We start from the raw sequence: 57,671 nt of genomic DNA, 5'->3' as shown, positions 1-57,671 counted from the left end.
AGTTCTACCTAGAAACGGTGTATCTCTACGATGCCGAAGGGAACGAGTACGAGTTTTATTCAGTAGGGCAGCTTCTCGACGTAATCGAGTTCAATATTGATGAAGCAACGAATAACGCTGAAAACTGGAGTGATTATTACGATCAAGTTTCTGCGGTGAGCGAGAACTACCCAACTAGCGTGCGCCCTTCTGCGAAGAAGGAAGGCATTGTCTATGTAGGTAAGGAAGTCCCCGATGAGATTATGGATGTCCAAGTAGATGGTACGTATGTAACTGGCGACACGTGGGAGCGCCAGTAGCATCCCGTCTTTAAATGTCTCACCCTCCCGCAACATTGGGAGGGTGAGTTTTTATAACCCTTGGGACCATTTGCACGCCGCATTCCCCGCTGTGCGCGTGGAGTTCGCACGCCTTGACGGGCGGTGTGGGGAGACGAACGGGCGGGACCTTATCCGGCTCGATAAGCGTCTGCTTCAGGTGGAGCGGCGTTGCACTCTCGCGCATGAGCTCGTACACCTCGAGGCGGGCGAGGGGCGGCCTTGTAGCGCTTCCCGCGAGCGCGAGGTGAACCGCATAGCGGCGGCGCGGCTGATCTCGCTGGAGGCGCTCGTGAAGGCGTCCAGGTGGGCGCGTGACCCTCTCGAGCTCGCTGAAGAGCTGTGGGTGACGGCGCTCATGCTTGAAGCGCGTTGCGAGACGCTCACCGCGTCGGAACTGTTCGCGGTGGCGGGGGTTGAAAATGAATAGGTCGATGGCCGGGTCATTTCGAGATGTGTAACAAGATGTGTAACAACCCGCCCTCGCGGCCTTAACCAGAAAACCCCCGATCCGGCGTTTTACCAGGTCGGGGGCTATTTTTTCTGGAGCCTCCTGCCGGAATCGAACCGGCGACCTATTCATTACGAGTGAATCGCTCTACCGACTGAGCTAAGGAGGCGTGTGCTTCGCTCACGCGTCGCGCACGAATCACAACTTTACGGGAGAAACGGCCCGGGTGCCAAACTGTGCCGGTGATGGACCGGTCACATCTCGTGCGGGGTGACGTGCATGCCGCCCCGCTGACCCGGGCTCAGTTTCTACTCACATTTCGCACCGTCGTCCGGGACCTTGTCCTCGAGAAGGTACGCGTCGACCATCTCCTCGATGCAGCCGCCCGAGCGGCCGTAGGCGGTGTGACCGAAGCCTTCCCAGGTAAGGAGAACCGAGTTGTCGAGCTGTTTGTTGAGAGATTCAGCCCACGCATACGGTGTTGCGGGATCGTGGGTTGTGCCGATCACGACGATGGTGCTCGACCCCTTCGCATGGATTTCCTCGGGGTAGCGCACGGGCTTCGCGGGCCAGTTCGCGCAGCCGTCCTCTTCGCTGCCGAGCGACGGACCAAACGTCGGGTACTTCTTCGCGAGGCGTTCACCTTCGGCCTTGAGCCACTTTTCGTCGGTTACCCCGATGTGGTCGAGGCAGTTCACGGCGACGTTGGCGAACGTGCTGTTCGACTTGAATGAGCCGTCTTCTTCGCGCTCGTTGGCGAGGTCGGCGAGCATGAGGAGGACGTCGGCGGAGTTGTTGGCCTTGGCGCTTTCGATCCCGAGGGCGACGTACTCCCAGGTCTCGTTGCTGTAGAGGGCAGTGAGGATCGCTGTTGAGGCGAGGGTCTCGTTGAGCTTGCGGCCGCTCGCCGTGGGAATGGGGTCCTTCCCGGCGTTCGTCATGAAGTCGCGAAGCTGCTGAATGCCTTCGTCGACGCTGCCCGTGAGGGGGCAGCTGCCGCGTTCGTTCTGGCACCAGGTCACGAAGTCTTTAATCGCCTGCTCGAAACCGGCGGCCTGACCGGCGACAATCTCGTTTGTCGTGAGCGCTGGGTCCATCGCGCCGTCGAGGATGAGGTGTCCGGTGCGCTCCGGGTACATTTCGGCGTAGGTGGCGCCGAGGTACGTGCCGTACGAGAAGCCGAGGTAGTCGAGCTTTTCGGATTCAACAGCCGAGCGGATCACGTCCATGTCGCGCGCAGCGGAGTACGTGTCGACGTACTGAATGCGGTCGCTGGACTTCGCTTTGCAGGCTTTCGCGAGCTTGTCGGCCCATTCCTTAGCTATCTTCTTACCTTCCTCGGTGTCGGGAATGTCTGTCGATAGCATTTCGTCGGTCTCGGCATCGTCGAGGCACTGGACACCGTCGGAATCCTTCACCCCTCGCGGGTCGAAGCCGATCAGATCGTACTGTTTGCGCACGGTGGAGCTGATCGTCATGGAACCGTAGGCGGCGACGTGTTCCGCCCCCGAGCCGCCGGGGCCGCCGGGGTTGAGAAGAAGTGAGCCCTTCTTGTCGTCGCCCGTTGCGGGAACGCGTGTGAGCAGGAGCGAGAGGGTGGCACCTTCGGGGTCGTTCCACTTGAGGGGGACCTCGATCGTGGCGCATTCAGCGCCTTGATACTCCGCGCGTTCGCATTTTCCCCAGTCGGCGCGCTGGTCGTAGAACTTCTTCCAGCGCTCGTCCTTTGCGGGGTCGGCGCCGAGGTCGTAGGCGGCGGATTCGACGACGGGAGCGATCGATTTAAGGGGCGCCATGCCTTCCGTGCCGTAGGCCTTGGAGGTCGAGTTCTCGAGCTCCTTGATGGCTTTTTCGGCGTCCTTCTCGAAGTTGCCGCTGCCGGTGGCTGCCGAGTTACTTGGCGTGGCCTTGTGCCCCGCTTGGATGAGTGCTCCGCATCCACTGAGCGAGAGTGCGGCAAGCGTGAGGGCGCTGAGGGCGGCGGCGGCACGTGCGCGCACGCCGAAGCGGGAGGGGTGAGTGGGTGTCACGAAGAAACCTCGCGGATCGTTGGGAAGGCAAATTAGCTGCCATTATTCAATCACGCGGTGCCGTGTGTCACCGTCAGGCTCTCCCAGTTGGCGTTCCGGCATCGACATGGGTAGAGTATTTCCGCCCGCCCCGTTCGTCTAGCGGCCTAGGACACCTGCCTTTCACGCCGGCAACACGGGTTCGAATCCCGTACGGGGTACAGCATGAAACCGCCCACCAGAATTGGTGGGCGGTTTCGTTTTAACGGCACGTGCGCGGGGTCCGACGCCTGCCCGCCTTCATCGCGCGGACTTTGTGAGTGTGCTCAAGGAGCGCCAGCTAGGGTGGAGGTACGCGGTCCCTCCTCGATGACGCCGAGGCGATTGATCGCCCCTACTCCTACCCCACGAGATAAGGACAGGACGAATGAGCACTTTTGATCCGAACCTTCCGAGCACGAACGAAGCCGGTGCCGTGCGTGAATCCGATGCCCATTCACTGAGCGTTGGCGCGAATGGCCCCCTCCTTCTTCACGACGTGAACCTTGTGGAGAAGCTCGCGCGTTTCGATCGCGAGCGCATTCCGGAGCGCAGCCCCCACGCGAAGGGCTCAGGCGCTTTCGGCGAACTCCGCGTGACCGAGGATGTTTCCCAGTACACGAAGGCGAAGCTTTTCCAGAAGGGCCAGAAGACCCCGATGCTCGCGCGTTTTTCGACCGTTGCCGGTGAGCTCGGTTCGCCCGATACGTGGCGCGACGTTCGCGGTTTTGCCCTTAAGTTCTATACGGAGGAGGGCAACTACGACATCGTCGGCAACAACACGCCAATCTTCTTCCTCCGCGACCCCATGAAGTTCCCCGACTTCATTCACTCGCAGAAGCGCCTTCCCGATTCGGGTCTGCGCGATGCCACCATGCAGTGGGACTTCTGGACCCTTTCGCCTGAGAGCGCCCACCAGGTCGCCTACCTCATGGGCCCGCGCGGTCTTCCGAAGACCTGGCGTCATATGAACGGCTACAGCTCGCACACCTACATGTGGGTGAATGAGGCTGGCGAGAAGTCGTGGGTCAAGTACCACTTCCACACCCAGCAGGGCGTCGAGTACCTCTCGAACGAGGACGCGACTCGCATTGCGGGCGAGGATGCCGATGCGCACCGCAAGGACCTCTTCGACGCGATCAAGAACGGCGATTTCCCGAAGTGGGATGTCTCGGTGCAGATCATGCCGTACGAGGACGCGAAGACCTACCGCTTCAACCCGTTCGACCTCACGAAGACTTGGTCGAAGAAGGACTACCCGCTTATCAAGGTCGGTGAGTTCGAGCTCAACCAGAATCCGGTGAACCACTTCGCGCAGATCGAGCAGGCGGCTTTCAGCCCGTCGAACCTCGTTCCGGGCATCGGTTTCTCGCCCGACAAGATGCTTCTCGGCCGCGTGTTCTCCTACCCGGATGCACAGCGCAACCGCCTCGGCACGAACTACAACCAGCTGCCCGTGAACCGCCCGGTGAACGACGTCAACACCTACTCGAAGGAAGGGGCGATGGAGTTCTTCCACTCGGGCGATGCTCCCGTGTATGCCCCGAACTCGTTCGGTCGCGCTTACCAGGATGAGCAGGGACCGGTCGACAACGGCTGGGAGTCCGACGGCGAGATGGTGCGCGCCGCGTACACCCTCCACGCCGAGGACGACGACTTCGGCCAGGCCGGCACCCTCGTGCGCGAGGTGTTTGGCGACGAGGAGCGCGAGGAGTTCGTGAACACCGTCGCGGGAGCCCTCGACGGCGTGATCGAACCCGTGCTCTCGCGCGCATTCGAATACTGGAAGAACGTTGATCAGGAGATCGGCGAGCGCATCGAGAAGGCCGTTAAGGCCAACGCGGGCGACGCCGAGGTTCCCGGTAGCGTCCAGTAACGCACGACTCAGAAGTTCGGCCCCGTTCCTGCCGCGTTCGGTGGGGGGCGGGGCCGACGTTTGCCCGCACCACGCCGCTTTGGGATTCTTGAAGCATGGATGTCATGAGCCGTGAAGAATTCGAGGCCGCGGTTGACGACGCCCTCGATTCGCTGCCGCTCGATGTCGTCACCCAGATTTCCGATTCGAACACGGTGATCCTCGTAGAGGAGGAACCCGAGGGTGATGAGGAGCTGCTCGGAGTGTTTGACGGGGTGCCGCTCACGGAGCGCGGTCATTTCGACGGTCTCATGGAGCCGGGCCGCATCATCGTGTTTCGCGGCCCGCTCACGCGCATGGCTGCGAGCCGCGAGGAGCTCGAGGAGCAAATCCGCGTGACCGTGCTCCACGAGGTCGGTCACCTCTTCGGGGTCGAGGAGGAGCGCCTGCACGCGCTCGGCTGGGGCTAAACGATCAGGACGTCGGCGGGGGAGTCCGCGATCACCGTTTGAATGGTGTTGCCGAGGTAGCGAGGGTCGTCCGTTCCCCCAAAGCGGGCCCCGAGCACGAGGGTGTCCGCGCCAGTTTTCTCAATCTCGGTGATGATTGCGTGGGCGACCTCGTCGCCGTCGTCGATGTGCCTGGTGCGAGAGTCGACATCGCGCACGCCCGCGCGGCGCGCCGTCTGTACCGCGAACGCGAGCTGCTCCGCGCTCGCATGTCGAGGGTCCGACTCGACAGAGTCGCGCACGACGTTCACGAGATGCAGCGAGGTGCCGAACTGCACGGCGCGCTCAATTGCGGCGTCGAGTGCTGCCTCGCCCTTGGGGGTGGGGATGTAGGCCACGAGGATGCTCACCGTTGATCTCCTTCAGTGTTCCGTCTTCGGCTGTGGGGTGTCGCGTTCTTGCCCGCTGAGTTTTTGAATCTCATCCATCACTCTGTCCGTGATCGCGCGGCGCCTGCGGTTTTCAGGCAGGGAACGATCGATGTCGCTGAAGTCGATGGGGGAGCCGATACGCACCTCGAGCTTCGCGCGACGCGGGCGGGGGAGGGTTTTTCCGGGAACGAAAAGCTTCTCGGTTCCCACGAGCCCCACGGGGATGATGGGCGCTCCCGTGTGTTCTTCGAGCCACGCGACACCCGTGCGGCCACGCCCGAGCTTGCCCGTTTTTGAGCGTGTGCCCTCGGGGTAAATCGCGAAGACCTCTCCTTCATCGAGTACCTCGCGGGCTTTTTCGAGCGAACCTTGCGCCGACTTAAGCGTTCCGCGCTCGACGGGAATCGAGCCCACTGTCTCGAAAAAGCGCTGTTTGATGCGGGCCGTGAGCCCGCTCTTGTGCCAAAAATCGGCTTTGATGATGTAGCGCACCTTGCGGTTGAACACGACCGGCACGAGGAATGAATCCACATTTGCGAGGTGGTTCGCGGCAATGATCACGGGGCCGGTCTCGGGCACATTCTCGAGTCCCGTGACCTTCGGCCGCCACCACGCCTTAATCATTGGGGCGACGAACGTGTGGGCGGTTTCGTAAAACACCGGCCTGCTCCTTCGGCTCGCTCTCTCGCACATGCGCCTCGCGCATGTTTCTCAGCGTAATCGCTCGGAGGTGCAGTTCCTAATGCGGGCCCGCGTGTTTAATGGATGGGGGTCCGACGGTTGCCCGGCAGGCGTCGGAACCCTTTTCGCAAGGTGCACCCCGCCACGACCGGAAGGATTTCGCTCATGCCCTCGAAGATTAACGTTGCCGTTGTGGGGCTCGGGACGAGCGCGCAAGCGGTGCACCTGCCTATGCTTCAGCGCCGCCACGATCGCTTTCAGCTCACCGCGGTCGTGGATATTTCGCCGCGCCGACTGCGCGAGGCCGCCGAAAAGTGGGGCATTGAGGAGGAGCGCCGCTACGGCAGTGTGAAAGACCTGATGGCGGCTGCGCGCAGCAAGGACGTTGAGCTGGATGCGGTTGTGTTCAGCGCCGACGGCGTGAAGGGGGAGGATATCCTCCAGATCATCAAGCGCGGCATCCCTGTTCTCGTCGAGCCGCCCGTCGCGTATGGCACCGAGGAACTTCAGGCGATCGTCGAGTTTGAGCGGATGGCCGGGCGGCCCCTCGTGATGCTCGCCTACGGCGCTGTGTACGACTCCTCTGTGAAGCTGCTCGTGGAGGAAAATCAGGCGCGCGACCTGCGTACCCTCGAGTTTGAGACGCTCATGCCGGCGAGCTCCGTGATGCACGGTAAGCACCACGTGACGTCGGCCGCCTATGATTTGCCGTCGGAGCAGCGCATTGAGCGCCGCGAAAATCTCAAGGACGCCGTCGAGAAGGGGGCGGGGACCGGCGCGAATCAGCGCGACCGCGACATTTACGTGAAGGGGTTGCTCACTGGCGTTCTCGCACAGCTCGCCCTGATGCGCGCAACCTATGGTCCGTTGACCGAGCTGCACGGGGTGCGCCACTGGCCTGAGCAGGTGATTCCCGGCTCGATCGAGGTGCTCGGCGCGCTCGAGAAGGGCGTGCACGTTCGCCTCGTGTGGCACTACCTGCCGTTTGCGCCCGAGTTTCACGATGCGATTCGTGTCGTGACGAACCGCAGGCAGGGCCGGGTCGAGATCCCCGCCGTGGCGGATCTCGATACGCGCGGCTCGTTCACGTTCACCCAGAAATCCGACGGCGCGATTGTGAAGAGCGAGCGCCTCTCCGAGCACTCGCCTGCCTATGGCCTTCACGAGGCGTTCTACGCCTTTGTCGCGAAGGGAAAGGCGCCCGCCTACGGTCTTTCCGAGGCACTCGAGGATCTCGAGATTTCACGAACGATCCTTGCCGAGCTCGCGCTCGTGGACGGCCGCGACATCAACGAGACTCCCGAGGTCGAAGGCGAGGCTGACGACAACGAAGGCCGCGGTCACGGGGCTGAGGCGCGCGAGGGGAGCACCGTCGTCGCCGAGAACCCGCTCACGGAGACACCTATCGCGACCGCGCCGGAACCTGTCGAGGACGAGTTCGGGTCCGTGAGCTCGAAAGGTGCCGAGCAGGGCGAGGTCGAGATTTCCGAGCAAAGCGCACCCGCGCAAGCGGAGCCCAGCGAGGCGGAGGGTGCAAGCGGGAACGAGCCCAGCGGGGCGTAGCCCACACGCCGCGGCGCGACACGCCGAAGGGCAGGAATCACACAAGAATTTTTTGGGGACGTCGATGCGGATCGGCGTCCCCAATTCGTCGTGGAAAACCCCGGAAATTCACCAACGAACACAGGTTGTCCACAACTCCATCCACCGTCGAGCGCGCCTGCGACGTGCATGGTTCGTGGATAACACCATCGCTGTTCACCGCGCGTTCACATGAGGCCACAGCGTGTCCACACACCATCCACATCACATTCGTGTAATTCAGTACATCTTGTGGTGTTCCCATCGATCTGCCACTAGGTGTAGTGTTGAGGACGTTGGTTCGCGCAGCCCCACAGTTGGGCTTCACGTCCCCCGTGAACACGAAGAACACCCCGCATTTTTGAAAGGCCTCTCATGGAGATCACCGTCTACACCAAGCCCATGTGCGTCCAGTGCGACGCCACCAAGCGCGCCCTCAACAAGGCTGGCCTCGAGTACACGCTCGTGGACATCACCGAGGATGCCGCGGCCCTCTCGCACGTCAAGTCGCTGGGCTTCATGCAGGCGCCCGTCGTGACCACCCTGAACGATGCCTGGTCGGGCTTCCGCCCCGACAAAATTAAGGCGCTCACCGCACAGGCGAGCGAGATTCGCCAGGCTGCAGGCTTCTAAGCATTTAAGCGTCGTGACCTTTTGCCATGAGTAAGCTCGTCTACTTTTCGTCTGTTTCGGAAAACACCAAGCGATTCATCGAGAAGCTTGAGCTGCCCGAAGGAAGCGTCGCGCGCATCCCGCTGCGGCGCACCGAAGAGCCGCTCGTCGTTGACGAAGACTTCGTGCTCATGGTGCCCACCTACGGTGGCGGCAATACCGGGGGAGCGGTCCCCAAGCAGGTTATTCACTTCCTCAACGACAAGCGCAACCGCGCACACATCAAAGGCGTGATCTCGGGAGGGAACACGAACTTTGGCGAGGCATACTGCATTGCCGGCGACATCATCGCTCGCAAATGCAACGTGCCGCACCTCTACAAGTTTGAGCTCCTTGGGACATCAAGGGACGTCACCACAGTCAAAGAAGGGTTGGAACGGTTTTGGCAGAGCTAACCGAGATGCCGGGCTACGAGCACAACAAGGCGATGGACTACCACGCGCTCAACGCCATGTTGAACCTGTACGACGCGGACGGCAAGATCCAGTTCGACAAGGACCGCGAGGCGGCCCGCGAATACTTCCTCCAGCACGTTAACCAGAACACGGTCTTCTTCCACTCGCTCAAGGAAAAGCTCGACTACCTCGTCGAGAAGGAGTACTACGAGAAGCACGTTCTCGACCAGTACACGTTCGAGTTCATCAAGTCGCTGTACAAGCGCGCGTACGCGAAGAAGTTCCGCTTCCCCACCTTCCTTGGTGCATTTAAGTACTACACGTCGTACACGCTCAAGACGTTCGACGGCAAGCGCTACCTCGAGCGGTTCGAGGATCGCGTGTGCATGGTCGCCCTGACCCTCGCCGCCGGCGATCAGGCGCTCGCCGAGCGCATCGTCGACGAGGTTCTCGACGGGCGTTTCCAGCCCGCGACCCCGACCTTCCTCAACGCCGGCAAGGCGCAGCGCGGCGAGCTCGTGTCGTGCTTCCTTCTGCGCATCGAAGACAACATGGAGTCGATCGGTCGTTCGATCAACTCCGCCCTTCAGCTTTCCAAGCGTGGCGGCGGCGTGGCCCTCCTGCTGTCGAACCTTCGTGAGCACGGCGCTCCCATCAAGCAGATCGAGAACCAGTCCTCGGGCGTCATTCCCGTCATGAAGCTCCTCGAGGATTCCTTCAGCTACGCCAACCAGCTCGGTGCACGCCAGGGCGCCGGTGCCGTGTACCTCCACGCACACCACCCCGACATCCTCCGCTTCCTCGACACGAAGCGCGAGAACGCCGACGAGAAGATCCGCATCAAGACCCTCTCCCTCGGCGTGGTGATCCCCGACATCACCTTCGAGCTCGCGAAGAACAACGAGCCGATGTACCTGTTCTCGCCGTACGACGTCGAGCGGGTCTATGGCAAGCCGTTCGCGGACATCAACGTGACGGAAAAGTATCGCGAAATGGTGGACGACCACCGCATCGCGAAGAAGAAGATCCGCGCACGCGACTTCTTCCAGGTGCTCGCCGAGATCCAGTTCGAGTCGGGCTACCCGTACATCATGTTCGAGGACACGGTGAACCGCGCCAACCCCATCGGCGGCGGCAAGGTCACTCACTCGAACCTGTGCTCGGAGATCCTCCAAATCTCGACTCCGTCGACCATGAACGCGGACCTCTCCTACGAGACGCTCGGCCGCGACATCTCGTGCAACCTCGGCTCGCTTAACATCGCGAAGGCCGTGGACTCGCCCGATTTCGCAAAGACGATCGAGACGGCGATCCGCGCCCTTACGGCAGTGTCGGATTCCTCCGACATCTCCTCGGTGCCCACCATCGCGAACGGCAACAAGGCCTCCCACGCGATCGGCCTCGGCCAGATGAACCTCCACGGGTTCCTCGCGCGCGAGTCGATCCACTACGGAAGCGAGGAAGGCCTCGACTTCACGAACATGTACTTCTACTCGGTCGCGTACCACTGCATTAAGGCGTCGACCAAGATCGCTCAGGAGCGCGGCGAAACGTTCATGGGCTTCGAGGATTCGAAGTACGCGAGCGGCGAGTACTTCGAGAAGTACATCAACGAGGTGTGGGAGCCAAAGACTCAGCGCGTCCGCGAGATCTTCGAGAACTCGAGCATCCACCTGCCCACGCAGGATGACTGGAAGGCCCTCGCTGCCGAGGTCAAGGAACACGGCATGTACAACGCGTACCTGCAGGCCGTTCCGCCTACCGGTTCGATCTCTTACATCAACCACTCGACGAGCTCGATCCACCCGATCGTCTCCAAGATTGAGATCCGCAAGGAAGGCAAGATCGGCCGCGTCTACTACCCGGCGCCGTACATGACGAACGACAACCTCGAGTTCTACGAGGATGCGTACGAGATCGGCTACGAGAAGATCATCGACACGTACGCCGAGGCGACCAAGCACGTTGACCAGGGCCTCTCGCTCACGCTGTTCTTCCCGGACACGGCGACGACCCGCGACGTGAACAAGGCTCAGATCTACGCGTGGCGTAAGGGCATCAAGACCCTCTACTACATCCGCCTGCGTCAGATGGCGCTCCAGGGTACGGAAGTTGAGGGCTGCGTGAGCTGCATGCTCTAGCAGGGCAATCCCGGAAGGCGCCCCGCTCACCGTCATGGTGGGCGGGGCGCCTTGCTATCCACGGGCGCGACGGGAGCTGGGCCACCGTCGGACCCATGCCGCAATACCCGGCCCCGTGCCGGCCGGTCCCGCTGGCCCTGGCCCCTTGCCTGCCCTGCCTCTGGATAGGTTTTCTGAAGGTGGTGAAAAACGGCGTAGGCCGGCTGATTTTTAACGTGTGGGGGCGATTTTTCACCACTTTGGTGAGGTGCAGGAGGTGCAGGCTTGGGGAGAGGGTGTAGGCAAACGAGCGAGCAGGCCGAAAGCGGCGTGCAATGTCGTTCGTCTACACCCTCCGGAAGTGGGTGCCAGGCCAGACGGCGGGTGCCGGTCAGGTGGCAGGCGCCAGGTCAGGTGCCAGACGCCGGGCTACACCTCGAACGCGAGCGACCAGGAACCCGAGCGCGGGCGCAGCTGGTACTCGGGCCTCACGTCGGGGCCGCACGAGCGCGACCCCAGGCCGTGCTGCGCCACATCGAAAATGAGATGCGTGCGCTCCGGTGTGCCCAGCTCATGCGGGTGGCGAGCCTTAGTGATCTGCTCGATCGAGTGCTCACGCACCTGGAAGCCAGGCCGTTCGCGGTGGGGTCCGACGGCATCCGCGCGCACGGTGAGCCCAAAGCCCGACAGCTGAAGCTCGCGCAACCCGGGGCGGTAGCCCGACTCCTGCGGAACCGCGTACTCGACATTCAGATCCGAGACGGGCATCGAGAAGCGGCCAATGCGCGCGGCGCGGCACGAATCGACGTAGTTCTCGAGCGGACCCGAGCCGAACCACGAGGCCTCGCCGGCACCGAGCGGCGCCGTGAACTCGAGCCCGAGGCGCCCCCACACGTACTCCCAGTTCGCCGAAGGTGCGGCGTCGGCATACAACCGAAGAACGCGCGAGGCACCACCCTTCGCCCCACCGGCAGCGTCCTCGAGGCGCCACGTGATATCGAGATCGACGTAAGCGCGGCCAGCGGGCGTGCTGTAGCGGTGCACGGCGCGGACCTCGTGCTCGTCGAGCCACACGCCAATGACGCGGCGCTCGAGTTTATCGATGCCGATCTCGCGCCACAGTGCCGCGGTGGGCGGGGCCTGGGTTCCCGAGCCGGTCGTCTCGGCGGGGTCGGCGAGGATGTACGAGCCGAAGTCGCCAAGCGAGTCGTTCTCGGTGGGGGCGCGGAACAGGCGAAGCTGCGGGCCAGCGAGTTCGAGGCTTCCAAGCTTCGCGAGGTCGCCGGTGCGCGGATCGAAGTGGGCATCACCGAGGGCGAATGAAGCGTCGGAATCCTGCACCTGATCGACCTGCGAACCGGTCTCGCCGTTTGCCGAAGCGCACAGCGCAGCCGGATGCGACGGCGCCACAATCCTGGTCGTATCTTCCACCGGGACCTGCGTGAATGCTACTTCGTGGCCGGCGTCGGCCCAAGCGGTGCTCTCGCGCAAAACCGCGCGGATCGTACGGAACTTCTCGCCCGAAAGTTCACCCTCGTGGCCCTCGGCGAAGGGTGGCAGAGTCAACTCCCCGGCGTAGCTGTTCCAGCCGCTTGCGGAAACTTCCTCGACGGGGCATTCGCGGCGCAGCACCTCGTGGCCGTCGACCTCATCGACGACCTCAAACACGAAGTCGTGGAGATCGCCGGCGTGGCGGAGGTCCTGGATATATGCCGCGGTGATGATGACATCGTCGAAATCGCCATCGAGGGCCCGCTCGGTATCTCCCTCCATAGCGAGGTCGAACTCAAGCTTGATCGGGCTCACGATCGCGCCGAACTCCACGAGCCCCGGAGTTGCCTCACCCGAGGAGAGCACGAGGCCATCGCACACAAACGACGAGTCGTGAACCTGCTCGCCGAAGTCGCCGCCGTAGCCGAATAACTCGGTGCCGTCTTCGGTGCGGGTCGCGATGCCGTGATCGCGCCACTCCCACACGAAGCCGCCGTGCCACTGCGGGTAGGTCTCGAAAACTTCTTCGTATTCAGTGATGCCGCCCGGGCCGTTGCCCATTGCGTGCACGTATTCGCACAGGATCATGGGGCGCTTCGCGAGCTCGGCGTTGCGTCCAGGCATTGTGCCGCCAAACTTGCCGTGCCCGAGAGCCATTTCGCGCATTGTCTCGATCGGCGGATACATGCGCGACACGAGATCGGTGTACTGACCGTCGTAATCCTGCTCGTAATGCACGGGGCGCTCCGGATCGCGGCGGCGAAGCCAGTTCGCCATCTGCGCCATGTTCGCGCCCGTGTGGCCCTCGTTGCCGAGCGACCACGAGACGATCGACGGGTGGTTCTTGTCGCGCTCGAAGAAACGCTCGACGCGGTCAAGAAGCGCGTCCCGCCAGCGCGGATCGTTCGCGGGAACATCGCGCCAGTTTTCGCCAAGGAAGCCGTGCGCTTCGTAATCGCACTCGTCCATGACCCAAAAGCCCAGCTCATCGGCAAGGTCGAACAGTTCGGGGTGCGGCGGGTAGTGGGAGGTGCGGATCGCGTTCACGTTGTGGCGCTTCATGAGCAGCAGCCCCTCGCGGGCCTTCTCGCGGTCCCACACGCGGCCAAGCTTCGGATCGTACTCGTGGCGATTCACGCCGCGAATACGCAGCTTCTTACCGTTCACGCGCCACTCGTGGCCCACGATCTCGACGCGCCTAAAGCCCGTGCGGATCGTCAGAGTCTCGGCCTCGTTCGATACGGTCGCGGTGTACAGGCGCGGGCAGTCCGCGCTCCACGGTTCCACTTCGGGGATCGGGATGGGGCCGACGGCTGCTGGGCTCTCGAACGTCTCCGAAATTCCAAGCTCGTCGATTGCGACCGTGACGGGGAACGCTGCCTCCTCCGCGCGAATCTCCGGAATGAGCGTGCCGGGGCCGGGAGCGGCGGGGCCGTGCTTCGGGTTGAAATCGGCGCGTAGCCACGCGTCTTCGATACCTGCCGCGGGGCGGAAAAGCAGTTCCACGTCGCGGTAGATGCCGGGCAACCACCACTGGTCCTGGTCCTCGAGGTATGTGTTCGAGGACCACTGGTGCACGCGCACGTGCAGAACGTTCTCGCCCTCGACGACGAGGTCCGTGACGTCGAGCTCCTGCGTGAGGCGCGAGCCGCGCACGACGCCCGCCTGCTCGCCGTTGAGGCTGATGATCGCGAGGGACTCGATGCCGAGGGTGCGCAGATACACGCGCGCGCCGTTCTCGAGCTCCGCGATCTTCTCAGCACTCAGCGTGAAGCGAGTGCGGTAGTCGCCAGTCGGGTTGTCGTCGGGAACGTTCGGGGCATCCACGGGGAAGGGGAACTGGACGTTCTGGTACGCGGGGGCGCCGTATTTTCCGAAGTCGCCGTACTCGCCGCCACCGGTAAGAACCCAGTGCGAAGGAACGGTGATGTCGTCCCAGCCCGAGTCGTCAAAGTCCACTGTCGGAGCCGAATCGCCCGCGCCCTCGGCGCTGCGGGAATACGCGAACTTCCACGTGCCCGCGAGGCTTACCGTTTCAGCATTCGTAGAAAGGTGGCTGCGGGGGGAGATCCGCGCACCTGAGCCGGGGGAGTAGGAGGTGATTTCGTGAAGTGTACTCATGAGGTCTTCCTTGTCCGGTTGAGTGGGTGGTCTTAGCCTTTGGTTGAACCCATCGTGAGTCCCGAAACGAACTGACGCTGCAGAACGAAGAACAGGATCAGGATGGGTAGAGCTGCGAGGATCGAGCCCGCCGAGAGAAGGTTGTAGTCGGTGAAGAACGAACCTTTGAGGTTATTCAGGGAGCTCGTGACGGGGAACTTGTCGCCCTTTTGCAACAGCACTGTAGCCCAGAAGAATTCGTTGTAGATCCAGGCCGTTTGCAGCGTCGCGAGGGCGGCGAGCGGGGTGCGGCACAGCGGAATCGTGAGGGTCCAGAACTGCGACCACACCGAGGCGCCGTCCACGTCGGCCGCTTCGTAGATTTCCGCCGGGATCGCCTTCATGTAGTTCGCGAGCACGAACGTGCAAAAGCCGGTTTGGAACGCCGTGTTGACGATGATGACGCCGAGGTGCGTGTCGAGAAGTGAGCCCGAGGCCGAGAGAAATTCGGGAATCGGGATCCACATGAACATGCGGTAGACCGGCACGAGAAGCGACTGCGGTGGGAGCAGGTTCGCGGCCACGAAGAACGCGAGCATCGCGAGGTTGAACTTGAACGAGAAGCGCGCGAGAACGAACGCCATGCATGAGCTCAGCGCGAGCGTGAAGAGCACCGCGAGAGCCGTAATGATGAGGGAGTTGAGGAACGACTGGGTGAAGCCGCCCTGCTCCCACGCGTTCACGAAGTTGTCGAGCGTGAAACCGCCGAAGCTGAAATAGCCGTGCTGGCTCGTGTAGCTGTAGTTGCGGAACGAGTTGAACAGCGCCCACAGGAGCGGGAACAGCCACGCGAGCGCGACGATCATAAGGAAAACGTTGAGGAACGCCCTCGAGACGGTGAGGTTCTTTTTCTTCGGGGTCATGTCAGTTCTCTCCCTTGAGCATGATGCGCAGCTGAATCACGATGAAGACCGAGCTCATGATGAGCATGATCGTGGCGAGCGCACTACCGAAGCCGATACGGCTCGCTTCGCCCACGACGTTTGACGTCACGAGGGTCGAGATGAGCTCGAGGCCGTTGCGGCCCTTGTTGATGATCCACACGATGTCGAACGCGCGAAGTCCCTCGATGAACGTGATCACGAGCAAGAGGATGTTCACGGGCCGCAGCACCGGGAAGATGATCTGGAAGAACGTGCGGGTGGGGCTTGCGCCATCGAGGGCGGCCGCTTCCTTGAGCGCCGGGTCCACGCCCTTGAGGCCCGCTAAGTAGAGCAGCATGATGTAGCCAACGTGACGCCAGCCGTTCGCGATGATTGCGGCGTACAGGTTGATGTTTGGGTCGCCGTACCAATCGATTTGCGTGCCGAAAATGGCGTTGATGAAACCCTGGTCGCGGCTGTACATGAGCTGCCAGATGAAGCCGATGAGCGCGGCCGAAAGAACGACCGGCAGATAAAGGGAGGTCTGGTAGAACTTCGTGAGCTTGAGTTCCTTATCGAGCAGCACCGCAAGGAACATCCCGAGCGGGGTGAAGATGAAGAACAGCACGAGGAGCCACACCACGTTATGCCACAATGCCGGCCAAAATGGCGGGTAGATCGTGAACATGTCGATGTAGTTCTGGATGCCAACGAAATGAATGTCGCTGAGGCCGCCGATGCCGTCCCAATTGCTGAAGGACAGGATCACGGTGCACAGGGCGGGAATCCACACGAAAACGCCGACGATCACGAGCGGGATGATGCTCATCGCGATCACGGTGAATTTGTCCCAGCCGTGCAGCTTGGCTAGCGGTCCGATCTTTTTGGACACGACTCGCTCCTTGGATTGGGGTCGAAAACAGGGGTCAGGACTCGGCAGGGAAGATGGACTTCTTCTGCTTCTCGATGTCGCGAAGGATCGAGTCGATCGAGTCGGGGTTCTTCAGGAAGTTCTGCAGCGACGGGCTGATGACCGTCGAGGCGAAGTCGGGGCGCGTATCGCGGTCGAGGAACTGCGAGATCGCGCTCGCGTTGGTGATGAGCTCGACGGCTTTCTTCTGGAGCTTCGAGTAGTTGCTTTGATCCTGGTCAGTTCTCGGCGAGATCACGGAAGGGTCGGCATCGAGCTTGTACTGGATGGCGTCGGCCGTCGCGAGGTACGTGAGGAGTTCCTTCGCCTTCTTTTCGTTGTGGGGCTTTGCCGCCATCATCCAGCCGTCAATCGGGGCTTCGACGACGTCGGCACCGATCGCCGGATCGAACTCCGGGAAGGTGAAGAAGTCGAGATCGTCTGGGTCTTCGCTGTCGGCCCACTGCTGGTCGATGAACATCCCTATCGTGTACATCGCGGTTTCTTCCTTGAGCATCGACTGCGCGGCTTCCTGCCACGTGCGCCCGAGCGGGTCCGCCTGCTGGTAGGGGAGGAGCTCGCGCCAGGCCGCGAAGATGTTCTTCACTTCTTGGCTCTCCCACGATTCCTTGCCGGCCATGAGTGAGACGTGGAAGTCGTAGCCGTTGACGCGAAGGTCGAGCATGTCGAACGTGCCCATGGCCTCCCAGCCGTCCTTATCGCTGAACGCGATGGGGGTGAGCCCCGCGGCTTTGATGTCCTCGTTGAGGGCGAGCCATTCGTCGAAGGTTTCGGGGACGCTCCAGCCGTGCTTCTCGAACACGCTCGGCTTGTAGAACACGGCCCACGGGTAGTAGTTCCACGGAATGAACACGAGGCGGCCGTCATCGGCGGACGAGGCGACCTTCATCGATTCGGGCATGCCGTCGATGTTCGCCCACACGTCACTCAGGTCGCTCACGAGGCCGCGCTCGGCGAAGAAGCGCGCGCGGTAGCCCGCGAACCACGTGAACACGTCGTCCGGGTTGCCCTGGAGGTAGTTGTTGATACCTTCCTTAAAGGTTTCGTGGTCAACGGTGTTGATGTCGACCTTGCCGCCCTTCCACGAGCTCAGCATGTCCAGCACGGCCTTTTTTGGGATCGCATCGCTCTGGTGGGATCCGACGGTGACCGTGTTCGGGTCGTTGTTGGCGCCGCAGCCTGCGAGCAGGGCGAGCGCACTCACGCCGGCTCCCGCGCCGAGGACGGCGCGACGGCTCGCAGTGGCCTCGCGGATCGCGCGGACCGACGCGGGGATCTCATCGATCCAACTGTCGTTCATGAGGTTCTCCTTTGAAGATTTTCGTGCGTGAGGGTCTTAGGTTGTTTCGCGTACCACGAGGGACGTGGGGAGCGTGAGTGATTCGATGGGCTTGACATCGCCGAGGGCGTTGAGCAGGCGTGCCCCGCTCGCGCCGACGTCGAAGATGGGCTGGGAGATGGTCGTTAGTGCCGGGGCGGTCTCGGCCGCGAGGGCGTGGTCGTCGAATCCCACGACCTTGACGTCGCCAGGGATGCTTCGGCCGGCTTCGCGGAGCACGGCGAGAACGCCGAGGGCCTGGCGATCCGAGCCGCACAGGATCCCGTCGATGTCGGGGTGGTGTGCGAGAAGCTCGCGCGTTGCCGAGTCGCCTCCGCCTGTTGAATAAGGTGCGTGGATGACCTCGAGCGGGGCGGTTTCGAGTGCCGAGAGCTGGCCCTCGACGCGATCGTGGGCGCCCTGCGCCGTTTCCGGGCCCGCGATGATCGCGATGCGACGGGCGCCACGCTCAACCAGGTGGCGCGCGCCGAGCTCACCGCCCTGGCGGTCATCGATTGTCACGGTCCACGTGTTTTCTCGGCCCTCAACGAGGGGGCCGAGCACGATCGTCGGGATCGCGGTATTCATGGCTTCGAGCAGCGGATCGTCGATGTGGGGCGAGAGCACGAGCGCGCCGTCGACCCGGTTCGGGGCGAGCTGGCGCAGCGTTCGCTCTCGCTCCTCATCGGTTGTGGCAAAAAGAAGATTGAGGGCGATGTCGCTGCCCACGAGCGCGGAGTTGATGCCCTGGAGCATCCGCCCGAACGTCGGGTCGTCGAAAAGCTCGCCGTAGGGTTCGGTGAGGATCGCTGCATAGACGTTGCTCTTGCCCGAGGCGAGGGAGCGCGCGTGAGCGTTGGCGCGATACCCGGTTTCAGCGATGGCCTTTTCCACTTTGGAGCGGGCTTCGGGGGAGGAGATTTGTCCGTTGAGCACGCGTGAGACCGTGCTGCGGGACACGCCCGCGGCGCGTGCGACGTCGTTGATTGTGGCCACGCGTGTTCTCCTCTTCTTTGAGTTGCGCGCACCCATGCGTTGCGGAATTTTGCGCGCCTCGCAGCGGAAGACCTACGTGACGCACACCCGGTGGGAGCGCTCCCAGTCACTGTAACGTGTGCCACCAGAAGGATGTCAAATTGCACCACTTAGCGGGCTAGACAGCGCGTTTTACGAGCTTGCGGTGTAAGAGGGGGTGATGGTCACGCTTCCGGGAAGTGGTCCACCGTTTGGACTTGTAGCTGCTGGCCTTCGAGCTGCTTCCTCCGCTCGTACTCCTTTGCCTGACCATCGAGCGCGAGAGTGATGATCACGATGATGCCGATGATCGCAAAAATTGAGCCCACGATGCCGCCGATGCGCTGAAGAAAGTACGTCGTCTCGCTCGGCTCGTTCGCGTCGCGGTCCCGATAGCGCCACGCATAAAAAGTGCGCCACACGTGCTGTGGCGAAATCGCGTACCACAGCGCGAAAAAGAGACACAGTGCAAGCGCGAGGACTGCCAAGACCACCAAAGTTGAGCTCCCGTCTACTGACGTTCTTAACCGTTCATGATCGCGTTCGTGACCATCGCCCACACGACCGCGAGCGGAATACCCACTACGCCCACGAGCGCCGCGATGATTCCCACGATCCGCATCCGCATGAAGACTGCGTTGTTCGGCTCAGCATCTCGCTGGCGCCGATAGAACCGGCCGTTGAGTGCTCACCACAGGCCGCGCGGGGCAATCGCCGCCCACAGGCACACGAGAATGTAGACGCCAAAGAAAATGAACGCGAAGATCATGGACGGCCATGACACGCGCCCTACCCCTTCCCCGCAGCCTGAAGGTAAAAGCCAAGCATGATGAGCGTTCCAATGATGATGGCGACGCCGCCCACCCGCCAGAGCACGAGGCGCAAATCGCTCGGCTCGTTCGCCTCGCGATCTTTGTACTGCCAAGCCTCGGTAATCTCCCACATCTGGTACGGGAAAAAGGTCGCTGCGATGCCCATAATGAAGAGCACAATAAAGAGCAAAGCGATAAACATCTCTGGCCCCCTGGGGTCGCGGGCGTGATCTACGGCTCACCCTAAAACGCCCCGCTGAGAGCAAGTCGCGCGACCCTCATCCAGTTGTCGACTCGGCTCGCTAGGATGGGCGAGTATGCCGCGTGAGCAAGCGTCGGAACCCCCGAGCTTACGTTGGCAGGGATGGGGTGGCCGGCTAAGCCGGCCTGGAGTCCGACGCCTGCTGGGAACCATCGTTGCGAAAGGATGAGCGTGAACACCGACCACATCAAGCACAGCGTGCAGGCCATCAACTGGAACCGCATCCAAGACCCGAAGGACCAGGAAGTGTGGGACCGCCTCACCGGTAACTTCTGGCTCCCCGAAAAGGTGCCGCTCTCGAACGACATTCAGAGCTGGTCGAAGCTCAACGAGCAGGAGCAGGAACTCGTGATGCGCGTCTTCACCGGGCTGACGCTGCTCGATACCGTGCAGGGAACCGTCGGCGCTATTTCGCTGATCCCCGACGCCGTGACCCCCCACGAAGAGGCCGTGTACACCAACATCGCGTTCATGGAATCCGTGCACGCGAAGAGCTACTCGCAGATCTTTTCCACGCTCTCCAACACCAAGCAGATTGACGAAGCATTCCGCTGGAGCGAGCACAACGAAGCCCTCCAGAAGAAGGCGAAGATCGTCCTCGAGTACTACACCGGTGACGACCCCGAAAAGCGCAAGGTCGCCTCGACCCTCCTCGAGAGCTTCCTGTTCTACTCGGGCTTCTCCCTGCCGATGTACTACTCGAGCCGTGGCGAACTCACGAACACCGCTGACATCATTCGCCTCATCATCCGCGACGAGGCCGTTCACGGTTACTACATCGGCTACAAGTACCAGAAGGCCGTGGAGAAGCAGTCGCCCGAGCGCCAGGCAGAGCTCAAGGACTACACGATGAGCCTGCTCATGGACCTCTACGACAACGAAGAGGAATACACCGAAGACCTCTACGACCCGGTCGGCTGGACCGAGGACGTCAAGATGTTCCTTCGCTACAACGCCAACAAGGCCCTCATGAACCTCGGCTACGAGGCACTGTTCCCACAGGAATCGACCGAGGTCAACCCCGCGATCCTCGCCTCGCTCTCGCCGAACGCCGACGAGAACCACGACTTCTTCTCCGGCTCCGGCTCGAGCTACGTCATGGGCAAGGCCGTCGAGACCGAGGACGACGACTGGGACTTCTAATCTGAGCGGTTTTTCGCAACCGTTAACGCAGTGGGCGGCACGTTTGACGACGTGTCGCCCACTTTTTCTCGATGTGGGGCCTTGGCGGCTAGCGTGGCGGAAGCGTTTCAGCAAAGATGTACTGTGTGTCCGGTAAAGAAGCATGAAACTTCAGGTGACGTGCAGCTTTGCTTAGTTTATTCCCAGGTAGGATTGAGGTTGGTTGACGATCTTTCAACCACCCGGGCACCGTTAGCAAACCCAGGTTCGCCAACACCGCCCGGGACATTTGTGGACCTGGTTCACTTCAACAGAAAGTAGTCATTCCATGTCTCTTATTTGGGGAATCATTTCCTGGATCATCATTGGCGGCCTCATCGGTCTTATTGCTCGCGCAGTCATGCCGGGCAAGCAGTCGATGGGCATGGGGATGACCATCATCCTTGGTGTCATCGGCGCAATCGTCGGTGGCCTCATCGGTGGTCTCTTCGGCGACGGTGGCTGGAGCTCGCTCCTTGACAACCCGTGGTCGCTGTGGACGATCCTGCTTTCAGTGATCGGTGCGCTCGTGGTCATGTTCGTCTACGGACTGCTCACGAAGTCCGACAACTGATCGTGACGCATCAATAGGAACACGCGCATAGCGCAAGCGCCCACCTCCGGATCTCCGGGGGTGGGCGATTTTCATAGGCAAAGCAGCCGGACCCTGTCGCGGATTATGAAGAATCTGGGTTAGGGGTGAGGTGTGGGGCTTGGGGTGCGGCGGTTTCTTTATGAAGTGACGCGGTGTTGAGGGGCGGGGAGATTTGGCGGCCCCTGCGCGAGGTTTGGTTGGTCTCGCTGCGGTTTTGGGCTGGCACCGTCGCGGATTATGAAGAATCTGGGCTCGGGGCGAGGTGTGAGGCTTGGAGTGCGGCGGTTTTTTCATGAAGTGAGTCGACCAAGGAGATAGCAAAAGAGATGGGCCAGGCGCGAGACAAGGACGCGGAACTGCCCGGCCCGAGAGGCCGGGCAGCCAGTGCCTACCCTTCGTAGGCTGCCTTCCTGGTCTGCACGGCTCGCAGACGCGCGAGATCGAGTTTCGAGCCGCGATCAAAATCGACGACGCCATTCTTTTCCTGGAACACGTCGGTGAGCTGCGTGTAGCAGTAGCCGAACATGAGCGGGTTGGTCAGCAGAACGTTCGTCAGGGCCTCGAAACGCTCGTACAACTCTTCTTCGCTGCGAACCCTGTTGCCGTAACCCCACGACTCGGCCTGGTCTTGACCGGTGAACTCGGCGGCGCGTGCCTCTTGCTCGTTCCACCAGATGCCGCCGTATTCGGACACGAAGAACGGCTGGCCCTCGTAGGGGACGGAGAAATGACCGTCAGCGAACGGCATCTCGTTCGGAGCGAGCTCACGCCTGTTGACTTGCGGCTTTCCTTCGGCGAGTGGTGCCTGTTCGCGAGCGAATGCTTCCGGGTCCTGCTCGTAGGAGTGCGAGTCGTAAATATCGGCGCCGCGCACACGGTGGCTGTAGCCCGAAGCGTCGATGACTGGGCGCGATGGATCTGCGAGTTTCGTGGCGTTGTACATCGCGTGGGTGACGTCGTCGAGCACGGTGATGCGGTCGTGCAGCACCTGGTGCGTTTCATTGAGGGGGCACCAGCCGATGATGCTCGGGTGGGAGAAGTCGCGTTCGAGTGCCTCGATCCACTGCGCAACAAAGCTCGACGTGGGCTCCTGGTTGTAGCCGAGGGGGCCTCGCCCGGATACGCCCCAGTCACCGAATTCGCCCCACACGAGGTAGCCATAGAGGTCGGAGAAGAACAGCATGCGTTCCTCAAACACTTTTTGATGTAAGCGAGCGCCGTTGAAGCCGGCAGCGAGGGCGATCTGGATGTCGGCGAGTATCGCCTCGTCGGAGGGTGCGGTCATGAGGGTTTCTGCCCAGTATCCCTGGTCGAGTACGAGGCGCTGGAACACGCGCTCGCCGTTGATGCGGAATTCGGTGGCCTCGAGGGCGGTTGAGCGCAGGCCAGCGTAGGAGTGTACTTCGTCGATCAGACCGCCGTCGGAATCAAGGAGCCGGGCCGTGAGGCGGTACAGCTCGGGCTTGCCCGCCGCCCACACGCGCACGTGCTCGTCCGGTACGGTGACGCGCACGCGGGGTGCGAGGTCAAGGTCGGCACGCGCGCTTGCGGTCGCGAGGGTTGTGTCGTCCGGGGTTCCGACGGTGACTTCGACTCGTGTGCCCTTCGTGTTGTGGGTGAGCGGCAACGTGATGTCGAAGGAGTGGTCGGCGAGTGATGGCGTGGTGCGAACGGCCCGGATGGCGTGCGCGGGCACTCCCTCGAGCCACACCGTTTGCCAGATGCCGGTTGTGCGCGTGTATTGGCAGTGCGTGGAGTCGTGCCACGTGGCTTGTTTGCCTCGGGCCTGGGCATCCCAGCGGGAGTCGCGAGCGCGCACGACGATCGTTGCCGTGTCGCCGGGACGCACGACGCCGCGGAGGTTTGCGTGGAAGGGGGTGAAGCCGCCGCGGTGGCGAGCAACTTCAACGCCGTTGACCCACACCGTCGCATCGTGGTCGACGGCACCGAAGTGGAGGACGGGGACGAGAGGTTCGCCGGCGGGACCGTCGGCCCACTCGGCTGGGATTTCTATCTCGCGGCGGTACCAGACGGCTTCCATGAAGTCGGTGTGTTCGACGCCGGAAGCTTTCGATTCGGGCGCGAATGGGACGAGGATCGAGCCTTCAAGGGGGCGGTCGAGAAGACCGCGCTCGCGGCCCGTGTCGCCGGCGTCGATCTCGAATTCCCACGTGCCGTTGAGGTTGAGCCACGTGGGGCGGTGGCACTGGGGGCGCGGGTGTTCGGGCTTGGGGACGTCGGTCGCGGCGGAGAGGGGAGCGTCGAGGAGGCTCGCGAGGTGCTCGGCTCGTTCAGCGAGTGCCTTCAGCTCGGGGACTGCGGCGAATTCGGGAAGGAGTGGCATTCTGGATTCCTCACGTCGTCGTGTGTTCTGATGGGGCCCAGTCAATCACGGCAACACGCAAAATTGCAACGTGAGAAAAACGCTGGATCAGTCATCGAGGGTGGAAGCGCGGGTCACGAGCGTGTGTGGCACGAGGAATGTCGAGCCCGACCCGAGCGCGGTGACCTCGGCGGCTTTCGTGCCTTCTGCGAAGGAATCATCGCCGAGAGCCGCGAACAGCGCCGCCGATACGAGGCACTCGAGGTCCGGTGCGACCGAGGTGAGCGGGGGAGTGGCGTGTGCCGATTCCGGAATGTCGTCCCAGCCGGTCACGAGGACATCGGTGCCGATCGAGAAACCGGCTTCTCGAAGAGCTTCGCAGGCGCCGAGGGCAAGCAAGTCATTCCCGCCCACGATGGCGTCGAACGGAAGGGTCTTCGCGCTAGCTGAACCTGAAATGAGGGCCTTCACCTGCGCGTACCCTTCGCGTCGCGTCCATTCGGTGGTGTGGATCAAAAGCTGATCGGCGGGGGAGATTCCCGCGAATCGGCAAGCTGCGCGAAAGCCTGTGAGTCGCTCTGCTCCCGTGGAAGCAACGCCTTCCTGGGCGCCGAGAAACAGGGGGCGCGTGGCACCACGCTCGGTTATGTGTCGCACGACGTCGACCGCGCTCGCGGTGTTGTCGATGCTCACGTGGTGAATGCTGCCGTGGTCGGCAACCGCTTCCCCTAGCACGACCGTGGGAAGCGGCGAATGCTCGGCGAGTTCGCGAACAGTCTCGGGAAGAAGTGGGGCCATGATGAGCGCACCGAAAGAACGTTTAGCGAGGCCGCGCGCGTATCGGCGTTCAATGTCGGCGTGCTCGCCCGTGAGCTCGATGCTCACGCTGTAGCCCGCACGTGCCGCGATGTTGTGGAACGTCTCCGCAAGGCGCGCAAAATACGGATTGAGCAGGTGGGGGATCACGAGCGCTACCGTGCGGGTAGCCTTGCCGCGAATCTCTCGCGCCGACTCGTTTGGCACGTAACCGAGTTCGTCGATCGCCGCGAGAACCTTGTCGCGCGTCGCGGGCTTCACAACGGGGCGGTTGTTGACGACGTTGGAAACGGTCTTCCAAGACACGCCGGCGCGAGCGGCGACGTCCTTGATACTTGCGCGTTTGTGCGGTTCAGGCTCGTTCATGGTGCTCCCTTTCCAGACATGAGAAGTGATTTCAGTGTAGGGCCAGTAGGCGTCGGACCACGTGTGCGCCCCTCTCGCACAGCGCGAATTGCCCGCGTTCGGGAGTTGACGTGAACTCGATCGCGGTGGCAGAATCTCACGTGAGAATTAAAGGTGAGTTACACCGCACACCTGTCAACGATGACGAGGAAGGTGAAGCGCCATGCCAAGCGCGTACAACAATCACACCCCGCCGGGGCTCAGTCGCCGGTCGCTCCTTGCGGGTTTTGGCGCCGGCGCACTCGGGCTTGGGCTTGCCGGGTGTGGAGCCGCGCAAGCGGACCCGTCGAAGGTTGCCGTGTGGGATCTCTTCAGCGGTGCCGACGGTGAAAAGACTCGCGGGATGATCGCCGAGGTCGTCGAGGAAAACCCGGGCCTGAATGTCGAGCCCACGACCCTCAGCTGGGGAAACCCCTACTACACGAAGCTCGCGATGGCCGCCGCATCGAGTGCACCGCCGAGCACAGCCATCATGCACGTGAGCCGCGTCGCCGGCTTCGCGCCGGGCGGCCTCATCGAACCGTGGGACATGAGCCTGTTCGAAGAATTCGACGTCTCGACCGACACGTTCACCAAGGCCCTTTTGGAGGCGTGTCAGTACGACGGCAAACAGTACGCAGTCCCGCTCGACACGCACCCCTTCATCAGCTTCTTTGATCGGGACGTTGCGGAAAAAGCCGGGGTGCTCGAGTCCGACGGTACCCTCGCGATTGACTCGCCCGAAGCGCTCCAGGAAGTCGGCACCAAGCTCGGCGAGGTGACCGGCGGGCCCGGAATCGCTTTTGGATATCAGCTCGACACCGCGCAGGCCTGGAGGCTCTTTTGGGGTCTCTTCCATCAGACCGGCGGCGAATACAACTTCGAGCCGGGCTCCAAGGCCGATATGGATGTTGATGCGGCCGCGAGAGTCGTGGCCGCGGTCAATTCGTGGATGGACGACAAATGCATGGCGTCCTCCCAGGACTACCCGGGTGCCCTTTCCGCCTTCAATGGCGGGCGCAACGCCATGATTCTTTCGGGCGTGTGGGAGCTCAACGGATTCAAAGAGAACGTGGCTGCGCTCGCGGGTGCCCCAATGCCCACGATGTTTGGCACTCCCGCGAATTACGCCGATTCCCACACCTACGTGTTCCCGAAGAATCGCCGCATGACGGATGAGTTGAAGCGCAACACCTACCGGTTCGTGTCAGAGATGCTCAAAAAGGGTGACCAGTGGGGCGCTGCCGGGCACATTCCCGGTTACCTCCCGTCGCAGGAGGAGCCCGCCTACCGCGAGCTTGAGATTCAAAACCAGTACAAGGATGCTGCCGAGACCGTCGTCGTGGACCCGAAGGTGTGGTTCGCGGGTGCTGGTTCCGATTTCCAAAACCGCGTGTGCCAGCGGCTTATCGAGGGCTTCCGCGGAAGCGTCGAACCGCAGCGGGCGATCGAGGGAATGCTCGACGTGATCAGCGGCATCGCCATGCAACCCAACCCCACCGAATAAGGAGGTCACGCCATGAATGAACGCGCACGCTTCACCTCCCGCGGTGCGGGATGGTTCGCTTTTCCCTACATGATCCTTTTTGTGCTCTTCCTCATCGTCCCCATCGTGTGGGGCCTGTGGATGAGCTTCACCGACCAGTCGCTTGCGTCGACGAACAGCGGTTTCGTGGGGATCGACAACTACCTCGAGGCTTTCACGAGCCCCGACATGTACTCGAGCCTCTTGAACACACTGTTCTTTACGCTCATCTCATCAATCCCGCTCGTCATCCTCTCGTTCGTGCTCGCCTACCTCGTTGTGACGGGCCTTCCGGGTCAGTGGCTCTGGCGCCTCACTTTCTTCGCGCCCTACCTTCTTCCCGTCTCGGTCGTGACTGCGATGTGGGGAATGATGTTCTCGAACGACTTCGGTCTCATCAACGGTCTTCTCGTGCACTTGGGGTTCGACCAGATCGGGTGGCTGAGCGACAAACAGATCGCGATGTGGGCGATTGCCATCACGACCGTGTGGTGGACGATCGGATTCAACTTCCTGCTGTACCTCTCGGCTCTTCAGAACACTCCCGACACGGTGTATGAGGCCGCTCAGGTTGATGGCGCCGATGCGTGGCGCAGGCTCAGGTCCGTGACGCTCCCAATGATGCGTCCCACGACCACGCTTATCGTTCTGCTGCAGATCCTCGCCTCGCTCAAGGTCTTTGACCAGATCTTCCTTATGACCGCGGGCGGGCCCGACGGCTCCACCCGTTCGATCATTCAGTACATCTACGACCAGGGCTTCTCCGGCTACCGCGTGGGTTACGCCTCGGCCGTCTCCTACATCTTCTTCGCGATGATCGTTGTTGTCTCACTTATCCAGGTAGCGATCACGAAGCGCAACGCAAAGGAGCGTTAGACATGAGCACCGCAGCAACCGACTTCGAAACACCCGAAGCGCGCCCGCGCCTCAAGGCTCGCGTGAGCCAGAAGCGCGAAGAGAATGCACGCCAGCGTTCCCTCACGCTCGGCTCGTCCACTGTGGCTCGGGTTCTTGCATTCGCCGCGCTTGCCGTTCTTGCGCTCTGCTGGGCGATTCCGATCCTGTTCGCCCTCCAGCTTTCCCTAAAGACGGAGAGCGATGCCTCCGCCGCGCCGCTCACGTTCTGGCCATCCGAGGGGTGGACTTTCGAGAACTACGCAAACGTGATCGCCGCGGGTGACATCCCCCTGTGGATCTGGAACTCGGTGCTCGTTTCCGCGATCGTCACGATCATCACCCTCGTGACTTCCGTGCCGGCCGCATACGTGTTCTCGCGCTACAACTTCCGCTTCAAGAAGCTCTGCTTCGGCCTCACGATTGCCGCGATCATGGTGCCGCCGCAGATCCTCATCGTTCCGCTGTTTGAGCAGATGAAATTCATGCAGCTGTCGGACACTCTCGGAGGCGTCATTCTCCCGCAGGTCGTCGCACCTCTCATGGTGATCGTGCTCAAGAATTCCTTCGACCAGCTCCCGATTGAGCTCGAAGAGGCCGCGAAGATCGACGGCGCGTCGATGCTGCGCACCCTTACGTCGGTGATTCTCCCGCTCTCACGTTCGATCATCGTCGCCGTGGGCATCTTTGTGTTCATCGGATCGTGGAACAACTTCCTGTGGCCGTTCATCATCACGAACTCGCCCGAACTCATGACGATCCCCGTGGGCCTCGGCACCGTGAAGAATGCCTACGGCGTGCAGTACGCGCAGGGCATGGCGAGCGCCGTGATCGGTGCGTTGCCGCTGCTCATCGTGTTCGTGCTCTTCCAGCGTCACATCGTGCGTGGCTTCGCGACGACGGGCATGGGTGGTCAGTAGACTGAAGCGAAAGCGAGGCGCTGGGGCCGACCGGCGCTTCGATGCGAGCATCAACGAGGAGCACCATGAGTCACGAAACGATGTCCCAGCAGTCGACCGCGGCCGAGGCGTCGGCCGATCGCCGCCTCGATCCGAGGCTTGCCGCGAAGGCGCGCGAGCTTGCCGCGCAGGGCACGGTGCTTCTCCGTAATGACGGCGTGCTGCCTCTTGCCTCGCAAAGCCGCGTCGCACTCTTTGGCCGCACGGCGAAGGACTGGCTTGCCGTTGGCTATGGCTCGGGTGGCGACGTGAACCCGCCCTACATCACGAACCTCACGGACGCGCTGCGCGAATCGGAAGCCGTGGGCGTCGACGAAGAGCTCGCCGCGGCCTACGACCGCTTCAGCGAGGAGCAGCCCGCGGATCCGGGCACGGTGTGGGGCAAGTGGCCCACGCACTATCCCGAGCTCGAGCTCACTGATGAGCAGATCAGCTCCGCCGTCGACCGCAACGATGTCGCGATCCTCGTGCTCGGCCGCGCCGCGGGCGAAGACCGCGACGCCGAGCTCGCGCCCGGCTCGTACTACCTCACCGAGCAAGAGGAATCCCTGCTCGCGCGCGTCACCAAGGCGTTCGACCGCACGGTTGTCGTGGTCGACGCGGGCAACGTCATGGACCTTTCGTGGGCCGAGCGCTACAACATTTCGGCGCTCCTCATCGCGTGGGCGGGCGGCATGGAATCCGGTAGCGCCCTTGCGGAGGTTCTCACGGGCGTACGCGAGCCGGGTGGTCGCCTTACCGCCTCGATCGCGCGGCGCTACGAGGATGCCCCAACCGCCACAAACTTCGGCGACCCTGACGTGACCACTTACGTCGAGGACGTTTTCGTGGGCTACCGCTACTACGAAACTTTCGCTCCGGAAGCCGCCCAATTCCACTTCGGCGAGGGCCTTGGCTACACGTCGTTCTCGCTAGGTTTCGGGGAGTTCAGTTCCGACGCCACCCGCGCCCGCATCGAGGTCACGGCAAAGAACACTGGCGAGCGCGACGGCGATACGGTCGTGCAGGCCTACCTCGAAACCCCAGACGGGAAGTTTTCCCAGCCCGCGCGTCGCCTCGCGGCCTTCGCGCGCACGGGCCGCGTTGCGGCGGGCGAGAGCGCCACGGTCAGCCTCGAGATTGACCTTCGCGACTTCGCCTCCTACGACGACTCCGGCGCGACGGGCCACCGCAGCGCCTACGTGCTCGAGCCCGGAAGCTACCGTCTCCACGTGGGTCAAAGTGTCAAGGAAACCGAGGTCGCGGGCGAAATCGAGATCGGCGAGCTCATCGTCGTGCGCGAGGTTGAAGAGGCCTCCTCGATCCAGAAGGGTTGCGGGTTCGACCGCATGATCCTGAATCGCGACGGTGAGGGCCGGGCAACCGTCGGATACGCGAAGGCGCCAGAAGAGCAGCGTGACCTTAGGGCCCGCATCCTCGAGCGGCTTCCCGAGGAGCTCCCCGCGCCGACTGAAGGCGGCAGCTCGCCCTCGTTTGACGAGGTGCGCGCCGGAAAGGTGAGCCTCGAGGAGTTCGTAGCAACCGTCGGAACGGATGATCTCATTGCCCTCGCCTACGGCGATACCACCATGGATAGCCCGCTTGGCGTGCGCGGCAACGCGGGCGCGCTCGGCGGTGTGACCGAGTCGCTGCGTGCGCGTGGCGTGGCGCCCGCGATCACGACCGACGGCCCCTCTGGCCTGCGCATTTCCGCGTTCGCGACGCTTCTGCCGTGCGGCACCGCGCTTGCGTCGACGTGGAACCCCGAGGGCGTGCGCGAACTCGCCGCGCTCCACGCCGAGGAGGTGCTCGCGAAGGGCTCCGACATCCTGCTCAGCCCCGGCATGAACATCCAGCGCGACCCGCTGTGTGGCCGCAACTTCGAGTACTTCTCGGAGGATCCGCTGCTCACGGGCCTCATGGGCGCTGCCGTAGTGAATGGCGTGCAGTCGAAGGGCGTTGCCGCGTGCCCCAAGCACTACGCGGCGAACAATCAGGAGCACAACCGTATCTACTCCGATTCGCGAGTGAGCGAACGCGCCCTTCGCGAGATTTACTTGCGCGGTTTCCAGATCATGGTCGAGGAATCGAAGCCGCGCACCATCATGACCTCGTACAACAAGATCAACGGGGTGTGGGGCCACTACAGCTACGACCTCGTCACGACGATCCTGCGCGGCGAATTCGGCTTCGACGGCCTCGTGATGACCGACTGGTGGATGCGGATGGTCGAGGATCCCAACTTCCCGGCCCTGCGCGACAGCGCTTACCGCGTGCGTGGCGGCATCGACGTGCTCATGCCCGGAAGCGAGGTCCACGGCGGCGATACGTGTGATACCGGGGTGCGGGATTCACTTGGGTCCGACGATGGCCTCACTCTCGGCGAGCTTCAGCGCACGGCGCTCCACGTGCTGCGCTTCATCCTTGAGGCCAACCCACAGGGCCATGCGACGAGCGCCGAGAAAGGCCGCCGCAACTTGATGTAGGCGCCGGTTGCTCGCGGGGCGTCGCGGCGTCGTGGTGTCGCGGTGCCGGGGTGTCGCAGCGTCTTGGCGCAAGAGCGTCACTCTTTATGAAAATTCCAGGGCTGCAGCGCCTATTTCGGGGCCGTACGCCCTGGTTTTTTCATGAACTGGCACGGGATAGGCGCAAATCCCACGCGGCAGCGGTGCAAACCCGGCACTAGAACGGCTCAAACTCGGCACTGCATCAGCGCGAGTCCCGCACGGCACCGGCGCGTTGGACCTATTTTGTTGCCGCCGCAGTGTATTTGACGGCGCATCCCATGTTGGGATTCACCCTGGTAGGCTGAGGGCATGACGGTGCAAATATCCTTGCGTCTTCCCGACGACCTCGTGGAGTTCCTCGACCAAAGCGTGTCGACAGGGATCGCCGGAAGCCGAGCCGATCTCGTGAGCCTCGCTCTCGAAAGAGAGAAGAGGCGGCAAGCCGCGCTTGCCGACGCTGCAATTTTGAATGCCGAAGGTCCAGGGGACGATCTCGACTCTCTCGTGGACTGGACCGCGGACCACGCCTCATTTGAGGGCTGACGTGCGTGAAATCTGCCTTGCAAAGCTCGACAAGACTCGACCGGTGCTCGTGCTGACCCGCGAGGCCGCCCGCAGTGCGATGACCAAGGTGACAGTCGCACCCATCACTTCGACGGTCAAAGGCCTCTCGAGCGAAGTCGAGCTCGGTGAGCATAACGGGCTTGACCACCGTTGTGCCGCTTCCGTCGACAACACGGTCACGATTCCTGTCTCGCTTCTCGGCCGCGCGATTGGTTTTCTCCAGCCCGATCAGGAGCGCGCTTTAGCGAATGCCGTGATCATGGCTTTCGATCTCGATGCGGGCCCCCTCGAGAGCTAAACCAGGACCCGGTTGTTGCTCGGTGGCGTCACTCTTTATGAAAATTCCAGGGCTTCAGCGCCTATTTCGGGGCCGTACGCCCTGGTTTTTTCATGAAGAGAAGCGCTTATCGGAGCTAAGCTTCTATGCTCGCAACGGTTTCACGTTCAAGCAGGGCGACTTCGAGTGGGGCATCGGCGGAAGAGTTTTCGCTGACGCCTGAGCCTTCAATAGCGGCGAGGAGACGTGATACAGCAAGACGCGCTTTGTGTTCGACGTTCTGACCGATGGTCGTGAGTGCGGGGGATGCTGTGAGAGAGATATCGAAGCCGTCGAAACCGATGATGGAGATGTCCCGCGGAACGGACACCCCAGCATGGGAGAGGCCGCTCATAAGACCAACCGCGAGATCATCTGCTGAACAGAACACGGCCGAGGGGCGCGGATCGAGAGCAGTGAGTTTTGGGGCGAGTTCAATGCCAGTACGTGCATTGGTATCGAGGGGTTTGAACGGAACTTCGGGCTTTGGCAGGTCGTTTTCGAGGTAGACATCCATGAACCCTCGAAAGCGCTCATCGACCACCCCGGTGTGTCCGCGAAGTGGACCTAAGAAGGCGACATTGTTGCGGTGCCCATTCTTGATTAGATGCTCCGCCGCAAGTCGGCCGCCGCCGTAGTCGTCGGTCCGAACCGACAGGAGGCTAGGGCGTTCGATGTAGCTATCCACGAATAGAAGCGGAATCTCGTTTCGTTCGTGTAAGGCTTCGAGCTCGTGCGCAAGCGTGTTGAGGACGATTGCGCCGTCTACTCGCCATGACTTCAGGCTTGAAATGGTCTTCCCGATGTCGCTCGCGGCGATGAGCATAGCGTTGTAGCCGTGCTTCTGGAGTTCTGCCGTGACGTGCCCGACCATGAGAGAGTCGTGGGCGCCGCGCAGAATGGGGCTGTTGCCGGCAACGGCGATGGCGACGATGGAGGAATGACGGGCTGAGAGAGCTCGCGCGGAGGCGTTGACGACGTACCCGGTCTCGGCGACTGCGTCAAGGACCCGCTGCGCTGTCTTCTCCGAGACTTTTCCTGCCTTGCCAGTGAGCACGTTAGAAACAGTCATGGTGCTCACGCCTGCCTTAGCGGCGACGTCCGCGAGCGTGACAGACATGAGGACCTTTCTTAGAGCGACTCGATGATTGTACGGGACTAAACGCCTTGACATTTTCCTTGTGGGCTACGTAACCTTTACATAAGAGTTTAGCGCTAAACCATAGGGGTTGAGCGCGAAGAGTTTTCAGCAAGGATGGTGAACTCTAATGTTCAATCGTCGAACATTCATCTCTGGGACCGCGCTCGCTACCACCACACTTGTGGCACTCTCGGCGTGCGGTGCAAAGGGTCCGGAGAAAATGACGGAAACGCCAAGCGGGCACCCTGTTCAGGGTGAAACCCTCAAATACGATCCGAACCACCTCGTGAACGACGGTGAGCCGATCACGCTCGAGTGGTGGCTTTGGGATGGCGACACGATTTTCCAGAAGTTCGTTGATGAATACACGGCGATTCACAAGAACGTTGAGATCAAGATCGTGAAGCAGCCGTGGGAGGACTACTGGACAAAGCTTCCGCTTTCACTCAAGGATGGCGACAAGCCCGCGATCTTTAACATCCACAACAGCTACCACTCAAACATCTTCCCTTATCTCGAGCCTTACGACATTCCTGTCGAAGAACTCACCGCCGACTACACCGGCGCGGAGGCGCACGTGATCGACGGCAAGATCTACTACGTCGACTTCGGCATGATGACCGGTGTGATCTACTACAACACCGATCACTGGAAGGAAGCGGGTCTCACCGACGCCGACATCCCTGAAACTTGGGATGAGCTTCGTGAGGTGGCTAAGAAGCTCGTCAAGAAGAACGGCGACACGATCGAGCGTGCGGGCTTCAACTTCAATGGTCAGTTCAACGCGTTCAGCCCCGGCCTGCCCTATCAGCTTGGCCAGAACCTTTTTGCCGATGACCAGAAGACTCCGACTGTCGCTAGTGACGCGATGATGGAACTCATCGAACTCTTTACCTCGTTCTACGATGTGGACGGTGTGGGCTCGAAAGACTTTGGCACGAGTTCAGGTGAATCGTTCGGCCAGCAGCAGTCCTCCATGATCTACTCCTGGACTCACCACGGCGGCCTCATGGCTGCGGACTTCCCGGACGTCAACTACGACACCTTCCGCACCCCGGTGCACGTTTCGGGCGAAACCCCGTACGCGTTTGACCGCTACAACGGCGAATCGACCCTTGGCATCAACAAGGCGGCGGATGAAAAGACGAAGGCTGTTGCCCAGGACTTCCTCAAGTTCTACTTGACCTCGAAGGAAGCGCTGAAGGCAGTGTGCCTCAACTACCACGTCTTCCCGAGCTACAAGCCGCTTGCTGAGGATTCGGAGATTCTTGAGGATCCGCAGCTGAGCTCGCTCGCCGACGGTATTGACCGTTACATCTGGCCCGGTGCAATGCCCGCCACGATTGAGGAGAACCTCAAGACCATGTGGGAGGACATCCTCTACAACGGTGCCGATCCCGCATCTGCCATGGGGGCGGCGCAGGACGCGATCGAGAAGGACCTTGCGAACAGCGACTTCGAGGCCGTCGAAAACTTGTACGCGCACTACCAACCTTCTAAGTAGTCACAGCACGAACCTCGGGAGGTGCCCGGGATACCTGGGCACCTCCCTCTTTATCTCTTGAGGTAACAAATGAGCACGCCAACTCTGACAGCGAAAAAGAAGGCGCGCGCGATCAGCTATAAAGGCGAGCGCGGAGTGCGAAACTCCGTCGTGATTGCGCTCATCGTTTTCAACTTGCTGCTCCTCGTGATCCCTGTGGGGATCGCTTTCGTGGGGAGCTTCCATAATTGGAACCCGCTCAACGGAACGTTTGATCCAGTTGGGCTCGAGAACTACACGCGGATGTTTCAGGATCCTCGGCTTGGAACATCCATCGTCAACACGCTGATTTTCTCCGCGGTCGCGATCACCGCACGAGTAATCCTCGGGCTTGCGTTGGCGATTGCGATCTTCACAAAGGTTACGCGCTTCAAAACCTTCTTCCGTGCACTGTTCTACATGCCCACCGTGACGCCGCTTGTTGCGGTCGCGTATGTCTGGAAGATCATGTACGACCCGCAGGTAGGCGCGATCAACACGTTCTTTGGTCTCGACGTCAACTGGCTGTTTGACACGAAGTTCGCGCTTCCCGCAATCATGCTGATGACGATCTGGAAAGACTTCGGTTACGCCGTGATCCTCTTCCTCGCTGGGCTCTATTCGCTGCCGGAAGACGTCATGGAAGCGGCGGCCGTGGACGGTGCGAGCCCGTGGAAACGGTTCTGGCATGTGACGCTGCCGCTCCTGCGCCCCATGACGATCTTCGTCATCATCACCTCGCTGATCGCCTATCTGCAGGCGTTCATCCAGGTCATGGTGCTCACGAAGGGCGGCCCCGGAACCTCGACATATATCCTCTCGTACCTTATCTATGACGAGGCGTTCGTGAAGTACAACTTCGGCTATGCCTCGACCATCGCCTTCGGGCTTCTCGTGGTGACCGCATCGCTTACTGCCCTATCCTTCGCTGTTTCCGGGATGAACCTCAAACCGCGGCACCGTCGATCGAAGTCTGTAGCTTCGGTGGCGGCACTCAATGAGGGGGCCAGCAATGCGTAAGTTCAATGTCATCCTGCTCCACGTTGGCCTCATCGTTGTAGGCATCATTACGGTTTTCCCATTCGTGTGGATGCTGCTCAGTGCATTCAAGCCGAACAGCGAGATTCGCGCGCTCGATCAAACCTTGATTCCGCGTGAATGGACGTTCGAGAACTTCCTGAACATCCAGGACAAGTTCGACTTCATGCAGTTGTTCGCGAACTCCGTGATCCTTTCGGTGGTCATCACCGCGATTTGCATCTACACGAGCTGCATTGCGGGATTCGTGCTTGGGAAGTATTCCTTCCGTGGCCGCGGCGTGCTGTTCGGCTTCATCCTTTCCACGATGATGATTCCATGGGCCGTCACGATCATTCCGCGCTACACAATGTTCTCTGCCGCGGAACTCAAAGGTTCGTGGCTCTCGATCATCATCCCTGCACTCTTCAGCGGGTTTGGCATCTTCATGATGAAACAGTCAATGGATTCAATTCCTGACTCGGTTCTTGAAGCGGCCCGAATCGATGGTGCTTCCGAGTTGTACATTTTCCATCGAATCGTGCTGCCCATGAGCGGAAACTCGATTAGTGCCTTCGCGATCTTTCAGTTCCTATGGGTTTGGGAAGACTACTTGTGGCCGTACCTGATGATCGATGACGATAAGCTCCAGGTCCTCGCTGTAGGGTTGACAACGTTCAACGGTCGCTACGCGACTGACTTCGGCGGCCTGTTTGCTGCGACGACTTTGTCGATCGTTCCTGTCCTTACCGTCTACCTCATTTTCCAACGCCGCTTTATTGCCGGCGCCGCGAGTGCGGCCGTGAAGGGATGATTTTTCGTGCAGAATTTTTCTAAAGAATTGCCCGCTGAGCTCGTCGGCGAGCATTTCCGGATCACGCCGGTCACGCCGCGCGTGGTGCGTCTCGAGTATTCGCCGAGCGGCACGTTTGAGGATCGTCCCTCGACCTTCGCGATTAACCGCGACGTGGTGCTTGATCCTTCCGATTACACGATTGGCGAGTACCAGGGCCGCCTCACGGTCACTACCGAGAATTTCTACCTCGAGTACGATCGCGGCCCGTTCTCGTCGAACGGCCTCAAGGTTGAGGTCAAGGGCGGCGTTTCGGCGTATCACTCGGTGTGGCGCTACGGGCAGGATCTCTCGCTTCCGGCGGATCGCCAGCTTGCCCTGAATGGTGAGACGCAGCGCGCGCTCGATGGGAACCTCGGTGGCGCAGCTCGCACGCTCGATGTGGCCGACGGCAAGATTCCGCTCGAGCCGGGCGTGAACTCTGCGGTGGGGTATGCGGAGATCGACGATTCGACGTCGATGGTGTTTGATTCCGACGGACGCCTGCGCGCCCGCGCTGCCGAGGAAGGCAGCATCGATCTCTTCGTGTTCGCTGCGGGTCGTGACCACGTGGCCGCGGTGAAGGATTATTTCGCGATTAGTGGCCCCCAGCCGATCGTGCCGAAGTTTGCGCTCGGCAACTGGTGGTCGCGCTATCATCGCTACACCGAGGAAAGCTACCTCGAGCTCATGGACGCGTTCCGCGCGGAGGATATTCCGTTCTCGGTTTCGGTGATCGACATGGATTGGCACCTTACCGACGTGGACCCGAAGTACGGTTCGGGCTGGACCGGGTACACGTGGAATCGTGAGCTTTTCCCGGATCCGGAGCGTTTCCTCGAGGAGCTGCACAAGCGCGGCCTTCGCGTGACCCTCAACATTCACCCGGCTGATGGCGTGCGCGCATTCGAGGATGCGTATGAGGCGATGTGCGAGGCGCTCGGCAAGCCCGCCGACGGCACTGCGATTCCGTTCGACGTGAATAACGACGAGTTCATGGATGCCTATTTCGATGTGCTGCATAAGCGCCTCGAGGATGAGGGCACGGATTTTTGGTGGATTGACTGGCAGTCGGGCCCGTATTCGAGCGTCGAGGGCGTGGACCCGCTGTGGGTGCTCAACCACGAGCATTTCACCCGCAGTGAGCGGTCGATCGAGCGCCCGCTCACGTTCTCGCGGTTTGCGGGCCCCGGCTCGCACCGTTACCCCGTGGGCTTCTCGGGCGATGCGATCGTGACGTGGGAGTCGCTCGCGTTCCAGCCGGGTTTCACGGCTGCTGCGGCGAACATCGGCTACGGCTGGTGGAGCCACGACATCGGTGGGCACATGGAGGGCTTTCGCGATAACGAGCTCGCGACCCGCTGGGTGCAGTTCGGTGTGTTCTTACCGATCAACCGCCTGCATTCGTCGAACTCGCCGTTCGCCGTGAAGGAACCGTGGAACTTCCCGGCCCCGCACGGTGATATTCAGGCGGCGCATTTGCGTCTTCGTCACCGTCTCGTGCCGTATCTGCACGCGATGAATTACCGCGCGCACCACGAGGGACGCTCGATTGTGGAGCCCGTGTACTTCGAGGCGCCGCAATATCCCGCGTATCGCAACGATCAGGGCTATCTGTTCGGTTCCGAACTTCTCGTAGCCCCGATTACTCGCCCCGCCGCGAAGGACGTGGGCCGCGGGAGTGTCGAGCCGATTCTCCCGGGCGGCATGTGGTTCGATCTGTTCACCGAGCAGCGCTACGGCACCCCCGATTCGGGTGCGTTCACGCAAGAGATGTTCCGCTCGCTCGGCTCGATTCCCGTGCTCGTGCGCGCCGGCGGCATCCTTCCGCTCACGCCCGCCGACGCTACCCCCGACAACATCGAGGACAATCCTGAGGTGCTCGAGCTCATCGTCGCCGCGGGTGGCGACGGCGAATTCACGCTCCACGAGGAGTGGAAGGCGGGCGACGATCTCGTGTGGAGTCACGTGCGCGTGGCCGTGCAAGCGTCGGAAAACACCCTCACCCTCACCATTCCCGCCGACACCCCCGAGGTGGCGCGCGAGGCGCTCGAGCGGCGCGAGTGGCGCATTCGGTTGCTTGGGCATGACCCGGCTGGGTTCGGGGATCTGAAGGCGAGCGGGTCCGACGCTTCCTTCGCCCCCGGCGCTGAGAAACTCGCCGATGAGCTGCGCGTTCATAAGCTCAGCCCCGCTGATCGCCCCGCGCCGCATGCCGCGACGATCACCGTCACCGGCCTCACGGTTGGCACAGAAGCGACGCTCACGAGTGCCGGTTTCGGCACCGTTCTCGACGACACCGAGAAGGGCCGCGAGGTGCGCTACTCGCGCCTGCGTGCCCTCGTGAACGACGCCGAGATTGGCTTCACGCTCAAGCAGGCCATCGCCGGCGTTGCCGCGAAGCGCCCCGAGTCGCTCATGCGTGAGATTTCGGCGTTTGGCAAGGCGCCGTCGGGCCACTTGCCGCGCACGTTCGACTATGAGCAGGCGAGCCCGGAGCTCATCGCGGCCGTCGCCGAGATCTGGGGCTAACGTTCACCGAGCCGCTTCGAAACCGAGCCCAATCGAGCCCTCCCCGCACCGCTCAAGGTGGTGCGGGGAGGGCTCTCGCGCTTCGAGGCCTCGCCTGTTATAGCCAATCGCCGAGCCGGTTCTGCCGATGCAGCTCAAGCAACTGGGGGAGGACCACCGCGGGGTTGTTGTCGGGGCCAACGAGGCGGGAGCCTTCGGGAGTGAGCTTCGCGGTGAACCTCACGCTCGACGTGCCCCATCGGTAGTAAACGGGAACCCTGAGGCTCTCACCGTTCGACAAGTGCGCGATGAGGGTGCGAAGCCTCCTGCCGATAGGCCTGCCTGGCTCGAGAGAGTTGATTTCACCCCAGGGGAGGAACTTCCCCGTACCCGGCAAAGAGCGCATGAGAATGCCTTCTCGAGTGGCCCACACGCCTTGCGTGGTGAAAAGCAGAAATCCGAAAACGAGAAACAGGATGATGCCGCTAAAGACGACCGCTTGCACGGCGCGCTCTGCACCAGAAGTGTCGTGGGGGAAGAGGTTAATCATCACGAGTGCGACCGCGATAAGCACGGCGAAAAACGCGCACATTCCGCCGTAGATCCAGCGGTAGATAGCGCCGGGGCCGGACGAAAGGAGAATATCGCCGCGCTCCTTGGCAGGTGGGATGGGCCAGCGTGATGCCATGGGCGTGCTCCTTCGTGGCGGGGGGATCAGACTCAAGTATGGCAGGCGACCGGTGCAGGCGTGACGCTGTCGCATAGAGAAATCGAAGTGCGGGCTCGGGTCACACCCCGAGCCGCCCCTGGCGATGCAGGTCAAGCAGTTGGGGCAGCACGACCGCGGGGTTCACGTCGGAGCCCACGTAGCGGGCGCCGTCGGGCGTGACTGTCAAGGAGAGAAAGTCTCGTTGCCCGTCCGTTCGATAGAAAATGGGCACCATGAGGCTCGTGCCATCGACCATGCGTGCCGTGAGAGATCGCAACTCCACTCCATCGTGCATGCCGGGTTCGAAAGCGGCGATCGCAGCCCACGGGAGGAATTTCGTTCGGCCCGGAATGTAGCGCACGAGCACACCGCGCTGCGTAGCCCACACTCCAAAGCGCCTGCACCACACGAACCCCGCGAAAAATAGGAAGCCAAGGCCCGCCAGAAGGATCGTCCCGATGACGAGCTCCGCTTGCGTGGCTTTCCCAGGATCGAGAACGAGACACGTGGCAAACCCTCCGAAGAGAACCGCGGCAATCGCGGAGGGAAAGCTGTAAATGCAATGGAAAACGTCGCTCGGACCGCTCGCAAGCAAAACCTCGCCGCGCTCGCGCGCAGGCGGGACGGGCCAGCGAGGTGCCATGGGATGCTCCTTCGTGGCGGTGGCGTCGGGGTCCAGTATGCCCGAGACCATCAAAAGCTCTGCCCCATGCCACAATGGTTTCGCCCCTTCGCACCCCCTCGAGGAAGGACCCCCGTGAGCGCGCCCCCGATTGACGTCACGCCTAATGTGAGCGGTGTCGCCGCGATGACTCCGCCGGGGTCGCTCGTGCGTGTGCGCGATTGTATTGAGACGGATAGAGCGCAATGCGTCGGCGGGGAAAGCTCCGCGGAGGGACCGACGCTTGCCGCATTTTTCAATCAAGCCATGTGACGAGGGAGACCAAGTAGATGACGAAACAGCGACTCCAACTCACCTGGTACAACAAGGACAAAGCCCTCATCCCCACCGAGACCGGCAAGTACGGCTACACGTGGGTTGACCCGTCTGATCCGCGCTACTGCGAAACCCACACCCTCGTGTTGGACGACTATGTGCAAGGCACCCAGACACCGAAGTCTGACGAGTTCGCCTACTCCAAGCGAGCCGATCTGGAACCCCAGGACGATAACCTGCTCATCCGCGGCGAATCCGGCGACGTCGTGGAGGCCCTTACCCGCGTTCCCGAGCTGGCCGAGAAATACGTGGGTCAGGTGAAGCTGATCTACATTGATCCGCCGTTTAACACCGCGCAAACATTCGCGAGCTACGAAGACAACCTGGAGCACTCCATCTGGCTGACCATGATGCGCGACCGGCTCCTGCACATGAAAAAGCTGCTTTCGGACGACGGCTCCATCTGGGTGCACCTCGACTACGCGGAGAACCACCGTATGCGGTTGTTACTGGATGAAGTCTTCGGCGGTGGATCATTCGTTGCTGAAGTCGTGTGGCAAAAGGCCGATTCACCTCGTTCTGATGGCGATGGGCTTTCAGTAGACCAAGACGTGATCCTTGTCTACAAAAAAAGTAGCGAGTTTTCAGCGAATCGGTTGCCGCGGTTGGCCAGTAGAGATGCTCTCTATGGGTCATCTGATGGTGATCCGCGCGCTTGGATTTCTGGCGACCCAGCAGCTCCCGGAGCAGATCGTGGCGCTTTTCAACACCCGGGTGTTTATGGAATTCAGAATCCCGTGACGGGTGAACTGGTCTATCCCGCTCGGGGGCGCGTATGGAGCAATGCCCAGAAGTCAGTACTCGAGTTTCTATCAGAGACTGCTTCGTACAAGGCAGTTAGCCCTAACCTCATCAATCGAGAACGGGCGACGGGAATTCCTATGTCCCGTTTACGTGAAGACGTGCTCGACCTTGTCCTCGATGAGCCACTTCGTGAATCATCGGACATTTATGCAGGTCGCCCACTTCCGCGCTTGTATTTCACCCGTGGTGGGGCTGGGAACCTGAAAATGAAGAAGTACCTTGACGAAATCGCCTCAGATCGTGCTGCACAGACGTGGTGGATAAAGGAAGAAGTGGGGCACAACCGAGGGGCGAAAAAGGAGATTACCTCACTATTTCCTGGGTTGAACGCCTTCTCTACGCCAAAGCCGGAGCGTCTCCTCGAACGCATCATTCACATCGGCTCGAACCCTGGCGACATCGTGTTGGATGTGTTTGCTGGGTCGGGGACGACGGCTGCGGTGGCGCAGAAGATGGGTCGGCGCTGGGTGACGTGCGAGTTGCTGGAGTCGACGTTCACCACATTCACACGCCCGCGTCTGGAGAAGGTGCTCAACGATCAAGACCCGGGAGGGATAACCCGGACGAAGGGCGAACGGATCGACGCGACGGAAGACGGACTTCCTGATGGTGTCTCGCCGGAGGACGCCGCGAAATTCGCGAGCGTACTCAACAAGCTGATCAAAGACGACCCGGAACTAAAGAAGAGCGTCGAGGTGAAGTCACTGAAGGCTGCCTCGAAGACCAGACGCACGAAGGAAGTGGTCAACTGGCGTGGTGGCGGCGGCTTCCAGGTCGCGCACCTCTCACCCGCATGCTTCGACTACGACCCGGAATTGGATCGCGTGATGCTCACAGCAGCAGCAACCGGCGAAACTCTGATCCGGTCTGTGGCCGCCAACCTCGGGTTCACGCTGCTGCAACCGGATGATGACTACGTGTTCGACGCCCGCCGTGGCAACGCCCTACTCAAGGTGGTCGAAGGGGTCGCCACGGTCGAGATCGTTGACTGGCTTGCCTCCCAGATTCAGCCCGGGGAGACGATCGTGCTCGCGGCCACCACTGTGATGGACGGTGTGCGCCAGCATCTACGCAAGCTGGTGAAGGGGTCGCGGGTGGTTGCCCTGCCCGATGATGTGTTCCGTTACAGCAAAGGTGGTGACCAGTAGTGGCTGCCAAGCTAAACGTCAGTTTTGATTCGGACATGCTGGAGTCGATTAGTTCCGAGTTCGACCTGCGTGCACCGAACAAGGAAGCACTGCGCCAGCTGGTCTTCACTCTCGATGGCGACTATGACCCGGCTGAGATGCAGGTGCTCAACCTCGCTACCGGTGTGGGCAAGACTTATCTGATGGCCGCATTTGTGGAATACCTGCGCCGCCAAGGAGTCGGCAACGTCGTCATCGTCACCCCAGGCAAAACAGTACAATCCAAGACGGTGCAGAACTTCACGCCCGGGGAGCCCCGGTATATCACCGGCTCCGCTGTGCCACCCGAGGTGGTGACCCCGCAGGATTATTCGGCGTGGATCGCCCGGCAAAACGGCTCCGTCCAACTCGCGTTCGGTCGGGAAATCCCGATGCTCGCGTTCATCTTCAACATCCAACAGTTGATCGCGCCGAAGGACGCCGAGGGTGACACCCACGGGGCTACGCAGGATGCGATGCGCCGTAAGCCGCGCCGGTTCGATGAGAACGCCGGCGTGCTCTTCGACTACCTCAAGGGTCTTGATGATCTGGTGGTGATCGCCGACGAGTCCCACCTCTACGGCGCTAGTGCCACTGCGTTTAATGCTGCGCTGAAGGAACTCGACCCGGCCGCCGCGATCGGGCTGACCGCATCGGTGAATAAAAAGACCGATCACGTGATCTTCGAGTATCCGCTCTACCGCGCCATCCAGGACAAGTATGTGAAGGCCCCGGTGTTGGCGTTCCGCAAGACTGGATATGGGACCGATGAAGTCTCTGAGGAGCAGCAGTTGCGGGACGCGCTGCAGCTCCGTGCGCTCAAGCAGGCCTACTACGACTCGTACGCGGCTTCCCAGAACCGCGATCATGTGAACGCGGTGGCCTTCGTGGTCTGCTCCGATGTTGAGCACGCCACCCAGGTTGCCGAGTTGCTGCGCACCCCGGAGTACCTCGGCCGGGATGATGCCGTGCTGCAAGTGGACTCCAAGCACGAAGATGAGTTGACCCAGCGTCGCCTCGACGAATTGGATCGGCCCGAATCGCCTGTACTGGCAGTAGTCAGTGTCAACAAACTCAAGGAGGGCTGGGATGTCAAAAACATCGCGGTCGTTGTGACACTACGGGCGATGGCCTCCGAAGTGCTTACCCAGCAGACCATGGGGCGTGGCCTGCGTTTGCCGTTCGGGAAGTACACGGGCGTGTGGCAGATCGACCAACTCGACATCATTTCGCACCAGTCCTTCAAGGAACTCTTGGAGGCAGAGGACGTGCTGCGCCAGTTCGGCCTCGAAGATGCAGCATCGAGCGCAGACAAAGCCCAGGTCGAAGAAGCCATCAAACACGCCGCTCAAAACGAAGTCACAGGTGTTGGTGGCACGGGAACGCCCGGAGTTGCTGGTGGCTCTGGTATTCAACCAGGGGTGGTACCTGGAGCACCGACCGTTGGCGTCGGTGGTGAAGGGGCACCGGTCGGGTGGTCGGGCAACGGTTTCAACGAAGGTGCAGTTGCCAGCCAGGGCGGTACGCTGCCGAGTTCAACGGTTGGAGTTCGCGCTATCGATGACACGGACTTTGGTGGCGATGACATCGAGTTCGTGACCATTGCGCGAACGAAAAAACTCGCCGATGTCACATACACCTTCCCGGTCACTCGGGTGCAGGTCAACCAGCCGAAGATGCAGCTCTTCGAGATTGACGACCGCGCGCTTGAGACCGCCGCGAAACGAGTCACCTCAACCGCCGACGTGCTTCACCGCAAAGAAATCATCGCGGCGCTCGGGAAGGGGCTGAGCGGGCGCGACGCTGAGAGTGCCGAGGTTGACTCCATCCACGTGAGCGAAGAAGAAGCACGAAAGGCGCTCGTCAAGCTCGTCATCAACATGCACCTTGTGCCCAAAACCGAGCCCAACGCGCGCTACGCCGAGAAACAGCTCGTTCCCAAGTTCATGGGCAGTGTTCCGTTTGATACCTGGAGCGTGAAAGCGTTGGACTCGGCGCGCACCGAACTGTTCAAAGTGGTCGAAGCCCACGCGGTGGAGGTGCTGCGCGGCACCCAAGAGGTAGCGACGCTTCACCCGAAACCTCTACCTGGGGATGAGTTCTCGTTACCGCTGGGTGAGAAGATCTACGACCAGATCGATGATGGTCGCGCCTTTGTTCGTGGCAGGTTCTACGGTGGTTGGACAAAGTCGCTCTTCGAAGCAGAGTCCTTCGACTCGTTTTCTGGCGAGTACGAGTTGGCGCGCCTGTTGAACCGTGACCCGCACATTGTTTGGTGGCACAGGCTCCACCGCAGCGATGACGCTTATCTGTACTACACCTCGAAGGATCGTTACTTCCCAGACTTCGTGGCTTTCGATGACACGGGGGTTCTCTGGATCATCGAGGGCAAGGACACGCGCGGCAGGGAAGACGCAACCGTGCAGGCGAAGCGCAAGGCAGCAGAAACCTTGGTTCGCCGTCTGACCACTGAGGATGGGTTCGACGATCAGGACTGGGGGTATCTGGTTGCCTACGAGGATGACATCAAGAAGGCTGACTCCTGGGAAGACCTGAAAACCCTGGCGAACCCGGTGAGCAGCAAAGTCGGTTAGCAGCTAGTTGGTGTCCACCCGGCGGGTAAGTCAAGCGTCACCACGTCTCCGGTGACGAAGACGAACCCAACACGGTGATAAGTAAGTACGCAGGCTCCTTCGAATACGCACAGGAAATCAGGAAGGTGGAGAGCAGGATGAGCATCCAACATCACATCGTGTACCGCCGCCCCAATCTCCTCGACAGGCTGTCCGGCGCGAGCGGCTACGAGCGCAGTGACCGTATGTCGGACTTGGTCGTCTCGATTGATAAGGGTTTGGAACGTCTTGGCGAGGGTGCCCAGCAACACCGTCTGGTAGATGTGTGGGGTTTTGCAGGTTCCCCGTTTGGCATAGTTTGTCGGGCACTCCCACACGTCTGCACGATTGGGTGTGCTGGAGTGCCAGGTCTTGTGCCCGTAACAGCGCCCGCAACTCTCGCACTGGATTCGCCGGGGCAGTCGCGACCCAAGCGAACGGTCGGCATCGGGGTCGACTCGACCAGTAAGCCAAGTGTCAGTATCGGCACGCAGGCCGTACCGAGCACAGGTGTTGAGGTGAGTGTCCCACGCTTCCTGCCAGGTGAGTATTCCCTTGGCTGCGAGGTCCTGCAGCACGAAGTTCGACAACACCACCTTCATCCTGGCCTGGACTGTCACTTGGGTTTCGAGCTTGAGTGTGCGCACCTGATACTCCTTCATCTTGCGTGGATCGTCGTGTTACATACACGCTCTAAAGCGAAGGACTATCAAGTCGATGATGCGACCCACAGCAGGCCCGTCAGTACGCGATCATCGTGCGATCCCTGGGCTAATTCCAAAGGTTCTGGCGCTCAGTTTGGTTCCCAGGGTCTAGCGGAACGGAGTCTGTTCTATGTCGATTAACGTGATGCTCAACGGTGAGAGTATCCAGATCGATAAAGCGGTGTTCAGCACACTGCTGGATAACTCGGTAGCTGGCCTCTATGCGGGGTATCAGAGTGCGCTCGAATCCGGTTCTATCAAATTCGCCGACCTCGTGAAGCTCGCAAAACACGGCGACATCCCATACCCGCTCTTCTTCTCTCCCCTTAAACTCGTGAAAGCACAGGTCGAGGCAAAAACGCAGAAGCTTCTCGACGGAATCAGCAAAGACACATTCCAAATCGGAACCAGGGCAACAGTCGAACTCCGGGAAGTTGAACTAATCGTTAAAGATCTGATCCGAAAACAAGAACTACTCAAGCATCACGACAATTCTCTTCCAACCAACACGATCGTTGGATTACTAAGCAGAGTAGGCAAATCTACAGAAGAAGACGCCGCCAAACTCATGGACGCCATCGAGCTTGGTCAAGATGACATGAGGCAGTGTGCCAACAAGACCAAGGCGCTCGATTTGCTGATTGAGCGACTAGAAGCCAGGCAAATTCTTGTTTCACGCAGCGTGCAGAACTACATGCCGCAACGCCTCAACGGCGTGAACTTCAGCGGAATGACCATACGCGACAAGAAGGTTCCCTACATTTTCCTTGCCGGGGGAGATCATGGAGACCAGCAGGAGCCGGTTGGTAGAACAATCTTCACTCTCACTCTCATGGCGGTGCTCGTCGCACGCAAAATTTTCAAACCCGTGACGTGGGACGGGCAAAGCACTGGCACAGACTTCGGGCGTGAGTACGACATTGCCGGTTCCATCCTCATGCCGACTTGGCGTATGAACGAGATCGCTCCGTCAACGCTCGACGATGTGAAAACAGCCGCCGGAGAGTTCAAAGTTACTCCGAGTGCTGTGACCGTTCGTGCAATGCGGTTGGGGCAGATCGGTCTCGACTCCGCGCGCACACTCCTGGCTGAGCTTCGTGAGGAGTTCAATACAAGAAACAAGCCCAAAGGAATGAAGAAGATCCACGCGGAGAACGCCATACGAAAGTACGCTGGCGCGGAGCTATCACGCCGCATGCTCGACGTGCTGGACGCCGGAGGGATAACCCAAAAGGACTTCTGTAGAGCAGTGTGTTTGAATCATCTCAAGCCCAGCCAGATTGAAGACCTGAGAAGGGTAGTCAATTGATAGGAATCAGCACGACATACCTCGTAGACACGAATACGCTCACGCAGCTAAAGAAGCAACGCCGCGCCAGCGAGTTCTTTCAGCAGAACGCGAGGATTCCGGCAGACGTGTTGGTCGAAGCCGAGCAGTTCCCAGACATCGCATCGCTGAGAGAACTCGAATACGAGATCACGCCAGGAGTACTCCGAGAACTCATCAGGGTGATGGCCTCCGTGGATAGCCACGACACGAAGCTGGTTGACCTATACGCGAACCGTGGCGGCGCAGATCCAGTAGTGATTGCTAGTGCCTTGAATGCAATTGCTCAGGAGTCTCAGTACCTCAACCCTCAAGAGTGGGTTGTCGTAACGGGAGACAATGCGGTTCGAGCCAAAGCGACAGCACTCCGTCTCCAAGTCATCAGTAACAAAGACTTCGCCGCGCTCATCGATAAGGAAGAAGACTGCAATGACTAGTGTCTTCAGTCCGTCGTGGAGAGGAGCACCCCAAGCCCGTCAAGCCTGCTCGTGTCGCCCAGGCAATCACACAGGCTCAACAGCATCGTCTCGGTCTGGTTGGCGCGCTGGGAACCGTTTAGCGCGGCGAGCACTTTTTGGCGGCGCACCCGTTGGCACCGGCTCTGTTGGTGCAAGTATCGCCTTGCCGACGGATTGCTCAACGCTGAAGAATCAGGAGTACGGCCTGTCCAGCCTGTCTCAACAGTTCTGACGAGCGCCTTTGCCCCGAAACCACGCGGCTCTCGCCGTATTTCTAGGAATCGGCAGACTGCCGTTGATGCGCTTCCTTGTATCCAATCCGCTCGTTTGTGCGAGCCCGCGCTTGGCTCGGGCGCGTTCGCGATCGAGGCGGTGCGCCAGCTCGCGGAGGAGTACTTGCAGCGACGCCAGGCGGAGCTCGGCGAGCGGATCGACCCGGAGGAGTACCCGCAGGAGCTTCAGAAGGTCAAGGCCTACATTGCCCTGCACAACGTGTACGGCGTGGACCTCAACCCCACGGCGGTTGAGCTCGCGGAGGTGTCGCTGTGGCTCGATTCGATGTCGAGCGGCCTCAAGGCGCCGTGGTTTGGTCTGCGGCTTCGCGCGGGTAATTCGCTCATTGGGGCGAGGCGCGCCACGTACGCAGCGTCAAACGTGCTGAAGGCGGGGGAGAAGGCTAAGAAAACCGCGCACAACGAGGGGGGCAAAGTGCTCCCTCTAGGAGCTCGTGCAAGGCGCACCCGACCCCATCGTTCTGGGTGCGCTCTCGAAGGGTGCGGGCCCGACGGCTCCTTCGGCTCGGTGAGCGGCCAAATTTTTCACTTTCTGACTCGACCGCTGTGCGCCCGAGCCACTATGGGATCAACATTCGTGGGCGCTCTCGCCGCCTCAGACTCAACTACCGCACCACCGCGCAAAATCTGAAGCTCGCCCTCTCGATCCTCGATGGCGGCGACTACTCGGGTGCCCTCGACAGTGACGACGCGGGAAGCGACGAGCTCACAACGCGGCACGGGACCTACCGGTCCCTCATGCGCGGCCCAGCTCCTGAATTTTTCGGGGCCGAAACGCTGAGCGAGGAGTTCGACCATGTCGCGCGCGTTCTTCGGGCCTGGCTCGAAGACATGGGCGAGGAGGAGCACGCAAGTCCCCGCATCGGCATTCTCACTCGTACAAAAACGCAGCGCGATAACCTCGTGCGCGCGCTCGAGGAACGCGGTTTGCGCGTGCAAAATATCGATCGCGGTGGCTACCTCAACGGCGCGCCCGCCGTCATGACCCTCCACCGCTCCAAAGGCACCGAATTTGAACGCGTGATCCTCTTCGGCATCGACGACCAGCACGTGCCGTACGCCGTGCGCGGCTACCACTTTGATACCGACGGACACAACGAGGCGATGCTGCGCGAGCGCTCCCTGCTGTATGTGGGCGCGACCCGAGCTCGCGAACGCCTCCTCGTTACCTGGACGAGGCAGCGCAGCGCCTACCTGCCGCGCTGACGCTAGCTCCCAAGCACGAAGCGGTGGCCGAGGCCCGGCTCGGTGAGGAAGTAGCGCGGGGCGGAGGAATCCTCCTCGAGTTTCTGGCGGATCTGCGACATGTAGACGCGTACGTAGCCGGCTTCGTTCGTATATTCGGGGCCCCACACGTTCTCGAGCAGTTCGTCTTTGCGCACGAGCTGATTGGGGTGGCTCACGAGGTAGCTCACGATGCCCCACTCGTGCGGGGTGAGCCGCGCAGGGGTCCCGTTCACGGTCGCGGTTTTCGCGGCGAGGTCGATAGTGAGGCGCCCGTCGGCAGTGGTGACGACGGGGGAGGGGGAGCCCGACGTTCGCCGCCTGAGGTTGGCGCGCAAACGCGCAAGGAGCTCCCCGAGCGCGAAGGGTTTGGTCACGTAGTCATCGGCGCCGCGATCGAGCGCCTCGATTTTCGTGTGGGTTTCGTGGCGGGCGGTCACGACGATGATCGGGACGTCTGACCAGCCGCGGATCCCGTCGATGACGTCGAGGCCGCTCATGTGCGGCAGGCCGAGGTCGAGGAGGACGGCCTCGATGGGGTTGTCGGCGGCCATGACGAGTGCCTGCTCCCCGGTCGTGGCCGTGAGCACCTGGTATTTGCGGGCCGTGAGGTTCACGGTCATGGCCCTCGCCAGTGCCGGATCGTCCTCGACGATGAGAATCATGACGCGCTCCCAACGGTGGTGGTCTCGTGTGTGGGGGTGGGCGCACTGTCGGCGGTGGCTGGGGTGATGGTGAGCGGCAGTGACAGCACCATTGTGAGCCCACCTCCTGGAGTGTCGTCGGCGGTGAGCGTGCCGCCCACGCCTTCCGCGAGCCCGCGTGCGACCGCGGCGCCGAGGCCAAGCCCGTGGCTGTTCGTCGTGTCACCGAAGCGCGTGAAGGGCGTGAACAGGCGCGCCTTGCTCTCCTCGGTGAGGCCGGGTCCGTAATCGATCACGCGAATGAGGATACGCTCGCCGTCCTGTGTCGCGTCGATCGTGACCCCTGAGTCGGTGTGTTTGGCGGCGTTGCTGATGAGGTTCTCGAGCACGCGCTCCATGAGCGCCGCATCCGTCGTGATCGCCGGCAGTTCGCGCGGAACGCGCACCTCGAGCGAAGGCGGCACGAGGGAGGGGTCCATGTGGTGGAGGGTTTGGGCAACCAGCTCGGCGGGTCCGACGGTGACTGCCTTAACCTCGAGCTTATTCGTGTGGATGCGCGACATGTCCAGGAGGTCCGCGACGATCCGATCCAGCCTGTCCGAGGACGACTCGATCGTGCGCAGAAGCTCCACCTGGGCGTCGCGGGGAAGATCAACATCGTCGAGCAGGAGACCGGAGACGGCCGTTTTGATCGTCGCGAGCGGGGTGCGCAGGTCGTGCGAGACGGCCGTCAAAAGCGCCGTGCGCACGGAGTTTGCGGCCTCGAGCTGCCGGGCCTGCGTGCGGGCCCGGTTGAGCTGCGCCTGGGTCATGAGGCTCACGAGCCGGCCCGAATAGGCTTCGAGGAGCTGCTGCTCGCTCGACGTGAGCGGGCGGCCAACGAGGGCGAGAACATGCTGGTCGTCGAGCGAAAAGGCTTCGTCGGCGAGCGTGACCGATTCGATCGGGATGCCTACTTTGTACTCGGGCACGAGCGCCGTGCCCTCGACGGTGGCGAGGGCGACGCCATCCTGGCCGAACGTCGTGGCGATCTGTTCAAGGATCTCCTGGATCCCGATGCCGTCGCGGATCACGGAGCGGGCAAGCTCTGTCATGAGCTGCGCGTGCCGGCGCGCCTCCTGGGACTCGCGCTGGCGGCGCACAGCGCCGTCGACAACCTGGGCGACGAGCACCGCGACGAGCACGAACACGATGAGCAGGAAGATGTTCTTCGGTTCAGTGATGGACAGCGTGTGCGTGGGCGCGGTGAAAAACCAGTTGAGCAAGAGCGCGCCACCGATGGCGGTCGCGAGGGCCGGCCACAGGCCACCCACGAGGGCGACGACGACGGAGGCGAGCACGAAACTCATGATCGCCGTGGACAGGTGTGCCGTGGGATCGCCGAGCGAGAGGTTCGCGAGGGTGACGACGATCGTCAGGATGGTCGCGAGTACCCAGCCCGTCGCGAGCCGCGCGGGGGAGAGGCTCGTGGGCGGCGCGGGAGCCGACCAGTGCGTGGCGGGCGGGTCCACGGCGACGATGTGCACGTCGATGTCGCCGGCACCGTCGATGATCGCGGCGCTCGTGGACCGCATGAGCAGCCGCTGCGCGAAGCCCTGACGCGACGCGCCCACGACGAGTTGGCTCGCATTCACGGTCGTGGCGAAATCGAGGAGCGTGCGCGGGACGTCATCGCCCGAAAGCACGTGCCACGAGCCGCCGAGAGATTCGGTAAGGGAGCGCGCCTCGCTCATCTGCTCGGGCGACATGCGCGGTGGGCCATCCGCCGCGAGGACGTGAACGACGAGGAGCTCGCGGCCGGCGATGCGCCCGGCGATGCGGCGGCCACGGCGAATGAGCGCGGCAGTCTTCGGGCCGCCGCCCACGGCCACGAGGATCCTCTCGCGCGCCGCCCACGGCTCCTTGATGCCCTCCTCGCTGCGGTACTTCTCGAGACCATCGTCGACCTGATCGGCGAGCCACAAAAGCGCGAGCTCGCGAAGCGCAGTGAGGTTCCCCTTGCGGAAGAACTTGCTGAGCGCCGCATCCACGGTCGCGGGCCCGTACACCTGCCCCTGCCGCAGCCGCACGCGCAGCGCATCGGGGCTCAGGTCGATCAGCTCGACCTCCTCCGCTTCGCGCAGGACCGGATCGGGAATCGTCTCGTTTTGCACGTGGCCCGTAATGTTCGTGACCACGTCGTTGAGGGACTCAAGGTGCTGAATGTTCACGGTCGAGATGACATTGATGCCCGCATCGAGCAAACGGTGAACATCCTGCCAGCGCTTCGCCGTCGTATCCTCGCCGTGCACGGTATGAGCGAGCTCGTCCACGAGAACGACGTCGGGCTTGCGCTCGATGATCGCCGGAACATTAAGTTCGTCATACGTCGAACCGCGATAGCTCACCCGCCGAGGCGGAATCACCGGCAGCCCCTCAAGCCTCGCGGCGGTCCCCGAACGCCCGTGGGTTTCAACGACGCCCACGACGACGTCCTCCCCGCCCTTCAGGCGGTCATGGGCCTCCTCGAGCATCGCGCAGGTTTTACCTACGCCGGGGGCAGCCCCCAGATACACCTTGAGTACACCGCGCACCGTGTTCATGTCAGTCCTTCGCCGCAAGCAGGTCGAGGTTCAGGTCATTGACGTTGACGACCTCTTCACCTGCAAAACCGAGGGTTCGCCCCTGGGTGTGCTTCTTGACGAGCTGTGCAACAGCCGACCGCGAAAGCCCCGAGTTCTTCGCCACTCGTTCGATCTGGATGCGAGCATACTCCGGGCTGATGTGTGGATCGAGACCGGAACTGCTCGCGGTCACCGCATCCGCGGGGACAACGGCCTCATCCACGCCGTTCTCGCGGGCGATAAGGGCGCGCTGCTCAGCGACCTGCGCGGTGATCTCCTCACCTACGGGGCTCAAGTTCGAGCCGCCCGAAGCCAAACCGTCGTAGTTGCCCGCCGACATCCGGGGGTGGAACAGAGCGGGGTCCTTCGACGTGTCCTGAGCGATCAGGGACGATCCAACGGTGCGGCCATCGAGGCTCATCATGGAACCGTCGGCATTGTGAGCGAACGCCCGGCCCGCGACCCACACGGCCGCCGGATAAAACAGGCCAAGCACAACGAGAAGGGCAAGAAGAACGCGCGTGGAGCGCCACATGGCGGAGACGATACCCGAGATTGTCGAGTTCATGAGTTTTCCAATCGAGAGAAAAACGACAGTGGTGGTGGGGCCGAGCCGGAGAGGTCACTCGAAGCGTTGCCCTCGCGGCTCGGCCCTCGTGGTTAGAGCCCGGGAATGATGCTCACGACAAGGTCGATGAGCTTGATCCCGATGAACGGAACGATGAATCCGCCAAGGCCATAAATGAGCAGGTTGCGGCCGAGGAGCTGGTTTGCAGAACCCGGTCGATACTTCACGCCCTTGAGCGCGAGAGGAATGAGCGCAACGATGATGAGCGCGTTGAAGATCACGGCCGAGAGGATCGCCGACTCGGGTGAACTCAGGCGCATGACGTTGAGCAGATCGAGGCCGGGGAACACGCTCACGAACATCGCGGGAACGATCGCGAAATACTTCGCGACGTCGTTCGCGATCGAGAACGTCGTGAGAGCGCCGCGCGTGATGAGAAGCTGCTTGCCGATCTCGACAATCTCGATGAGCTTGGTCGGATCCGAATCGAGATCGACCATGTTGCTCGCTTCCTTCGCGGCCTGCGTGCCCGTATTCATGGCCACGCCGACGTCGGCCTGCGCAAGCGCCGGAGCGTCATTCGTGCCGTCACCGGTCATCGCGACCATGTTGCCGCCCCGCTGCTCACTGCGGATCAGCGCGAGCTTATCCTCGGGCTTTGCACCCGCGAGATAGTCGTCAACACCGGCCTCTTTGGCGATGGCACGCGCCGTCAGCTCGTTGTCGCCCGTAATCATGACGGTGCGAATGCCCATCTTGCGAAGGTGCGCGAAGCGCTCCGTCATGCCTTCCTTGATGACGTCCTTGAGGTGCAGGCTGCCGAGCACGCGGCGAGCCCCGGCCTTCTCTTCGGCCACGACGAGGGCCGTGCCACCGTCGGAAGAAATCTCCCGCACAGTTTCGTTGACATCCTCCGTGACGGTTCCGCCCTTCGCGGTGACCCACTTGAGGATCTCGGAAGCCGCGCCCTTGACGATGCAGTGCTCGGGAGTGCGCTGCACGCCACTCATGCGCGTTTCCGCGCTGAACGGTATGAACTCGGCGTTTCGATATTCGCTTTCGGGAATCGGGCCAACGCCCATGGTCGTCGTCGCGAACTCCACGATCGAACGACCCTCGGGGGTCTCGTCCGCGAGTGAGGACAGTAGCGCGCCGTAGGCGATCTCGTCCTCGCTCACGCCCTGGGCGGGAATGAACGCGCTCGCCTGGCGATCACCCACCGTGATCGTGCCGGTCTTGTCCAACAGCAGAGTCGTCACGTCGCCAGCGGCCTCGACCGCGCGGCCCGACGTCGCCATGATGTTGCGGCGCATGAGCCTATCCATGCCGGCGATACCGATCGCCGAAAGGAGCGCGCCGATCGTCGTGGGGATAAGGCACACGAGCAGGGCGATGAGAACCTCGATCGGCTGCTTCGCGCCCGCGTAATCGGCCATGGGAACGAGCGTCGCGACGACGAACAAGAAGATGAGCGTGAGCACCGAAAGGAACGCCGAAAGAGCGATCTCGTTCGGGGTCTTCTGACGCTGCGCGCCCTCGACGAGGTCGATCATGCGGTCCACGAACGTGTTGCCCGGCTCCGAGGTGATGCGCACCTCGATCTCGTCCGAAAGGACGCGCGTGCCGCCCGTGACCGCCGAACGGTCGCCGCCGCTTTCGCGGATCACGGGAGCGGATTCGCCCGTAATCGCAGACTCATCGACCGTCGCGGCGCCCTTCACGACGTCGCCATCGCCCGGGATCGTCTCGCCTGCACACACCACGACGATGTCGCCGGGGCGAAGATCCGCGGCGGGCACCTCCTCGATGCTTCCATCCTCGCGGCGCACGCGGCCCACGGCCGCTGTCTTCGCGGAACGGAGCGCATCGGCCTGCGCCTTACCTCGCCCCTCGGCGACAGCCTCGGCGAGGTTCGCGAACACGACCGTAAGGAACAGCCAGATCGCGAGCGAGAACACAAACACGCTCGGCTTGAAAAAGCCCACGATGATCGTGATGAGCGCGCCCATCTCGACGATAAACATGACGGGCGTGCGCACCATGTGCGCGGGGTTCAACTTGCGCAGCGCCTGCGGGAGCGCCTTGGCAAGAGAGCGCGGCGTGAAGCCTGATCCGGAATTCGCGGTCTTCTCCTCGTGAGGCTGCGAAGAAACGCGGTCGGTCACCTGTACCTGAGTCATTTCATGAGTCCTTCAGCAAGTGGTCCAAGAGCGAGCGTCGGAAGGAAGGACAGGCCGGTCACGATGAGCGCGATGCCGGCCATGACGCCTGCAAAGAGAGGTGTGTGAGTGCGCAGGGTGCCGCGGTTAGTCGCGACAACCTCCTTGGCGGCGAGCTTGCCCGCGAGCGCCACCACGAACAGCATCGGCAGGAAGCGGCCAAGCAGCATGGCGAGGCCGAGCGCCACGTTGAAGAACGGCGTGTTCGCGTTGAGGCCCGCGAAGGCGGAACCGTTGTTGTTGGACGCCGACGTGAACGCGTACAGCACCTCGCTGAAGCCGTGGGGGCCGCCGTTGGCGAGCGACGCCGCCGTCGACGGCAGGGCAATGGCGACCGCCGAGCCCACGAGCACGAGCACGGGCACGACGAGGATGTACAGGCTCAAAAGCTTGACCTCGGTCGGGCCGATACGTTTGCCCATGTAGACGGGCGTGCGGCCCACCATGAGCCCGCTGATGAACACGCTCATGATCGCGATGACGAGCATGCCGTACAGGCCGGAACCGACGCCGCCCGGCGCGATTTCACCGAGAAGCATGTTGAAGATCAACACGCCGCCGGAGATCGGCTCGTAGGAAGAGTGCATCGAGTCCACGGCGCCCGTTGAGGTGAGCGTCGTCGCGGTCGCAAACAGGCTCGAACCGACGATCCCGAAGCGCGCCTCCTTGCCTTCCATCGCGGCGAGGTGATCGCCCGCGAAGTGAAGCTGGAGGGCGGTCGTGGCGGCCAGCGAACCGATCGCGAGAACAGCCATCGCGCCGAGAACAGCCCAGCCCTGACGCTTGTCGCCCACCATGATTCCGTAGGTGCGGGGGAGGGCGAACGGGATAAGCAGGATCAGGAAGATCTCGATGAGGTTCGTGAGGCCGTTCGGATTCTCGAACGGGTGCGCGGAGTTCGCGTTGAAGAAACCGCCACCGTTCGTGCCGAGCTCCTTGATTGCTTCCTGGCTCGCGACGGGCCCGCCGGGAATGATCTGTGTTCCACCGGTGAGAGTGTGCACGTGCTGGGCGGCGTTGAAATTCTGGATCGCACCGCACGCGACCAGGAGGATCGCGCCAATGAAGGCGAGTGGCAGGAGGATGCGGAAATTGCATCGCACGAGGTCAACCCAGAAGTTTCCGAGCTTGTCGGTTCCGTGACGGGCGATGCCTCGAATGATCACGATCGCCACGCAGATTCCGACGGCGGCCGAAATGAAGTTCTGGAACGACATGCCCAGCATCTGCGTGAGATGGGACATCGTCGTTTCACCGCCGTACGACTGCCAGTTCGTGTTGGTCACGAACGAGGTTGCCGTGTTCCACGCCTGCGTCTCTTCGACGGGGCCGAGGCCGTGTGCCATGGGCAGCCACTGCTGAACACGCTGCAGGATGTAGAGGCCGAGCACACTCAGGAGGGAGACGGCGAGAATGTTGCGAAGGTAAATTCGCCACGAGTGCTCGCGGTCTGTTCGGATCCCCGCGAAGCGGTACACGAGCCGCTCCGGCCAGAGGTGGCGCTCAGAGGTAAAGGTGCGCGCCATGTACGCGCCGAGCGGTCGATGCACCGCGACGAGTGCCGCGATGAGAACGAGGATTTGAACGAACGCCATGACTACCCGAACCTTTCCGGTCGAATGAGTGCATAGGTCACGTACACGATTGCGGCTGCGCAGATGAGCAGCCAGGCGATATCGAGGATGGTCACAGCAGGCTCACCGCCGATGCGAGGCCCAGGCATCCTCCGAAGAACACGGTCGTCAATACGACAAACACAATGTCGAGCACGGTATGGCTCCTGAATGGTGCTGCCGGAAACCCTCCGGCGTGGCGGATCCGCAACCGGGGTACCCGGTGTGCGAAGTCGCTCGGTTGAGCGGCACTGCTATCGAACGTCGAGGTCGCCCAGGCCCGAATGAAAACTGACGCGTTCTTGACGCGGCGCCGATTTTTCCTGACATATTCTTGACACCGCCTGGTCAGGGCTCACATTTTTGACCTGTTTCTCGCCGCGCGCGTGCGTGAGGTGCGCCCCGTGAACTTGGAGGCGGGGCGCGGGGCCGCTATGCTGTTGTAGTTCGAGTAACAGGGGCCTTTAGCTCAGTTGGCAGAGCATCGGACTTTTAATCCGCGGGTCGCGGGTTCGATCCCCGCAGGGCCCACTCGACGAACAAGCGGGCGGCTCGGTCATTGCGACCGGGCCGCCCGTTTTCTGTGCCCGCCAGGTCGTGGTCGCCCGTTTTGAGCCGTCGTCCGCGCCCCGCTCTTCCTGTCTCTGTTTATGAAGAATCTGTCTCATCCCGGCCCTGCCACCGCTTGGGCTGGCTGGTTTCTTCATAAAGTGCGACCGGCTGGGTCTGCTGCTACCTTCCCCGCCGCCAGCGCCCCGCTGCCGACCTTTGTCGGCCGTCGCTTTGTCCTGCCCTTTTCGTCTCTGTTTATGAAGAATCTGTCTCATCCCGGC

At 61.8% G+C, this 57,671-nt stretch carries 48 protein-coding genes and 3 tRNA genes (1 of these 51 only partly in view); 28 read left to right on the top strand and 23 right to left on the bottom strand.

Going from position 1 to position 57,671, the window contains the following annotated elements:
- Both HMPREF3176_RS06805 and HMPREF3176_RS06800 read left to right on the top strand, forming a co-directional pair.
- Positions 1 to 299, top strand: the 3' end of a protein-coding gene (locus HMPREF3176_RS06805; protein WP_070459093.1) for a hypothetical protein. The gene continues 352 nt to the left of window position 1, outside the view; only the last 299 of its 651 coding nucleotides appear in the window; its start codon lies off the left edge, out of view; its stop codon occupies positions 297 to 299.
- 43 nt (positions 300 to 342) lie between these two features.
- Positions 343 to 747 (top strand): ImmA/IrrE family metallo-endopeptidase, encoded by a 405-nt coding sequence (locus HMPREF3176_RS06800; RefSeq protein ID WP_141742380.1) that lies wholly within the window; start codon positions 343 to 345, stop codon positions 745 to 747.
- A gap of 114 nt (positions 748 to 861) precedes the next feature.
- Here HMPREF3176_RS06800 and HMPREF3176_RS06795 read toward each other — a convergent pair.
- Both HMPREF3176_RS06795 and HMPREF3176_RS06790 read right to left on the bottom strand, forming a co-directional pair.
- A tRNA-Thr gene (locus HMPREF3176_RS06795) sits at positions 862 to 937 on the bottom strand.
- A gap of 139 nt (positions 938 to 1,076) precedes the next feature.
- Entirely contained in the window at positions 1,077 to 2,798 is a 1,722-nt protein-coding gene (locus HMPREF3176_RS06790) for an alpha/beta hydrolase (protein WP_070459092.1), read from the bottom strand.
- Between the two features lie 127 nt (positions 2,799 to 2,925).
- Here HMPREF3176_RS06790 and HMPREF3176_RS06785 point away from each other — a divergent pair.
- From HMPREF3176_RS06785 to HMPREF3176_RS06775, 3 genes are all read left to right on the top strand, one after another.
- Positions 2,926 to 2,998 (top strand) — tRNA-Glu (locus HMPREF3176_RS06785).
- A gap of 206 nt (positions 2,999 to 3,204) precedes the next feature.
- Positions 3,205 to 4,692: a catalase gene (locus HMPREF3176_RS06780; RefSeq protein WP_070459091.1), complete on the top strand. Its 1,488-nt coding sequence runs from the start codon at positions 3,205 to 3,207 to the stop codon at positions 4,690 to 4,692.
- 95 nt (positions 4,693 to 4,787) lie between these two features.
- Positions 4,788 to 5,141, top strand: coding sequence for a metallopeptidase family protein (locus HMPREF3176_RS06775; RefSeq protein WP_070435906.1), 354 nt, complete (start codon positions 4,788 to 4,790; stop codon positions 5,139 to 5,141).
- Here HMPREF3176_RS06775 and HMPREF3176_RS06770 read toward each other — a convergent pair.
- Together HMPREF3176_RS06770 and HMPREF3176_RS06765 are read right to left on the bottom strand one after the other, a co-directional pair.
- Positions 5,138 to 5,530, bottom strand: coding sequence for a universal stress protein (locus HMPREF3176_RS06770; RefSeq protein ID WP_070435905.1), 393 nt, complete (start codon positions 5,528 to 5,530; stop codon positions 5,138 to 5,140). The two genes, HMPREF3176_RS06775 and HMPREF3176_RS06770, sit on opposite strands and share 4 nt — an antisense overlap.
- A gap of 12 nt (positions 5,531 to 5,542) precedes the next feature.
- The gene (locus HMPREF3176_RS06765; RefSeq protein ID WP_083286300.1) at positions 5,543 to 6,211 is read right to left on the bottom strand and encodes a lysophospholipid acyltransferase family protein; all 669 of its coding nucleotides are present in this window, start codon (positions 6,209 to 6,211) and stop codon (positions 5,543 to 5,545) included.
- A 186-nt stretch (positions 6,212 to 6,397) separates the two neighbouring features.
- Here HMPREF3176_RS06765 and HMPREF3176_RS06760 point away from each other — a divergent pair, with 186 nt between their 5' ends.
- The 4 genes from HMPREF3176_RS06760 to nrdE all read left to right on the top strand — a co-directional run bounded on the left by HMPREF3176_RS06760 (position 6,398) and on the right by nrdE (position 11,021).
- The gene (locus HMPREF3176_RS06760; protein WP_070459089.1) at positions 6,398 to 7,795 is read left to right on the top strand and encodes a Gfo/Idh/MocA family protein; all 1,398 of its coding nucleotides are present in this window, start codon (positions 6,398 to 6,400) and stop codon (positions 7,793 to 7,795) included.
- 393 nt (positions 7,796 to 8,188) lie between these two features.
- Positions 8,189 to 8,446 (top strand): glutaredoxin-like protein NrdH, encoded by a 258-nt coding sequence (nrdH, locus tag HMPREF3176_RS06755; RefSeq protein WP_034370426.1) that lies wholly within the window; start codon positions 8,189 to 8,191, stop codon positions 8,444 to 8,446.
- 26 nt (positions 8,447 to 8,472) lie between these two features.
- Positions 8,473 to 8,880, top strand: coding sequence for a class Ib ribonucleoside-diphosphate reductase assembly flavoprotein NrdI (gene nrdI / locus HMPREF3176_RS06750; RefSeq protein WP_016663139.1), 408 nt, complete (start codon positions 8,473 to 8,475; stop codon positions 8,878 to 8,880).
- Between the two features lie 5 nt (positions 8,881 to 8,885).
- The gene (gene nrdE / locus HMPREF3176_RS06745; RefSeq protein WP_070459088.1) at positions 8,886 to 11,021 is read left to right on the top strand and encodes a class 1b ribonucleoside-diphosphate reductase subunit alpha; all 2,136 of its coding nucleotides are present in this window, start codon (positions 8,886 to 8,888) and stop codon (positions 11,019 to 11,021) included.
- Positions 11,022 to 11,429: 408 nt separating this feature from the next.
- Here nrdE and HMPREF3176_RS06740 read toward each other — a convergent pair whose 3' ends face one another.
- The 7 genes from HMPREF3176_RS06740 to HMPREF3176_RS06710 form a co-directional block, all read right to left on the bottom strand.
- Positions 11,430 to 14,612: a glycoside hydrolase family 2 TIM barrel-domain containing protein gene (locus tag HMPREF3176_RS06740; RefSeq protein WP_070459087.1), complete on the bottom strand. Its 3,183-nt coding sequence runs from the start codon at positions 14,610 to 14,612 to the stop codon at positions 11,430 to 11,432.
- Positions 14,613 to 14,644: 32 nt separating this feature from the next.
- Positions 14,645 to 15,514, bottom strand: coding sequence for a carbohydrate ABC transporter permease (locus HMPREF3176_RS06735; RefSeq protein WP_070459086.1), 870 nt, complete (start codon positions 15,512 to 15,514; stop codon positions 14,645 to 14,647).
- Between the two features lies 1 nt (position 15,515).
- Complete coding sequence (locus tag HMPREF3176_RS06730; protein ID WP_246826688.1) at positions 15,516 to 16,406, bottom strand: carbohydrate ABC transporter permease; 891 nt, start codon at positions 16,404 to 16,406, stop codon at positions 15,516 to 15,518.
- Positions 16,407 to 16,440: 34 nt separating this feature from the next.
- The gene (locus HMPREF3176_RS06725; RefSeq protein WP_083286298.1) at positions 16,441 to 17,745 is read right to left on the bottom strand and encodes an ABC transporter substrate-binding protein; all 1,305 of its coding nucleotides are present in this window, start codon (positions 17,743 to 17,745) and stop codon (positions 16,441 to 16,443) included.
- A gap of 36 nt (positions 17,746 to 17,781) precedes the next feature.
- A complete protein-coding gene (locus tag HMPREF3176_RS06720; protein ID WP_168161959.1) occupies positions 17,782 to 18,759 on the bottom strand; it encodes a LacI family DNA-binding transcriptional regulator in 978 nt (325 codons plus the stop codon).
- A 203-nt stretch (positions 18,760 to 18,962) separates the two neighbouring features.
- Complete coding sequence (locus HMPREF3176_RS06715) at positions 18,963 to 19,265, bottom strand: DUF6199 family natural product biosynthesis protein (protein WP_070459080.1); 303 nt, start codon at positions 19,263 to 19,265, stop codon at positions 18,963 to 18,965.
- A 301-nt stretch (positions 19,266 to 19,566) separates the two neighbouring features.
- The gene (locus HMPREF3176_RS06710; protein ID WP_070459078.1) at positions 19,567 to 19,791 is read right to left on the bottom strand and encodes a DUF6199 family natural product biosynthesis protein; all 225 of its coding nucleotides are present in this window, start codon (positions 19,789 to 19,791) and stop codon (positions 19,567 to 19,569) included.
- Positions 19,792 to 20,022: 231 nt separating this feature from the next.
- Here HMPREF3176_RS06710 and nrdF point away from each other — a divergent pair, with 231 nt between their 5' ends.
- Positions 20,023 to 20,994, top strand: coding sequence for a class 1b ribonucleoside-diphosphate reductase subunit beta (nrdF, locus tag HMPREF3176_RS06705; RefSeq protein WP_246826687.1), 972 nt, complete (start codon positions 20,023 to 20,025; stop codon positions 20,992 to 20,994).
- Positions 20,995 to 21,301: 307 nt separating this feature from the next.
- On the top strand, positions 21,302 to 21,586 hold the full coding sequence (locus tag HMPREF3176_RS06700; protein WP_070459074.1) for a GlsB/YeaQ/YmgE family stress response membrane protein: 285 nt from the start codon (positions 21,302 to 21,304) through the stop codon (positions 21,584 to 21,586).
- A gap of 409 nt (positions 21,587 to 21,995) precedes the next feature.
- On the opposite strand, the gene HMPREF3176_RS06695 is transcribed toward HMPREF3176_RS06700, so the two are convergent.
- Positions 21,996 to 23,951, bottom strand: a complete 1,956-nt coding sequence (locus HMPREF3176_RS06695) for a glycoside hydrolase family 2 protein (RefSeq protein ID WP_070459072.1) — start codon at positions 23,949 to 23,951, stop codon at positions 21,996 to 21,998.
- A gap of 87 nt (positions 23,952 to 24,038) precedes the next feature.
- Positions 24,039 to 25,112 carry a LacI family DNA-binding transcriptional regulator gene (locus tag HMPREF3176_RS06690; RefSeq protein ID WP_070459070.1) on the bottom strand — a complete coding sequence of 358 codons (1,074 nt, stop codon included), beginning with the start codon at positions 25,110 to 25,112 and terminating at the stop codon, positions 24,039 to 24,041.
- Positions 25,113 to 25,314: 202 nt separating this feature from the next.
- Between HMPREF3176_RS06690 and HMPREF3176_RS06685 the strand changes: the two genes are divergently transcribed.
- From HMPREF3176_RS06685 to HMPREF3176_RS06660, 6 genes are all read left to right on the top strand, one after another.
- Positions 25,315 to 26,637, top strand: a complete 1,323-nt coding sequence (locus HMPREF3176_RS06685; RefSeq protein WP_070459069.1) for an extracellular solute-binding protein — start codon at positions 25,315 to 25,317, stop codon at positions 26,635 to 26,637.
- Positions 26,638 to 26,649: 12 nt separating this feature from the next.
- Complete coding sequence (locus HMPREF3176_RS06680; RefSeq protein WP_070459067.1) at positions 26,650 to 27,531, top strand: carbohydrate ABC transporter permease; 882 nt, start codon at positions 26,650 to 26,652, stop codon at positions 27,529 to 27,531.
- 2 nt (positions 27,532 to 27,533) lie between these two features.
- Positions 27,534 to 28,469, top strand: a complete 936-nt coding sequence (locus tag HMPREF3176_RS06675; RefSeq protein ID WP_070459065.1) for a carbohydrate ABC transporter permease — start codon at positions 27,534 to 27,536, stop codon at positions 28,467 to 28,469.
- Positions 28,470 to 28,534: 65 nt separating this feature from the next.
- The gene (locus HMPREF3176_RS06670) at positions 28,535 to 30,973 is read left to right on the top strand and encodes a glycoside hydrolase family 3 protein (protein WP_083286297.1); all 2,439 of its coding nucleotides are present in this window, start codon (positions 28,535 to 28,537) and stop codon (positions 30,971 to 30,973) included.
- Between the two features lie 330 nt (positions 30,974 to 31,303).
- A complete protein-coding gene (locus HMPREF3176_RS06665) occupies positions 31,304 to 31,537 on the top strand; it encodes a ribbon-helix-helix domain-containing protein (RefSeq protein WP_070459062.1) in 234 nt (77 codons plus the stop codon).
- Position 31,538: 1 nt separating this feature from the next.
- A complete protein-coding gene (locus HMPREF3176_RS06660) occupies positions 31,539 to 31,856 on the top strand; it encodes a type II toxin-antitoxin system PemK/MazF family toxin (RefSeq protein ID WP_070459060.1) in 318 nt (105 codons plus the stop codon).
- A gap of 115 nt (positions 31,857 to 31,971) precedes the next feature.
- Here HMPREF3176_RS06660 and HMPREF3176_RS06655 read toward each other — a convergent pair whose 3' ends face one another.
- Positions 31,972 to 32,994, bottom strand: a complete 1,023-nt coding sequence (locus HMPREF3176_RS06655) for a LacI family DNA-binding transcriptional regulator (protein ID WP_070459059.1) — start codon at positions 32,992 to 32,994, stop codon at positions 31,972 to 31,974.
- A 241-nt stretch (positions 32,995 to 33,235) separates the two neighbouring features.
- Between HMPREF3176_RS06655 and HMPREF3176_RS06650 the strand changes: the two genes are divergently transcribed.
- The 4 genes from HMPREF3176_RS06650 to HMPREF3176_RS06635 all read left to right on the top strand — a co-directional run bounded on the left by HMPREF3176_RS06650 (position 33,236) and on the right by HMPREF3176_RS06635 (position 38,918).
- The gene (locus tag HMPREF3176_RS06650) at positions 33,236 to 34,519 is read left to right on the top strand and encodes an extracellular solute-binding protein (protein WP_168161958.1); all 1,284 of its coding nucleotides are present in this window, start codon (positions 33,236 to 33,238) and stop codon (positions 34,517 to 34,519) included.
- Between the two features lie 69 nt (positions 34,520 to 34,588).
- On the top strand, positions 34,589 to 35,557 hold the full coding sequence (locus tag HMPREF3176_RS06645; RefSeq protein ID WP_070459056.1) for a carbohydrate ABC transporter permease: 969 nt from the start codon (positions 34,589 to 34,591) through the stop codon (positions 35,555 to 35,557).
- Entirely contained in the window at positions 35,550 to 36,368 is an 819-nt protein-coding gene (locus HMPREF3176_RS06640; RefSeq protein ID WP_070459054.1) for a carbohydrate ABC transporter permease, read from the top strand. The genes HMPREF3176_RS06645 and HMPREF3176_RS06640 overlap by 8 nt, the downstream gene beginning before the upstream one ends.
- 6 nt (positions 36,369 to 36,374) lie before the next feature.
- Positions 36,375 to 38,918, top strand: coding sequence for a glycoside hydrolase family 31 protein (locus HMPREF3176_RS06635; RefSeq protein WP_070459052.1), 2,544 nt, complete (start codon positions 36,375 to 36,377; stop codon positions 38,916 to 38,918).
- 97 nt (positions 38,919 to 39,015) lie between these two features.
- Here HMPREF3176_RS06635 and HMPREF3176_RS06630 read toward each other — a convergent pair whose 3' ends face one another.
- Both HMPREF3176_RS06630 and HMPREF3176_RS06625 read right to left on the bottom strand, forming a co-directional pair.
- Complete coding sequence (locus HMPREF3176_RS06630) at positions 39,016 to 39,585, bottom strand: hypothetical protein (RefSeq protein ID WP_070459051.1); 570 nt, start codon at positions 39,583 to 39,585, stop codon at positions 39,016 to 39,018.
- A gap of 100 nt (positions 39,586 to 39,685) precedes the next feature.
- Positions 39,686 to 40,249: a hypothetical protein gene (locus tag HMPREF3176_RS06625; protein ID WP_070459049.1), complete on the bottom strand. Its 564-nt coding sequence runs from the start codon at positions 40,247 to 40,249 to the stop codon at positions 39,686 to 39,688.
- A 308-nt stretch (positions 40,250 to 40,557) separates the two neighbouring features.
- Between HMPREF3176_RS06625 and HMPREF3176_RS06620 the strand changes: the two genes are divergently transcribed.
- Positions 40,558 to 42,555: a site-specific DNA-methyltransferase gene (locus HMPREF3176_RS06620; protein WP_061211620.1), complete on the top strand. Its 1,998-nt coding sequence runs from the start codon at positions 40,558 to 40,560 to the stop codon at positions 42,553 to 42,555.
- A 35-nt stretch (positions 42,556 to 42,590) separates the two neighbouring features.
- A complete protein-coding gene (locus HMPREF3176_RS06615) occupies positions 42,591 to 45,167 on the top strand; it encodes a DEAD/DEAH box helicase (RefSeq protein ID WP_210386458.1) in 2,577 nt (858 codons plus the stop codon).
- On the opposite strand, the gene HMPREF3176_RS06610 is transcribed toward HMPREF3176_RS06615, so the two are convergent.
- A complete protein-coding gene (locus tag HMPREF3176_RS06610; protein WP_061211622.1) occupies positions 45,164 to 45,832 on the bottom strand; it encodes a hypothetical protein in 669 nt (222 codons plus the stop codon). The genes HMPREF3176_RS06615 and HMPREF3176_RS06610 overlap by 4 nt on opposite strands.
- Before the next feature lie 187 nt (positions 45,833 to 46,019).
- On the opposite strand from HMPREF3176_RS06610, the gene HMPREF3176_RS06605 reads away from it, so the two are divergent.
- From HMPREF3176_RS06605 to HMPREF3176_RS06590, 4 genes are all read left to right on the top strand, one after another.
- On the top strand, positions 46,020 to 47,198 hold the full coding sequence (locus HMPREF3176_RS06605; RefSeq protein WP_061211623.1) for a hypothetical protein: 1,179 nt from the start codon (positions 46,020 to 46,022) through the stop codon (positions 47,196 to 47,198).
- On the top strand, positions 47,195 to 47,653 hold the full coding sequence (locus HMPREF3176_RS06600) for a hypothetical protein (protein WP_061211624.1): 459 nt from the start codon (positions 47,195 to 47,197) through the stop codon (positions 47,651 to 47,653). The genes HMPREF3176_RS06605 and HMPREF3176_RS06600 overlap by 4 nt, the downstream gene beginning before the upstream one ends.
- Positions 47,654 to 48,001: 348 nt before the next feature.
- Positions 48,002 to 48,598 (top strand): hypothetical protein, encoded by a 597-nt coding sequence (locus HMPREF3176_RS10555; RefSeq protein WP_061211625.1) that lies wholly within the window; start codon positions 48,002 to 48,004, stop codon positions 48,596 to 48,598.
- Complete coding sequence (locus tag HMPREF3176_RS06590) at positions 48,514 to 49,173, top strand: 3'-5' exonuclease (RefSeq protein WP_061211626.1); 660 nt, start codon at positions 48,514 to 48,516, stop codon at positions 49,171 to 49,173. The genes HMPREF3176_RS10555 and HMPREF3176_RS06590 overlap by 85 nt, the downstream gene beginning before the upstream one ends.
- 2 nt (positions 49,174 to 49,175) lie before the next feature.
- Here HMPREF3176_RS06590 and HMPREF3176_RS06585 read toward each other — a convergent pair whose 3' ends face one another.
- The 6 genes from HMPREF3176_RS06585 to HMPREF3176_RS10070 all read right to left on the bottom strand — a co-directional run bounded on the left by HMPREF3176_RS06585 (position 49,176) and on the right by HMPREF3176_RS10070 (position 56,915).
- A complete protein-coding gene (locus HMPREF3176_RS06585; protein ID WP_070459044.1) occupies positions 49,176 to 49,856 on the bottom strand; it encodes a response regulator in 681 nt (226 codons plus the stop codon).
- Positions 49,853 to 52,417 (bottom strand): DUF4118 domain-containing protein, encoded by a 2,565-nt coding sequence (locus tag HMPREF3176_RS06580; protein ID WP_070459042.1) that lies wholly within the window; start codon positions 52,415 to 52,417, stop codon positions 49,853 to 49,855. The genes HMPREF3176_RS06585 and HMPREF3176_RS06580 overlap by 4 nt, the downstream gene beginning before the upstream one ends.
- A 1-nt stretch (position 52,418) precedes the next feature.
- Positions 52,419 to 53,006, bottom strand: a complete 588-nt coding sequence (locus HMPREF3176_RS06575) for a potassium-transporting ATPase subunit C (protein ID WP_070459040.1) — start codon at positions 53,004 to 53,006, stop codon at positions 52,419 to 52,421.
- Positions 53,007 to 53,098: 92 nt separating this feature from the next.
- Positions 53,099 to 55,186, bottom strand: a complete 2,088-nt coding sequence (kdpB, locus tag HMPREF3176_RS06570) for a potassium-transporting ATPase subunit KdpB (protein WP_070459039.1) — start codon at positions 55,184 to 55,186, stop codon at positions 53,099 to 53,101.
- Positions 55,183 to 56,820 carry a potassium-transporting ATPase subunit KdpA gene (kdpA, locus tag HMPREF3176_RS06565; protein WP_070459037.1) on the bottom strand — a complete coding sequence of 546 codons (1,638 nt, stop codon included), beginning with the start codon at positions 56,818 to 56,820 and terminating at the stop codon, positions 55,183 to 55,185. Before kdpA ends, kdpB begins: the two co-directional genes overlap by 4 nt.
- Positions 56,821 to 56,822: 2 nt before the next feature.
- The gene (locus HMPREF3176_RS10070) at positions 56,823 to 56,915 is read right to left on the bottom strand and encodes a potassium-transporting ATPase subunit F (protein ID WP_161970209.1); all 93 of its coding nucleotides are present in this window, start codon (positions 56,913 to 56,915) and stop codon (positions 56,823 to 56,825) included.
- Positions 56,916 to 57,296: 381 nt separating this feature from the next.
- Between HMPREF3176_RS10070 and HMPREF3176_RS06560 the strand changes: the two genes are divergently transcribed.
- Positions 57,297 to 57,369 (top strand) — tRNA-Lys (locus tag HMPREF3176_RS06560).
- Positions 57,370 to 57,671 lie beyond the last annotated feature (302 nt).

Origin of the sequence: Dermabacter sp. HMSC08H10 (assembly GCF_001807585.1) — a bacterium.
Classification (GTDB): Bacteria; Actinomycetota; Actinomycetes; order Actinomycetales; family Dermabacteraceae; genus Dermabacter; species Dermabacter hominis.
This window is presented reverse-complemented; position numbering and strand designations above follow the sequence as displayed.

Bases quoted from the DNA above. Each gene is read 5' to 3' on its own strand.
- HMPREF3176_RS06690 (WP_070459070.1), bottom strand. From the start codon at position 25,112: ATGAACGAGCCTGAACCGCACAAACGCGCAAGTATCAAGGACGTCGCC.
- HMPREF3176_RS06760 (WP_070459089.1), top strand. From the start codon at position 6,398: ATGCCCTCGAAGATTAACGTTGCCGTTGTGGGGCTCGGGACGAGCGCG.
- kdpA (WP_070459037.1), bottom strand. From the start codon at position 56,820: ATGGCGTTCGTTCAAATCCTCGTTCTCATCGCGGCACTCGTCGCGGTG.
- HMPREF3176_RS06575 (WP_070459040.1), bottom strand. From the start codon at position 53,006: ATGAACTCGACAATCTCGGGTATCGTCTCCGCCATGTGGCGCTCCACG.
- HMPREF3176_RS06580 (WP_070459042.1), bottom strand. From the start codon at position 52,417: ATGAACACGGTGCGCGGTGTACTCAAGGTGTATCTGGGGGCTGCCCCC.
- HMPREF3176_RS06605 (WP_061211623.1), top strand. From the start codon at position 46,020: ATGTCGATTAACGTGATGCTCAACGGTGAGAGTATCCAGATCGATAAA.
- HMPREF3176_RS06620 (WP_061211620.1), top strand. From the start codon at position 40,558: ATGACGAAACAGCGACTCCAACTCACCTGGTACAACAAGGACAAAGCC.
- nrdI (WP_016663139.1), top strand. From the start codon at position 8,473: ATGAGTAAGCTCGTCTACTTTTCGTCTGTTTCGGAAAACACCAAGCGA.
- kdpB (WP_070459039.1), bottom strand. From the start codon at position 55,186: ATGACTCAGGTACAGGTGACCGACCGCGTTTCTTCGCAGCCTCACGAG.
- HMPREF3176_RS06725 (WP_083286298.1), bottom strand. From the start codon at position 17,745: ATGAACGACAGTTGGATCGATGAGATCCCCGCGTCGGTCCGCGCGATC.
- HMPREF3176_RS06675 (WP_070459065.1), top strand. From the start codon at position 27,534: ATGAGCACCGCAGCAACCGACTTCGAAACACCCGAAGCGCGCCCGCGC.
- HMPREF3176_RS06775 (WP_070435906.1), top strand. From the start codon at position 4,788: ATGGATGTCATGAGCCGTGAAGAATTCGAGGCCGCGGTTGACGACGCC.
- HMPREF3176_RS06655 (WP_070459059.1), bottom strand. From the start codon at position 32,994: ATGTCTGTCACGCTCGCGGACGTCGCCGCTAAGGCAGGCGTGAGCACC.
- HMPREF3176_RS06710 (WP_070459078.1), bottom strand. From the start codon at position 19,791: ATGTTTATCGCTTTGCTCTTTATTGTGCTCTTCATTATGGGCATCGCA.
- HMPREF3176_RS06630 (WP_070459051.1), bottom strand. From the start codon at position 39,585: ATGGCATCACGCTGGCCCATCCCACCTGCCAAGGAGCGCGGCGATATT.
- HMPREF3176_RS06695 (WP_070459072.1), bottom strand. From the start codon at position 23,951: ATGCCACTCCTTCCCGAATTCGCCGCAGTCCCCGAGCTGAAGGCACTC.
- HMPREF3176_RS06645 (WP_070459056.1), top strand. From the start codon at position 34,589: ATGAGCACGCCAACTCTGACAGCGAAAAAGAAGGCGCGCGCGATCAGC.
- HMPREF3176_RS06585 (WP_070459044.1), bottom strand. From the start codon at position 49,856: ATGATTCTCATCGTCGAGGACGATCCGGCACTGGCGAGGGCCATGACC.
- HMPREF3176_RS06740 (WP_070459087.1), bottom strand. From the start codon at position 14,612: ATGAGTACACTTCACGAAATCACCTCCTACTCCCCCGGCTCAGGTGCG.
- HMPREF3176_RS06780 (WP_070459091.1), top strand. From the start codon at position 3,205: ATGAGCACTTTTGATCCGAACCTTCCGAGCACGAACGAAGCCGGTGCC.
- HMPREF3176_RS06625 (WP_070459049.1), bottom strand. From the start codon at position 40,249: ATGGCACCTCGCTGGCCCGTCCCGCCTGCGCGCGAGCGCGGCGAGGTT.
- HMPREF3176_RS06670 (WP_083286297.1), top strand. From the start codon at position 28,535: ATGAGTCACGAAACGATGTCCCAGCAGTCGACCGCGGCCGAGGCGTCG.
- HMPREF3176_RS06615 (WP_210386458.1), top strand. From the start codon at position 42,591: ATGCTGGAGTCGATTAGTTCCGAGTTCGACCTGCGTGCACCGAACAAG.
- HMPREF3176_RS06700 (WP_070459074.1), top strand. From the start codon at position 21,302: ATGTCTCTTATTTGGGGAATCATTTCCTGGATCATCATTGGCGGCCTC.
- HMPREF3176_RS06640 (WP_070459054.1), top strand. From the start codon at position 35,550: ATGCGTAAGTTCAATGTCATCCTGCTCCACGTTGGCCTCATCGTTGTA.
- nrdH (WP_034370426.1), top strand. From the start codon at position 8,189: ATGGAGATCACCGTCTACACCAAGCCCATGTGCGTCCAGTGCGACGCC.
- HMPREF3176_RS06685 (WP_070459069.1), top strand. From the start codon at position 25,315: ATGCCAAGCGCGTACAACAATCACACCCCGCCGGGGCTCAGTCGCCGG.
- HMPREF3176_RS06735 (WP_070459086.1), bottom strand. From the start codon at position 15,514: ATGACCCCGAAGAAAAAGAACCTCACCGTCTCGAGGGCGTTCCTCAAC.
- HMPREF3176_RS06680 (WP_070459067.1), top strand. From the start codon at position 26,650: ATGAATGAACGCGCACGCTTCACCTCCCGCGGTGCGGGATGGTTCGCT.
- HMPREF3176_RS06650 (WP_168161958.1), top strand. From the start codon at position 33,236: ATGACGGAAACGCCAAGCGGGCACCCTGTTCAGGGTGAAACCCTCAAA.
- nrdE (WP_070459088.1), top strand. From the start codon at position 8,886: ATGCCGGGCTACGAGCACAACAAGGCGATGGACTACCACGCGCTCAAC.
- HMPREF3176_RS06665 (WP_070459062.1), top strand. From the start codon at position 31,304: ATGACGGTGCAAATATCCTTGCGTCTTCCCGACGACCTCGTGGAGTTC.